54 protein-coding genes and 1 pseudogene (1 of these 55 only partly in view) are annotated in these 56,213 nt (G+C 70.2%); 33 read left to right on the top strand and 22 right to left on the bottom strand.

Translation table 11 applies throughout. The annotated features are described in order from the left end of the window. Positions 1–128: 128 nt before the first annotated feature. The 3 genes from ACFSKW_RS44520 (at position 129) to ACFSKW_RS44510 (ending at position 2,545) form a co-directional block, all read left to right on the top strand. Complete coding sequence (locus ACFSKW_RS44520; protein ID WP_379580650.1) at positions 129–551, top strand: hypothetical protein; 423 nt, start codon at positions 129–131, stop codon at positions 549–551. Positions 552–734: 183 nt separating this feature from the next. Beyond that, positions 735–1,883 carry a sensor histidine kinase gene (locus ACFSKW_RS44515; RefSeq protein WP_379580649.1) on the top strand — a complete coding sequence of 383 codons (1,149 nt, stop codon included), beginning with the start codon at positions 735–737 and terminating at the stop codon, positions 1,881–1,883. Further along, on the top strand, positions 1,880–2,545 hold the full coding sequence (locus ACFSKW_RS44510; protein ID WP_379580648.1) for a response regulator transcription factor: 666 nt from the start codon (positions 1,880–1,882) through the stop codon (positions 2,543–2,545). The genes ACFSKW_RS44515 and ACFSKW_RS44510 overlap by 4 nt, the downstream gene beginning before the upstream one ends. 288 nt (positions 2,546–2,833) lie before the next feature. Here ACFSKW_RS44510 and ACFSKW_RS44505 read toward each other — a convergent pair whose 3' ends face one another. Then, a complete protein-coding gene (locus ACFSKW_RS44505; protein WP_379580647.1) occupies positions 2,834–3,280 on the bottom strand; it encodes a pyridoxamine 5'-phosphate oxidase family protein in 447 nt (148 codons plus the stop codon). Positions 3,281–3,566: 286 nt separating this feature from the next. On the opposite strand from ACFSKW_RS44505, the gene ACFSKW_RS44500 reads away from it, so the two are divergent. The 10 genes from ACFSKW_RS44500 (at position 3,567) to ACFSKW_RS44455 (ending at position 16,825) form a co-directional block, all read left to right on the top strand. After that, the gene (locus ACFSKW_RS44500; RefSeq protein ID WP_379580646.1) at positions 3,567–4,736 is read left to right on the top strand and encodes a globin domain-containing protein; all 1,170 of its coding nucleotides are present in this window, start codon (positions 3,567–3,569) and stop codon (positions 4,734–4,736) included. Positions 4,737–4,869: 133 nt separating this feature from the next. Beyond that, the gene (locus ACFSKW_RS44495) at positions 4,870–8,484 is read left to right on the top strand and encodes a nitrate reductase subunit alpha (protein ID WP_379580788.1); all 3,615 of its coding nucleotides are present in this window, start codon (positions 4,870–4,872) and stop codon (positions 8,482–8,484) included. Next, entirely contained in the window at positions 8,484–10,034 is a 1,551-nt protein-coding gene (gene narH / locus ACFSKW_RS44490) for a nitrate reductase subunit beta (protein ID WP_379580645.1), read from the top strand. The genes ACFSKW_RS44495 and narH overlap by 1 nt, the downstream gene beginning before the upstream one ends. Further along, on the top strand, positions 10,031–10,744 hold the full coding sequence (gene narJ, locus ACFSKW_RS44485; protein ID WP_379580644.1) for a nitrate reductase molybdenum cofactor assembly chaperone: 714 nt from the start codon (positions 10,031–10,033) through the stop codon (positions 10,742–10,744). Before narH ends, narJ begins: the two co-directional genes overlap by 4 nt. Further along, a complete protein-coding gene (narI, locus tag ACFSKW_RS44480; RefSeq protein ID WP_379580643.1) occupies positions 10,741–11,430 on the top strand; it encodes a respiratory nitrate reductase subunit gamma in 690 nt (229 codons plus the stop codon). Before narJ ends, narI begins: the two co-directional genes overlap by 4 nt. Further along, entirely contained in the window at positions 11,427–11,639 is a 213-nt protein-coding gene (locus ACFSKW_RS44475) for a hypothetical protein (RefSeq protein WP_379580642.1), read from the top strand. Before narI ends, ACFSKW_RS44475 begins: the two co-directional genes overlap by 4 nt. Then, a complete protein-coding gene (locus ACFSKW_RS44470; RefSeq protein ID WP_379580641.1) occupies positions 11,632–13,053 on the top strand; it encodes a nitronate monooxygenase in 1,422 nt (473 codons plus the stop codon). The genes ACFSKW_RS44475 and ACFSKW_RS44470 overlap by 8 nt, the downstream gene beginning before the upstream one ends. Positions 13,054–13,320: 267 nt before the next feature. Further along, positions 13,321–14,550: an MFS transporter gene (locus ACFSKW_RS44465; RefSeq protein WP_379580640.1), complete on the top strand. Its 1,230-nt coding sequence runs from the start codon at positions 13,321–13,323 to the stop codon at positions 14,548–14,550. Positions 14,551–14,595: 45 nt separating this feature from the next. Beyond that, on the top strand, positions 14,596–15,033 hold the full coding sequence (locus ACFSKW_RS44460; protein WP_379580639.1) for a hypothetical protein: 438 nt from the start codon (positions 14,596–14,598) through the stop codon (positions 15,031–15,033). A 115-nt stretch (positions 15,034–15,148) separates the two neighbouring features. Then, complete coding sequence (locus ACFSKW_RS44455; RefSeq protein ID WP_379580638.1) at positions 15,149–16,825, top strand: sensor histidine kinase; 1,677 nt, start codon at positions 15,149–15,151, stop codon at positions 16,823–16,825. Positions 16,826–16,979: 154 nt separating this feature from the next. Here ACFSKW_RS44455 and ACFSKW_RS44450 read toward each other — a convergent pair whose 3' ends face one another. Both ACFSKW_RS44450 and ACFSKW_RS44445 read right to left on the bottom strand, forming a co-directional pair. Then, positions 16,980–17,921, bottom strand: a complete 942-nt coding sequence (locus ACFSKW_RS44450) for an Acg family FMN-binding oxidoreductase (RefSeq protein ID WP_379580637.1) — start codon at positions 17,919–17,921, stop codon at positions 16,980–16,982. Positions 17,922–18,367: 446 nt separating this feature from the next. After that, on the bottom strand, positions 18,368–19,000 hold the full coding sequence (locus tag ACFSKW_RS44445; protein WP_379580636.1) for a hypothetical protein: 633 nt from the start codon (positions 18,998–19,000) through the stop codon (positions 18,368–18,370). A gap of 131 nt (positions 19,001–19,131) precedes the next feature. Between ACFSKW_RS44445 and ACFSKW_RS44440 the strand changes: the two genes are divergently transcribed. Beyond that, positions 19,132–19,533 (top strand): transposase, encoded by a 402-nt coding sequence (locus tag ACFSKW_RS44440; protein ID WP_379580635.1) that lies wholly within the window; start codon positions 19,132–19,134, stop codon positions 19,531–19,533. Here the strand turns inward: ACFSKW_RS44440 and ACFSKW_RS44435 are convergent. After that, complete coding sequence (locus ACFSKW_RS44435) at positions 19,492–20,040, bottom strand: GNAT family N-acetyltransferase (protein WP_379580634.1); 549 nt, start codon at positions 20,038–20,040, stop codon at positions 19,492–19,494. The two genes, ACFSKW_RS44440 and ACFSKW_RS44435, sit on opposite strands and share 42 nt — an antisense overlap. A 197-nt stretch (positions 20,041–20,237) precedes the next feature. After that, positions 20,238–21,455 carry a barstar family protein gene (locus tag ACFSKW_RS44430; RefSeq protein WP_379580633.1) on the bottom strand — a complete coding sequence of 406 codons (1,218 nt, stop codon included), beginning with the start codon at positions 21,453–21,455 and terminating at the stop codon, positions 20,238–20,240. 293 nt (positions 21,456–21,748) lie between these two features. Here ACFSKW_RS44430 and ACFSKW_RS44425 point away from each other — a divergent pair, with 293 nt between their 5' ends. Both ACFSKW_RS44425 and ACFSKW_RS44420 read left to right on the top strand, forming a co-directional pair. Then, positions 21,749–22,081: a transposase gene (locus ACFSKW_RS44425; RefSeq protein ID WP_379580632.1), complete on the top strand. Its 333-nt coding sequence runs from the start codon at positions 21,749–21,751 to the stop codon at positions 22,079–22,081. A 318-nt stretch (positions 22,082–22,399) separates the two neighbouring features. Next, positions 22,400–23,566 carry an erythromycin esterase family protein gene (locus ACFSKW_RS44420; protein ID WP_379580631.1) on the top strand — a complete coding sequence of 389 codons (1,167 nt, stop codon included), beginning with the start codon at positions 22,400–22,402 and terminating at the stop codon, positions 23,564–23,566. 393 nt (positions 23,567–23,959) lie between these two features. On the opposite strand, the gene ACFSKW_RS44415 is transcribed toward ACFSKW_RS44420, so the two are convergent. Then, positions 23,960–24,292 (bottom strand): cupin domain-containing protein, encoded by a 333-nt coding sequence (locus ACFSKW_RS44415; protein WP_379580630.1) that lies wholly within the window; start codon positions 24,290–24,292, stop codon positions 23,960–23,962. A gap of 11 nt (positions 24,293–24,303) precedes the next feature. Between ACFSKW_RS44415 and ACFSKW_RS44410 the strand changes: the two are divergent. Next, positions 24,304–24,576, top strand: a pseudogene (locus tag ACFSKW_RS44410) (DJ-1/PfpI family protein); the annotation flags it as partial. Between the two features lie 151 nt (positions 24,577–24,727). Here the strand turns inward: ACFSKW_RS44410 and ACFSKW_RS44405 are convergent. Further along, positions 24,728–25,327, bottom strand: a complete 600-nt coding sequence (locus ACFSKW_RS44405) for a TetR/AcrR family transcriptional regulator (protein ID WP_379580629.1) — start codon at positions 25,325–25,327, stop codon at positions 24,728–24,730. Positions 25,328–25,513: 186 nt separating this feature from the next. Here ACFSKW_RS44405 and ACFSKW_RS44400 point away from each other — a divergent pair, with 186 nt between their 5' ends. Continuing rightward, on the top strand, positions 25,514–26,236 hold the full coding sequence (locus ACFSKW_RS44400; RefSeq protein WP_379580628.1) for an SRPBCC family protein: 723 nt from the start codon (positions 25,514–25,516) through the stop codon (positions 26,234–26,236). 163 nt (positions 26,237–26,399) lie between these two features. Next, the gene (locus ACFSKW_RS44395; RefSeq protein WP_379580627.1) at positions 26,400–26,786 is read left to right on the top strand and encodes a hypothetical protein; all 387 of its coding nucleotides are present in this window, start codon (positions 26,400–26,402) and stop codon (positions 26,784–26,786) included. A 65-nt stretch (positions 26,787–26,851) separates the two neighbouring features. On the opposite strand, the gene ACFSKW_RS44390 is transcribed toward ACFSKW_RS44395, so the two are convergent. Continuing rightward, positions 26,852–27,370 (bottom strand): TetR/AcrR family transcriptional regulator, encoded by a 519-nt coding sequence (locus ACFSKW_RS44390; RefSeq protein ID WP_379580626.1) that lies wholly within the window; start codon positions 27,368–27,370, stop codon positions 26,852–26,854. 136 nt (positions 27,371–27,506) lie between these two features. Here ACFSKW_RS44390 and ACFSKW_RS44385 point away from each other — a divergent pair, with 136 nt between their 5' ends. The 3 genes from ACFSKW_RS44385 to ACFSKW_RS55035 all read left to right on the top strand — a co-directional run bounded on the left by ACFSKW_RS44385 (position 27,507) and on the right by ACFSKW_RS55035 (position 29,054). After that, positions 27,507–28,493, top strand: a complete 987-nt coding sequence (locus ACFSKW_RS44385) for an alpha/beta hydrolase (protein WP_379580625.1) — start codon at positions 27,507–27,509, stop codon at positions 28,491–28,493. A gap of 140 nt (positions 28,494–28,633) precedes the next feature. Continuing rightward, on the top strand, positions 28,634–28,942 hold the full coding sequence (locus ACFSKW_RS44380) for a response regulator (RefSeq protein WP_465264727.1): 309 nt from the start codon (positions 28,634–28,636) through the stop codon (positions 28,940–28,942). Then, positions 28,902–29,054 carry a hypothetical protein gene (locus tag ACFSKW_RS55035; protein WP_431898558.1) on the top strand — a complete coding sequence of 51 codons (153 nt, stop codon included), beginning with the start codon at positions 28,902–28,904 and terminating at the stop codon, positions 29,052–29,054. Before ACFSKW_RS44380 ends, ACFSKW_RS55035 begins: the two co-directional genes overlap by 41 nt. A gap of 34 nt (positions 29,055–29,088) precedes the next feature. Here the strand turns inward: ACFSKW_RS55035 and ACFSKW_RS44375 are convergent, their stop codons facing one another. Then, positions 29,089–31,671 (bottom strand): ATP-dependent Clp protease ATP-binding subunit, encoded by a 2,583-nt coding sequence (locus ACFSKW_RS44375; RefSeq protein ID WP_379580624.1) that lies wholly within the window; start codon positions 31,669–31,671, stop codon positions 29,089–29,091. 275 nt (positions 31,672–31,946) lie between these two features. Between ACFSKW_RS44375 and ACFSKW_RS44370 the strand changes: the two genes are divergently transcribed. Beyond that, on the top strand, positions 31,947–33,101 hold the full coding sequence (locus tag ACFSKW_RS44370) for a VLRF1 family aeRF1-type release factor (protein WP_379580623.1): 1,155 nt from the start codon (positions 31,947–31,949) through the stop codon (positions 33,099–33,101). Positions 33,102–33,174: 73 nt separating this feature from the next. On the opposite strand, the gene ACFSKW_RS44365 is transcribed toward ACFSKW_RS44370, so the two are convergent. Further along, on the bottom strand, positions 33,175–33,789 hold the full coding sequence (locus ACFSKW_RS44365; protein WP_379580622.1) for a TetR/AcrR family transcriptional regulator: 615 nt from the start codon (positions 33,787–33,789) through the stop codon (positions 33,175–33,177). A gap of 218 nt (positions 33,790–34,007) precedes the next feature. On the opposite strand from ACFSKW_RS44365, the gene ACFSKW_RS44360 reads away from it, so the two are divergent. Further along, positions 34,008–34,358, top strand: a complete 351-nt coding sequence (locus ACFSKW_RS44360; RefSeq protein WP_379580620.1) for a nitroreductase family deazaflavin-dependent oxidoreductase — start codon at positions 34,008–34,010, stop codon at positions 34,356–34,358. Between the two features lie 346 nt (positions 34,359–34,704). On the opposite strand, the gene ACFSKW_RS44355 is transcribed toward ACFSKW_RS44360, so the two are convergent. After that, positions 34,705–35,544: an NAD(P)H-binding protein gene (locus ACFSKW_RS44355; RefSeq protein ID WP_379580619.1), complete on the bottom strand. Its 840-nt coding sequence runs from the start codon at positions 35,542–35,544 to the stop codon at positions 34,705–34,707. A 42-nt stretch (positions 35,545–35,586) separates the two neighbouring features. Further along, the gene (locus ACFSKW_RS44350) at positions 35,587–35,751 is read right to left on the bottom strand and encodes a hypothetical protein (RefSeq protein ID WP_379580618.1); all 165 of its coding nucleotides are present in this window, start codon (positions 35,749–35,751) and stop codon (positions 35,587–35,589) included. 295 nt (positions 35,752–36,046) lie between these two features. Here ACFSKW_RS44350 and ACFSKW_RS44345 point away from each other — a divergent pair, with 295 nt between their 5' ends. From ACFSKW_RS44345 to ACFSKW_RS44330, 4 genes are all read left to right on the top strand, one after another. Beyond that, on the top strand, positions 36,047–36,955 hold the full coding sequence (locus ACFSKW_RS44345; RefSeq protein ID WP_379580617.1) for an RNA polymerase sigma-70 factor: 909 nt from the start codon (positions 36,047–36,049) through the stop codon (positions 36,953–36,955). A gap of 234 nt (positions 36,956–37,189) precedes the next feature. Further along, positions 37,190–38,164: a hypothetical protein gene (locus tag ACFSKW_RS44340; RefSeq protein ID WP_379580616.1), complete on the top strand. Its 975-nt coding sequence runs from the start codon at positions 37,190–37,192 to the stop codon at positions 38,162–38,164. Positions 38,165–38,292: 128 nt separating this feature from the next. Next, positions 38,293–39,516: a cytochrome P450 gene (locus ACFSKW_RS44335; RefSeq protein WP_379580614.1), complete on the top strand. Its 1,224-nt coding sequence runs from the start codon at positions 38,293–38,295 to the stop codon at positions 39,514–39,516. A gap of 8 nt (positions 39,517–39,524) precedes the next feature. Continuing rightward, a complete protein-coding gene (locus ACFSKW_RS44330; RefSeq protein ID WP_379580612.1) occupies positions 39,525–39,722 on the top strand; it encodes a ferredoxin in 198 nt (65 codons plus the stop codon). 495 nt (positions 39,723–40,217) lie between these two features. On the opposite strand, the gene ACFSKW_RS44325 is transcribed toward ACFSKW_RS44330, so the two are convergent. Both ACFSKW_RS44325 and ACFSKW_RS44320 read right to left on the bottom strand, forming a co-directional pair. Then, positions 40,218–40,775 carry an NADPH-dependent FMN reductase gene (locus ACFSKW_RS44325; protein WP_379580610.1) on the bottom strand — a complete coding sequence of 186 codons (558 nt, stop codon included), beginning with the start codon at positions 40,773–40,775 and terminating at the stop codon, positions 40,218–40,220. A 30-nt stretch (positions 40,776–40,805) separates the two neighbouring features. Next, entirely contained in the window at positions 40,806–42,254 is a 1,449-nt protein-coding gene (locus tag ACFSKW_RS44320) for an MFS transporter (RefSeq protein ID WP_379580608.1), read from the bottom strand. A gap of 134 nt (positions 42,255–42,388) precedes the next feature. Here ACFSKW_RS44320 and ACFSKW_RS44315 point away from each other — a divergent pair, with 134 nt between their 5' ends. Continuing rightward, entirely contained in the window at positions 42,389–43,360 is a 972-nt protein-coding gene (locus ACFSKW_RS44315; RefSeq protein WP_379580607.1) for an AraC family transcriptional regulator, read from the top strand. Positions 43,361–43,465: 105 nt separating this feature from the next. Here ACFSKW_RS44315 and ACFSKW_RS44310 read toward each other — a convergent pair whose 3' ends face one another. The 5 genes from ACFSKW_RS44310 to ACFSKW_RS44290 form a co-directional block, all read right to left on the bottom strand. Next, positions 43,466–43,825 (bottom strand): TSUP family transporter, encoded by a 360-nt coding sequence (locus ACFSKW_RS44310; protein ID WP_379580605.1) that lies wholly within the window; start codon positions 43,823–43,825, stop codon positions 43,466–43,468. Then, entirely contained in the window at positions 43,822–44,382 is a 561-nt protein-coding gene (locus ACFSKW_RS44305) for a rhodanese-like domain-containing protein (RefSeq protein WP_379580603.1), read from the bottom strand. The genes ACFSKW_RS44310 and ACFSKW_RS44305 overlap by 4 nt, the downstream gene beginning before the upstream one ends. A 31-nt stretch (positions 44,383–44,413) precedes the next feature. Beyond that, positions 44,414–45,736, bottom strand: coding sequence for an MBL fold metallo-hydrolase (locus ACFSKW_RS44300; protein WP_379580601.1), 1,323 nt, complete (start codon positions 45,734–45,736; stop codon positions 44,414–44,416). 175 nt (positions 45,737–45,911) lie between these two features. Beyond that, a complete protein-coding gene (locus tag ACFSKW_RS44295) occupies positions 45,912–46,181 on the bottom strand; it encodes a metal-sensitive transcriptional regulator (protein WP_379580599.1) in 270 nt (89 codons plus the stop codon). Between the two features lie 272 nt (positions 46,182–46,453). Beyond that, positions 46,454–47,773, bottom strand: a complete 1,320-nt coding sequence (locus ACFSKW_RS44290) for an MFS transporter (RefSeq protein ID WP_379580597.1) — start codon at positions 47,771–47,773, stop codon at positions 46,454–46,456. Between the two features lie 415 nt (positions 47,774–48,188). On the opposite strand from ACFSKW_RS44290, the gene ACFSKW_RS44285 reads away from it, so the two are divergent. Beyond that, positions 48,189–49,418, top strand: coding sequence for a serine hydrolase domain-containing protein (locus tag ACFSKW_RS44285; protein WP_379580595.1), 1,230 nt, complete (start codon positions 48,189–48,191; stop codon positions 49,416–49,418). On the opposite strand, the gene ACFSKW_RS44280 is transcribed toward ACFSKW_RS44285, so the two are convergent. The 3 genes from ACFSKW_RS44280 to ACFSKW_RS44270 all read right to left on the bottom strand — a co-directional run bounded on the left by ACFSKW_RS44280 (position 49,406) and on the right by ACFSKW_RS44270 (position 54,595). After that, the gene (locus ACFSKW_RS44280) at positions 49,406–52,609 is read right to left on the bottom strand and encodes an AfsR/SARP family transcriptional regulator (protein WP_379580593.1); all 3,204 of its coding nucleotides are present in this window, start codon (positions 52,607–52,609) and stop codon (positions 49,406–49,408) included. The genes ACFSKW_RS44285 and ACFSKW_RS44280 overlap by 13 nt on opposite strands. A 125-nt stretch (positions 52,610–52,734) precedes the next feature. After that, positions 52,735–53,466, bottom strand: a complete 732-nt coding sequence (locus ACFSKW_RS44275; protein ID WP_379580591.1) for a hypothetical protein — start codon at positions 53,464–53,466, stop codon at positions 52,735–52,737. 88 nt (positions 53,467–53,554) lie between these two features. Further along, complete coding sequence (locus ACFSKW_RS44270) at positions 53,555–54,595, bottom strand: helix-turn-helix transcriptional regulator (RefSeq protein ID WP_379580589.1); 1,041 nt, start codon at positions 54,593–54,595, stop codon at positions 53,555–53,557. 139 nt (positions 54,596–54,734) lie between these two features. Between ACFSKW_RS44270 and ACFSKW_RS44265 the strand changes: the two genes are divergently transcribed. The 3 genes from ACFSKW_RS44265 to ACFSKW_RS44255 form a co-directional block, all read left to right on the top strand. Then, positions 54,735–55,187 (top strand): helix-turn-helix transcriptional regulator, encoded by a 453-nt coding sequence (locus ACFSKW_RS44265; protein WP_379580787.1) that lies wholly within the window; start codon positions 54,735–54,737, stop codon positions 55,185–55,187. A gap of 10 nt (positions 55,188–55,197) precedes the next feature. Next, positions 55,198–55,608, top strand: a complete 411-nt coding sequence (locus ACFSKW_RS44260; RefSeq protein ID WP_379580587.1) for a VOC family protein — start codon at positions 55,198–55,200, stop codon at positions 55,606–55,608. A gap of 339 nt (positions 55,609–55,947) precedes the next feature. Continuing rightward, a protein-coding gene (locus tag ACFSKW_RS44255; RefSeq protein ID WP_379580585.1) for an ATP-binding cassette domain-containing protein crosses the window boundary here: on the top strand, positions 55,948–56,213 show its 5' end (the start). The gene runs 2,128 nt beyond the window's last position; the window shows 266 of its 2,394 coding nt (coding positions 1–266); it begins with the start codon at positions 55,948–55,950; the stop codon falls past the right edge of the window.

The raw sequence follows: 56,213 nt of genomic DNA, 5'->3' as shown, positions 1-56,213 counted from the left end.
TCCCTACGGTGTAGTGCGTACGGCGAACGGTGCAAGGTCACGTGACGATCAACGGACGACGCGCTCCCGCTGCGGCCCGGCCTAGCGTTTCTCGACGAGATGGCTGGATGAGAACTGGAGGAATCGCCATGAGCAAGAGAGCGATGACTGCGATCGCCGGGCTGAGCTTGACGGCCGGTTTGCTGGGATCGACCGGCGCGCCGGCTGGTGCCCAGGCCGGCACGGCCGGCGAGGCCACCGCCGCGATGGCCGCGCCGAAGCCGCCGAAGGGCGCCAGGGCGGTGGTTCAGGTCAGCCCCAATCCCACCACCAAGCGCCGTCAGGAGGTGACGATCACCGGCCACTGCGGCGGCGGCAAAGGGCTCAAGGCCGTGCTCGCCGGGCTCGACAGAGAGCACCCGGTGCTAGAGAACATCCGCATCATTGAGGACAACCCGCAGGGATTCGTGGCGAAGGCGACCCTCGCCCCCACGATCGGTAACGGCGTCGGTCCTGTTTTCGTCGACTGTGGCGGCGAGGCAGGCGTGACCCTCCTGGTCACCCACGTCTGATCCGAACCTTCCCACCCGGGCTGGTAAACAGATCCCGAGCTTCCGCGGTCCTCGAGCCCGCCGGTCCACGCGGCCACGGAAGCCGAACACGCCGGCGGCGTCGCCCATGTGACCACCTGGGCGACGCGGTCCGGTACGCCCCGGCCCGGCGTCACCCGTCACCCCTCGAGAAAGGGGCTCCGCATGGCCGAACCGCCCCCACGACGCGAACCCGCTCCTGTCCGGCATTTTGCCCGGATCGCCGACATCACGCTCGCCGCCCTCACTCTGGTCTTCTTCGTCGCCGTAGCCCTCGCCACCGGGGTGCACAGCCCCTGGCGGGGCACGATCCCCCTCGCCCTGCTTCTCGGGGTGCTCCTGCTGGTCAGACGCCGCTGGCCGATGACCGTGCTGCTGCTGTCGATCGGCGGGATCTTCGTCTATCACCTCACCGGACATTGGTCTCCCGCCGGCTGGATCTGGCCGGCCGCGGTCGCCTACTTCACCGCCGCCACCACGCCACGCGTGCGCTGGGTGGCCGCCATCGGCCTGGCCCAACTGGTCTACTCCGCGGTCGACTTCCGCGTGGTCCTGGACAGTAACCCGACCCGCTACCTGTTCCACGTCGCGGGGGAAGGACTGCTCCTGGCGATCCTCATCGCCGCGGGCCTCACCTACGCCGCCGCGATCCGCTGGCGCGAACAGCTGCGCGGAACCGACAGCCGTGCCCGCGCCGCCGAGGAACGGCTGCGCGTCTCGCACGAAGTACACGACATCATCGCGCACACCCTTGCCGTCGTCGGCGTGCAGCTCAATGTCGCCGCCGACACCCTCCAGGAGGACCCGGCCGCGGCCGCCGCCGCGCTACGCCTGGCAAAGGACGTCAGGAACCGGGCGATGACCGACCTCCGCTCCCTCATCACGATCCTGCGCGACGACCCAGCTGACACCGCACCCCAGGCGGATCTGGCCTCCTTGGACACGCTCATCGCCGATGCCCACGCCGCCGGGCTTGAGGTGACCCTCGACGAACACGGCGACCCCTCGGCCGTCCCCGCCATTCCCGCCATCGCCACCTACCGCGTCGTACAGGAGTCCCTCGCCAACACGCTCAAGCACGCGGGAGCGAGCAAAGCCAAGGTGACGATCGGCTACCAGCCGCGCTCGATCACCGTCGAGATCACCGACAACGGCCGCAGCGTGCCAGGCGGCGCCGAGGTCACCGAAGGCCATGGCCTGGCCGGCATGCGCGAGCGAGTGAGCGCGCTCGGGGGCGCGCTCACCGCAGGACCCGTCCCCGGCGGCGGCTTCGCCGTGCGGGCCGACATCCCTGTGGCAGGCTCGACGGCATGACGATCAAGGTGCTCCTCGCCGACGACCAGGCACTCGTACGGGCCGGCTTCCGCAGCCTGCTGGCCCGTTCCCGGGACATCACGGTCGTCGGCGAAGCACAGGACGGCGACGAAGCCGTACGGCTGGCCGCGAGCGCAAGCCCCGACGTGATCCTCATGGACATCCGCATGCCGGGCACCGATGGGATCACCGCCACGCGCCGCATCGTCACCAACCCGACCACTCTGGGCTGTCGCGTCATCATCCTCACCACGTTCGATACCGACGAACACGTCTTCGCCGCCCTGCGCGCCGGAGCCAGCGGCTTCCTCACCAAAGAGGTCGAACCCGCCGACCTTCGCCGGGCGGTTGCCGCCGTCGCCGGCGGAGATGCGCTCCTGTCGCCGGGCGTGACCCGCCGCGTCATCGAGCAGTTCGCCCACCGGCAGGACCTCGCGCCCAGTGCGGGGCAGCGGCTGGCCGCCCTTACCTCCCGGGAACGGGAGACGGTCAAGCTCGTGGCGCTCGGACTCTCCAATAACGAGATCGCCGAGCGCCTCGTCATCAGTCCGCTCACTGCCAAGACCCACATCACCAGGGCCATCGCCAAGCTGAACGTGCGCGACAGGGTCCAGTTGGTCATCCTGGCCTACGAGAGCGGCCTGATACGGCCCGGCGCGTGACATCGGAATCAAAGCTCAGCCACCGACCGGGCCCGGCGGCTGGAGCGCCGCAAGAGCGCCCGCTCCAGCCCGCGCGCCCGGCTGGAGACGCTGTTCACCGACAATCGGCACGCCCTGCGAGAACGCGCGCTCTGGAGGCTGCTGTATGAGAAGGCCGCCCGCGCCGAGGAGATCCCCACCCTGAACGTCGAAGACCTCGACCCCGAGTTCCGCCGTGCCCGCGTCACCTCCAAGGGCGTTGCGATCGAGTACGTGCACCGGGCCACAGGCCGGGCGGCTCCTTCGACCTCAACCCTGCGCGCGTTGCGGGGTCGTTGCCCCGGTGGAGTGTGTCGTGATGCGGCGGCCGGAGATGTGCTCGGCCTCGATCACGATGTAATGGTCCCTGCTGCCCGGTGCCCAGGTTGTCAGCGGCAGCGCCGCCAACCAGGCGATCTCGTCGGGATCGGTCACCTCCCGCGCCTGTCCCACCGCGGTGACCGACCAGCCGGTGCGAAGCTCGGGATCGAACTCGTCGGCTTCGAAGGCCACCACGGCACGTCGGGTGGCGGCTGCCAGCTTCGACCCGATCGAGGTACGGATCACGATGGACTGACCGTCGAGATAGAAGTTCACCGGCTGGACGGCAGGCAGGGCGCGATCGGTGAACACGATCCGCCCGATCGGGGTTGAGGACAGCAGGTCGAGGCACTCCTCGCGAGTGAGCACCTGAAGTCCGGACGCATCGAGCTGCATACTCTTCAGAATCCTTCGTCGAATCCCCTCCGCGGCAGGGGCGAAGGTCCCGACTTCCTTGCCGATCGGCTTGCGATCGCGAGCGCGCCTTGGAGAACACTCCACTATCCGGCCCGTCGCCTGGCCCGGTAGGACCAAAGTCCCGACCGGAGAAGATCTTGTGTCCTGTTAGGGACTTTCGACCCTGCAAGTGCGGACGTTCGCCCGGTGAACGGCCTGCTTCGGACTCTTAGCCTGGTTCGGGCCCGCAGTCGCGGGCTCCCCTCCCCTGCTCTCTGGAGACTTCATGCTGTCCGCTGAATCAGCCGCGATCGTCCGTGCCACGCTGCCGATTGTCGGAGCCTCCCTTGAGGCCATCACGACGCGGTTCTACGACACGATGTTCAGCGAGCGACCGGAGCTGCTGGACGGCCTGTTCAATCGCGGTAACCAGGCCAACGGCGAGCAGCGCAGGGCGCTGGCCGGCTCCATCGCCTCGTTCGCCACCATGCTCCTGGACCACCCTGACGAGCGGCCCGACGCCCTGCTCGCCCGCATCGCGCACAAGCACACCGCGGTCGGCGTCACCGACGACCAGTACGTGATCGTCCACAAGTACCTGTTCGGCGCCATCGCCGAGGTGCTGGGCGATGCCGTCACCGCGGAGGTCGCCGCGGCCTGGGACGAGGTGTATTGGCTGATGGCAGGCGCACTGATCGCGCTGGAGGCTCGCATCTACGCCGAGGCCGGCGCCCGCAACGGCGACACATGGCGGCAGTGGCGGGTCATGGCCCGCCAGGACGAGACCTCGAACGCGGTCTCGTTCCTGCTGCGCCCCGCCGACGACGCCCCGGTGCCGCCCGCGCGCCCCGGTCAGTACGTCAGCGTCCGCGTCCGCATGCCCGACGGCGTGCACCAGCTGCGCCAGTACACGCTGTCGAACGGGGGCGAAGACCGGTTCCGCAGGATCACGGTCAAGCGCGTGGACGGCGACCCCGCCGGCGAGGTGTCCACGCTGCTGCACACCACCGTGCGGCCGGGCGACGAGCTGACCCTGTCGGCTCCCTTCGGCGACGTGACGCTGCAGGACGGGGACGCGCCTTTGGTGCTCGTGTCCGCGGGCATCGGCTGCACGCCCATCACGGCGATGCTCGACCACCTGGCCGCCACCGGCTCGCGCCGACGCGTTCTCGTCCTGCACGCCGACCGCTCTCCGGCCGAGCACGCGCTACGCGAGGACATGCTGCGGCTGGCCACCGAGCGGGTCTTCTGGTACGAGAGCGGCGCGGCCGCCCCCGACCGCGACGGCCTGATGGACCTGGACGGCATCAAGATCCCGGCCGGCGCGGTCGCCTATCTGTGCGGTCCTGTGCCGTTCATGCGTGACATGCGCGCCCGGCTCCTGACGGCGGGGGTGGCGGCCTCCGACATCCACTACGAGGTGTTCGGCCCCGACCTGTGGCTGGGGACCAACTGAGGGTCCATCGGACCGGCGACGAGGGACTTTGGTCCCTGCCGTGCCAGGGCGGCGAGCCCGAATCTTGATCTGTGTCCGCTGTTCCCCCTGTAGCGAGGAAGATCCTGTGACTGATGTCGACTCCACCCCTGGCATGGGGCCGTTGCTCGCTGCCCGTGCGTTCTTCACCAGGTCCGAGGTGTCGGCGGACGGCCGCACCCTGCACCAGATAGACCCGAGCAGTTGGGACCGCTTCTACCGGGACCGGTGGGCGCACGACAAGGTGGTGCGCTCCACCCATGGCGTGAACTGCACGGGCTCGTGCTCATGGCAGGTGTTCGTCAAGGACGGGCTGATCACGTGGGAGCACCAGGCGACCGACTACCCGTCGGTCGGGCCGGAGTCGCCGGAGTACGAGCCGCGCGGCTGCCCCCGCGGCGCGTCCTTCTCCTGGTACACCTACTCGCCGTCACGAGTGCGGTACCCGTACGTGCGGGGCGTGCTTCTGGAGATGTGGCGCGAGGCCAAGGCCAGGCTGGGCGATCCGGTGCTGGCGTGGGAGGAACTGACCGGCGACCCCGAGCGGGCGCGAGCCTACAAGCGGGCGCGCGGCAAAGGTGGATTCGTCCGCTCCAGTTGGGAAGAGGTCCTGGAGCTGATGGCCGCGGCGCATGTGCACACGGTCAAGGAGTACGGCCCCGACCGAGTCGTGGGGTTCTCGCCGATTCCGGCCATGTCGATGGCGTCGTTCGCGGCCGGGACGCGGTTCCTGTCGATGATCGGCGGCACGCTGCTGTCCTTCTACGACTGGTACGCCGACCTGCCGATCGCCTCCCCGCAGGTGTGGGGCGACCAGACGGACGTCCCCGAGGCTGCCGACTGGTGGAACTCCCGCTACCTCATCATGTGGGGCTCCAACATCCCGGTCACCCGCACACCGGACGCCCACTTCATGACCGAGGCCCGCTACCAGGGCACCAAAGTCGTCGCGATCAGCCCCGACTACGCCGACAACGTCAAGTTCGCCGACGACTGGCTGGCGCCGCACCCGGGGACGGACGGCGCGCTGGCGATGGCGATGGGCCACGTGACGCTGACGGAGTTCTTCCGCGACCGGCAGGTCCCCTACTTCACCGACTACATCCGCAAATACACTGACCTGCCGTTCCTGGTGACGCTGGAGCGGCGCGGCGACGCTTACGTGCCGCGCCGCTTCCTGACCGCCGCGGATCTCGGCGCGGAGAGCGAGCACGCCGCGTTCAAGACCGTCTTCCTGGACGAGGAGACCGGTGAAGCGGTCGTGCCGAACGGCTCGCTGGGCTTTCGCTGGGGCCAGGAGGGCGAAGGCCGCTGGAACCTCGACCTGGACGGCGCCAACCCGGCGCTGACGCTTCTCGGGCGCCGCGCGGTCGAAGTCGATCTGCCGCGCTTCGACGAAGGCGCCACCGAGGGCGGCTCGGTCATGCGCCGCGGCGTGCCGGTGGCCGAGGTGGCGGGACAGCTCGTCACGACGGTGTTCGACCTGCTCATGGCTCAGTACGGGGTGGCCCGCGACCTGCCAGGAGACTGGCCGGCGAGCTACGAGGACGCCTCGCAGCCGTACACCCCGGCCTGGGCGGAAGAGATCACCTCGGTCCCGGCCGCCACGATCGCCAGGATCGCCCGCGAATTCGCCCGCAACGCCGAGCGCACCGAGGGCCGGTCGATGATCGCGATGGGCGCGGGCACCAACCACTGGTTCCACTCCGACCAGATCTACCGCGCCTTCCTCACGCTGGTGCTGCTGACCGGCTGCCAGGGCGTCAACGGCGGCGGCTGGGGCCACTACGTCGGCCAGGAGAAGGTCCGCCCGATCACCGGCTTCCAGCACCTGGCCTTCGCCTTCGACTGGCAGCGGCCGACCCGGCACATGGCCGGCACCGCGTTCTGGTACCTGGCCACCGACCAGTGGCGTTACGAGCAGATCCAGGCCGACGAGCTGGCCAGCCCGCTGGGCGAGGGCATGTTCGCGGGCCGGTCGTTCGCCGACTGCAACGCGCAGGCCGCGCGGCTGGGCTGGCTTCCCTCGCATCCGACGTTCAACCGCAACCCGCTCGCGCTCGCCGACGAGGCCGCCGCGAAGGGCATCCCGGTCGCCGAGCACGTGGTGAACGAGCTGACCTCCGGCCGGCTGCGCTTCGCCGCCGAGGACCCAGGCGACCCCGCCAACTTCCCCCGTGTGCTGACCGTGTGGCGGGCCAACCTGCTCGGCTCCTCCGGCAAGGGCAACGAGTACTTCCTGCGCCACCTGCTCGGCACCGACGCCGAGACCCGCAACGAGGAAGGCGTCCACCCCGTCGAGGTGACCTGGCGCGAGGGGGCCGCCGAGGGCAAGCTCGACCTGCTGACCACGATCGACTTCCGGATGACATCCACGGCGCTGTTCTCCGACGTCGTGCTGCCGGCCGCCACCTGGTACGAGAAGCATGACCTGTCCAGCACCGACATGCACCCGTTCGTGCACGCCTTCAACCCGGCCATCGCCCCGCCCTGGCAGACCCGCGCCGACTACGACGTCTTCCTCGGCCTCGCCGACACGTTCTCCGAGCTGGCCGCGGAGCACCTCGGCAGGCGCACCGACGTGCTGGCCGTCCCTCTCACCCACGACACCCCCGACGAGCTGGCCCAGCCCGGCGGCCGGGTGCGCGACTGGAAGCACGGCGAGTGCGAGCCGATCCCTGGCAGGACCATGCCGAAGATCATCACCATCGAGCGCGACTACGCGGCCGTCGGCAAGCGCGTACGCGGCATCGGGCCGCTCTTCGCCGACCTCGGGCTGACCACCAAGGGCATCACCTACCGGGTCGAACCCGAGCTGGAGTATCTGGGCGGCAAGAACGGCGTCACCCCCGAGGGCCGCATCTCGCTGGACACCGCCGACCGGATGTGCGAGGCCATCCTCGCGTTGTCCGGCACCACCAACGGCCGGCTGTCCACGCAGGGCTTCGAGACACTGGAGAAGCGCACCGGCACCAAGCTCGCCGACCTGGCAGCCGAGCACGAGGGCAAGCGCATCACGTTCGCCGACACGCAGTCCAGGCCGCAACCGGTGATCACCTCACCGGAGTGGTCCGGATCGGAGACCGGCGGGCGCCGCTACTCCGCCTTCGTGATCAACGTCGAGCGGGACAAACCGTGGCACACGCTGACCGGCCGCCAGCAGTTCTTCCTCGACCACGACTGGATCATCGAGCTGGGCGAGCAGCTGCCGGCGTACCGGCCGCCGCTCAACATGCACCGCCACTACGGCGAGCAGGCCGACGGTGGGGCGGCCGAGGTCACCGTGCGCTACCTGACCCCGCACTCCAAGTGGTCCATCCACTCCGAATACCAGGACAACGCCTACATGCTCGCCCTCTCGCGCGGCGGGCCCACGATCTGGATGAGCGTCGAAGACGCCGCCACGATCGGAGTCGCCGACAACGACTGGATCGAGGCGTACAACCGTAACGGCGTGGTCGTGGCCAGGGCGGTCGTCTCGCACCGCATGCCGGCCGGGACCGTGTACATGTACCACGCGAAGGACCGCAACGTGAACGTGCCGCTCACCGAGAGGTCAGGCCGGCGCGGCGGCGTGCACAACTCCCTCACCCGGCTGCTGCTCAAGCCGAGCCACCTCATCGGCGGGTACGCGCAGTTCACCTATGCCTTCAACTACTACGGGCCGACCGGCAACCAGCGTGACGAGGTCACGGTGATCCGCCGCCGCGACCAGGAGGTGACCTACTGATGCGGGTGCTCGCTCAGGTAGCCATGGTGATGAACCTGGACAAGTGCATCGGTTGCCACACGTGCTCCGTCACGTGCAAGCAGACCTGGACCAACAGGGACGGCGTCGAGTACGTCTGGTTCAACAACGTCGAGACCAAGCCCGGCGTCGGCTACCCCAAACGCTACGAGGACCAAGAGCGCTGGCACGGCGGCTGGACGCTGGATGGGCGCGGCCGGCTCAAGCTCCGCGCCGGCGGCCGCATCAAGCGCCTGCTCAGCCTGTTCGCCAATCCGGATCTGCCGGACCTGGACGACTACTACGAGCCGGCCACCTACGACTACGACACCCTCATCAACGCTCCCGCGGGGCCGCACGTCCCGGTCATTCGCCCCAAGTCCGCCATCACCGGCAAGGACATGGCGATCACCTGGGGCGCGAACTGGGAGGACGACCTGGGCGGCGCCCCCGAGTACGCCGGCGCCGACCCCAACCTCGCGGCCATGGTGGAGAAGGTGAAGATGGAGTTCGACAAGACCTTCATGTTCCACCTGCCGCGCATCTGCGAGCACTGCCTCAACCCGGCCTGCGTCGCCGCCTGCCCGTCCGGCGCGATGTACAAGCGCGAGGAGGACGGCATCGTCCTGGTGGACCAGGACCGCTGCCGCGGCTGGCGCATGTGCGTGTCGTCCTGCCCGTACAAGAAGGTGTACGTCAACCACAAGACCGGCAAGGCCGAGAAGTGCACGTTCTGCTTCCCCCGCATCGAGGCGGGACAGCCGACCGTGTGCGCCGAGACCTGCGTCGGGCGGCTGCGCTACATCGGCCTCGTCCTGTACGACGCCGACGCCGTCCTGAACGCCGCCCGCGTCGCCGACCCGAGCGACCTGCTGGAGGCGCAGCGCCAGGTGTTCCTCGACCCGGAGGATCCCGAGGTGGCCGCGGCCGCCCGGGCGAGCGGGATCAGCGAGGACTGGATCCAGGCGGCGCGCCGCTCGCCGATCTACCGGCTGGCCATGCGGTACCGGGTGGCGCTGCCGCTGCACCCCGAATACCGCACGCTGCCCATGGTCTGGTACATCCCGCCGCTGTCACCCGTGCTCGACGCCGTCACCAGCGTGGGCGCCGACGCCGACGACCCCGACAACGTCTTTCACGCCATCACCGACCTGCGCATCCCGCTGGAGTACCTGGCGAGCCTGTTCTCGGCCGGGGATATCGAGGTCGTGGCCGGGGTGCTGATGAGACTGTCGGCCATGCGCGCCTACATGCGGGCCCGCACCGTTGACGGCAGTGTGGCCACGCACCTGCTGGAGGCGGCCGGGATGACGGCGGCCGACATGGAGGAGATGTACCGGCTGCTGGCCGTCGCCAAGTACGACGAGCGCTATGTCGTGCCCGCCGCACACCGCGAGGACGCCGCCGCGCTGTCCGCCCAAGCGGACGGGTGCAGCCTGGACGGCGACGGCGGGCCCGGAATGAGCGAGTTCCACCCGGCCGGCGTGACCGGGCGCCGCGGCGACGGGCGCGTGGGGCTCAAGCTCTTCGTCGGCAAGGGAGACGCGGCATGAAGCTCCGCACCTGGCCCCGCCGCCTCGCGCCCGCAGGGCCGCGCTGGCACAGCGAGCCCGGCCGGCGCGCACTGCCCGAGCTCGCCCCGCCGGACCGGGCGATGCTGTTTCGACTGGTGTCGCTGCTGCTTCAGTATCCCGACCCCGAGCTGATCGCCGCCCGGGAGGAGCTGGGCGAGGCGGTGCGCCGGCTGCCGGAGTCGGCGGCGCGCGAGTCGCTGACGCGGTTCGTCGGGTGGTTTCGCACCACCGAGCCGATGGCGCTGGCGCGCGCCTACGTCGAGACGTTCGACCTGCGCCGCAAGTCCAGCCTCTACCTCACCTACTACCTGCACGGCGACACCCGCCGCCGCGGCATGGCCCTGCTGACGCTCAAGCAACGCTACCGGGTGGCCGGGCTCACCCCGCCGGACGGCGAGCTGCCGGACTTTCTCCCCGTGGTCTGCGAATTCGCCGCCCTGTCAGGTCCTGCCACCGGCGAGGCGCCGCTGCGCCAGCACCGCAAGGGTCTGGAGCTGATCCGCACCGCGCTGCACGACGGCGGCTCGCCGTACGCGTGGGTCCTCGACGCGCTCTGCGCCGAGCTGCCCGGCCTGTCGGAGGCCGAGCGGGCCGCGGTGGCCGATCTCGCGCTGGCGGGCCCGCCCGCCGAGGAGGTTGGTCAGGCCCCCTTCGGTCCGCCCCTGAACGCATTGGAGGTGCGGCCGTGAGCGTCGCGCTCTGGGTGGTCGTACCCTACGTCGCCCTGACGATCTTCGTCGTCGGTCATGTCTGGCGCTGGCGCGTCGACCAGTTCGGCTGGACCACCCGCACCACGCAGGTGCTGGAGAGCCGGCTGCTGCGGCTCGGCTCCCCGCTGTTCCACCTCGGCGCGTTCGCCGCCATCGGCGGTCACGTGCTCGGCCTGCTCGTCCCGAAGAGCCTGACCGAGGCGGTCGGCGTCGACGAGCACCTCTACCACCTGGTGTCGGTGAGCGCCGGCACCGTAGCGGGGCTCATGGTGGTCGCGGGGCTGGGACTGCTGCTGGCCCGCCGCTTCACCAGCGCGCGGGTGCGCCGCACCACCACCCGCGCCGACAAGGTCCTGTTCGCCGTGCTGGCGGCGGTGATCGTGCTCGGCATGACCGCGACCGTGGGCAAGAACCTGGTCGGCGGCGGCTACGACTACCGCGCCACCATCGCCGTCTGGTTCCGCGGCGTCCTGACCTTCCGCCCCGACCCCGCCCTGATGGCGGACGTGCCGCTGGTCTTCCAGCTGCACGTGCTGTCGGCCTGGCTGCTGGCCGCGATCTGGCCGTTCACCAGGCTCGTCCACGTGTGGTCGGCGCCGATCGCGTACCTGTGGCGGCCATACGTCGTCTACCGGCGGCGCACCCCGCTCGACGTGCGCCGATGACCGGCATCCAGCGTGACACGGGCGCTTTCGTCACTACACGGGTGCCCACCCCGAAGTTGGAGGACTGTGTGCTGTCCATCGCCGATCACTTCGCCGAGGCGTTCCACGCCGAGCATCGCGAGCACATGCTGGCGATCCGCGACCTGGCCAGAGAGACGAACGCCGACGTGCTGACGTGGGCGCGGACGATGCGGGCGTGTCGTGTCTGAGGCCGCGCTCCCCGTCCTGATCCAGGGTGGCATGGGCGTCGCGGTGTCCGGGTGGCGGCTGGCGCGCGCCGTCGCCCGGACCGGGCAGCTCGGCGTGGTGTCGGGCACCGCGCTGGACGTCACTCTGGCCCGCCGGCTGCAGCGCGGCGACCCTGGAGGGCACCTGCGGCGGGCGCTGGCCTGCTTCCCGGTGCCGGCGATCGCCGAGCGGGTGCTGGGCCGCTACTTCGTGCCCGGCGGGACGGCGCCAGGGCAGCCGTACCGGCCGGTGCCCCGGCTCGGGCTGCGGCCCAATCCCGCCCGCGACGAGTTGATCGTGGTCGCGAACTTCGCCGAGGTCTTCCTCGCCCGGCAGGGGCACGACGGCCCGATCGGCGTCAACTACCTGGAGAAGATCCAGCTGGCCACGCCGGCCGCCGTCTACGGGGCAATGCTGGCCGGCGCCGACTATGTGCTGATGGGCGCCGGCATTCCGGCGGAGATACCGCACGTGCTCGACGAGTTCGCCGCGCACCGCCCGGCTGAGATCACGGTCGCCGTGGCCGGCACCGACGGCACGCGGCACGCGATCGGCCTCGACCCGGCCGCGCTGCTGCCTCGCCCCGCCGAGCCGCTGCGGCGGCCGAAGTTGCTGGCGATCGTCTCCTCCCACGTGTTGGCCGCCTACCTGGCCCGGTCCCCGCAGGCTCGGCCCGACGGGTTCGTCCTGGAGACGCCGGTGGCCGGTGGGCACAGCGCGCCGCCGCGCGGCCGCCTGTCACTGGACGCGGCCGGCGAACCTGTGTACGGCCCGCGCGACGAGGTCGACGTCGGCAAGGTCGCGGCGCTCGGATTGCCGTTCTGGCTGGCCGGAGGCTACGGCACGCCCGAAGGGCTGGCCCGGGCGCTGGCCGCTGGGGCCACCGGCGTCCAGGTCGGCTCGGCGTTCGCGCTGTGCCGTGAGTCCGGGTTCGACGACGAGCTCAGGCGCCGCCTGCTGCGCGAGGCCACCGCCGGCGCTCTGGAGGTCCGCAACGACCCGCGCGCGTCGCCTACCGGCTTCCCGTTCAAGGTCGCGCGGGTGCCCGGGACCCTGTCCGACCCCAGCGTCTACGAGGAGCGGCCCCGGCTGTGCGACCTGGGATACCTGCGCACCCCGTACGTCAAACCCGACGGCGCGATCGGCTACCGCTGCTCCGCCGAACCCGTCGATACCTACGTACGTAAGGGCGGACCTGCCGAGGAGGCCACAGCTCGCCAATGCCTGTGTAACGGGCTGACCGCCGCCATCGGGCTCGGCCAGACCCGCGGCGACGGCTACCGTGAGCCCGCCCTGCTCACGCTGGGCCAGAACGCCGCCTTTCTCGACGGGCTGCCCGAGAACCACTCGGCCGCTGACGTCGTGCACCGCATTCTGCTGGGAGCACCCGCATGACCGGCGCGCCACCCCACGCCCGGCCGCTGGGCAGGGTCCGGCGCGACGTAGCCGTCAGCCCGTTCATCGTGATCTGGGAGGCCGGACGGGCCTCCCCGCCGGATCGCCTGTATCGCCGCGCCGAAGCCGTGCCGGCGCCGCTCTCGGGACGGACCGGAGGTCCTCCACAGTGAGGACCTTGGTCAGTACCCCGGGCCGGGCCCCTGAGCTGGGATGTAAAAGACAGCACGCGTTGGTGCGTGATGACAGCGATGAGGAAGGATGGCGATGACCGACAAGAAGGACCCGTCCGCTTTCGGGGGCAGACCCGCGCTGATGCTCGGCTTGGCGACCCTCGGTTTCGCACTGAACTTCTGGGCCTGGGCGCTACTCAGCCCGCTGGGACCGCGATTCAAGGATCTGCTCGGCCTGTCGTCGGCCCAGCAAGCGCTGCTGGTCGCCGTCCCGGTGATCGTCGGCTCGCTGGGCCGCATCCCGGTAGGCGCGCTCACCGACCGCTTCGGCGGCCGGTCGATGTTCCCGCTGATCTCGGCTGCCACCATCGTGCCCGTCGTGTTCATCGGTGTAGCCGGACAGAGCTCGCTGCCGATGCTGCTGGTCGGCGGCTTCTTCCTGGGCATCGCAGGAACGGTGTTCGCCGTCGGCGTGCCGTTCGTCAGCGCCTGGTTCCCGCCGCACCGTCGTGGCCTGGCCATCGGCATCTTCGGCGCCGGCATGGGCGGCACCGCGATCAGCGCCCTGACCACGGTCAAGCTCGTCAAGGGCGGCGGCTCGGCCACCCCGTTCCTCATCACCGCGATCGCGCTGGCGCTGTACGCCGCAGTCGCCTGGCTGGTCATGCGCGACGCGCCAGGCCGCACCGTCGCGGCGCAACCGCTGCCAGGACGGCTCGCGGCCACCGCCAAACTGGCGATCACATGGCAGGCCTGCATCCTGTACGCGGTGGCCTTCGGCGGCTATGTCGCCTTCTCCGTCTACCTGCCGGCCTATCTGCAGACCGGGTACGGGCTCGAGCAGGCCGACGCCGCCAACCGGATGGCCGGGTTCGTCATCCTCGCGGTCATCATGCGGCCGATCGGGGGCTGGCTCTCCGACCGCATCGGGCCGATTCCCGTGCTGACCGGCGTGTTCGCCGTCGTCGCCGTCATGGCCGCGATCCAGGCCATCACACCCGGCCTGATGCCGATGGGCACGGTCGCCTTCCTGACCATGGCCGCCGCCCTCGGCGCAGGCAGTGGCGCCACCTTCGCCCTGGTCGCCCAGGTCGCCCCCGCCGACAAAGTCGGCGCGGTCACCGGGCTGGTCGGCGCGGCCGGCGGGCTGGGCGGGTTCGTACCACCGCTGCTGATGGGCTTCCTCTACGGCGAACTCGGCTCCTACGGCCTGGGCCTCGGCCTGCTGGCCGCCACCTCGGCGCTGACCGTGGTGCTGACGACGACGGTGGTCCGGCTGACAGCCTCGCGGCGCCTCGCCGTGGTGGCCAGCCCGGGCACGTGATGGGCTGTGTGCTGTGAACATGGTGCTCTCTCCAGGGAGTGAGCGATGACCTGGTGGTCGGTCGTCCGCTTCCTCCACGTGCTGTCCGCCGCGCTGTGGGTCGGCGGGCAGCTCACGGTTTCGCTGGTCGTGCTGCCTCTGGCCCGCCGCCTCCTGGATGAGCGGCAGCGGGCGGCCGTGCTGAGCGCGGTCGGCCGCCGTTTCGGACTCATCACCGCGGCGGTGTTCCTGCCCGTCCAGCTCGGCACCGGGGTGGCCCTCGCCTGGCGTAAGGGCGTCACCTGGGCCTCGCTCGCAGATCCCGGCTACGGCCGGATCCTGGCCGCCAAACTGCTGCTGTTCTGCGCCGTCATGGCCGCCGCCGGCCTGCACGGCTGGGCCAGCGGCGCGGCCCGACCCAGGCTCGCTCGCGCAATGGCGGTGACCGCACTCATGGGATCGCTCGGCGTCGTCCTGCTCGCCGCTGCTCTGCCCGCGACGTGAACCGCGGCTCAAGTCGCCGGCGTTCGCATCACGACGGCCTTGTGACGGACGCATGACGCCCTGCGGCAGCCCTGCGGGTGAGGTACCGAACTGCTCCAATGGGACACTGTGCGGCATGGGGAGCGAGCATCGTCCGTTGCTGCCGCAGATGCGGCTCGATGAGCTGCTGGCCGAGCTACAGGTGCGGCTGGACGCCGTGCTGGCCACCCGGGACCGGGTGCACGCACTGCTCGAGGCGGTCGTGTCGGTGGGCAGCGATCTGGACTTGGAGACGGTGCTGCGTCGCATCGTGGAGACCGCGACCACGCTGGTGGACGCCAGTTACGGAGCGTTGGGTGTGGTCGGGCAGGACAACACGCTGATTCAGTTCATCCCTGTGGGGTTGAGCGATGAGGAGATCGCCAAGGTCGAGCACTGGCCGCACGGGCTTGGTCTGCTCGGCTTGCTGATCAAAGACGCGCGGCCGCTCAGATTGGGCCGCATCTCCGATCACCCGGAGTCCTACGGCTTCCCACCTGGTCACCCGCCGATGGGCACCTTCCTGGGCGTGCCCATCCGGGTGCGCGAAGAGGTGTTCGGCAACCTCTATCTCACCGAGAAGCGCGGCGGCGGCGAGTTCGACGAAGAGGACGAGGCCGTGGTGATCGCGCTGGCCACCGCAGCCGGCGTCGCGGTGGAGAACGCGCGCCTGTACGAGGAGTCGCGGCGGCGCGAGACATGGCTACAGGCGTCCTCAGAGGTGACCACCACGTTGCTGTCCGGCGCGGACCCGCGCCAGGTGCTGACCGTGGTGGCCGAGCGTGCCCGGCAGATGAGCGATGCGGACCTGGCCCAGGTACTGCTGCCGGACCCGCGCGAGCAGTCGCTCACCGTGGCGGCCGTAGAGGGCGAAGGCGCCGAGGAACTGGCGGAGGCCCTCTTCGAGGTGTCGGCCACGCTCGCGGGCGAGGTGTTCGCCCAAGGCGAGCCGATGATCGTCCCGGATGCGGACGTGCCGTTGCGGCGGCTGGGTTACGGGCCTGAACTGATGGTGCCCCTGGGCGCCATGCCGAACGTGCGCGGGGTGCTGGCGCTGGCCAGATACAGCGGGCGGTTGCCGTTCAGCGACGCGGACCAGCAGATGCTGCATGCGTTCGCCGACCAGGCGGCGATCGCGTTGGAGTTGGCCGAGGCACGGCGGGACGCCGAGCGGCTCGGCCTGCTGGAAGATCGGGATCGGATCGCCAAGGACCTGCACGACGTCGTCATCCAGCGGCTGTTCGCCACCGCGATGACGTTGATGAGCACCGTCCGGCTGGTGGAGCAGCCGGAGGCGGCCAAGCGGGTGCATCACGCGATCGACGAACTCGACGAGACGATCCGGCAGATCCGCTCGACCATCTTCGCGCTGCAAGGGCCGCCTGAGGAAGCAGCGCCCAGCCTGCGAAGCAGGATCGTGGAGTTGGTGGAGGGCGCTGGGGCGCATCTGGGGTTCATGCCCGGCCTTCGCATGGAGGGACAGATCGACACGCTGGTGCCCGAGCCCGCCGCTGAGCACCTGCTGGCGGTGCTGCGCGAGGCGCTCTCGAACGTGGTGCGCCACTCGCATGCGAGCCAGGCCGACGTCGCCGTCGAGGTCGCCGGCGGCGAGCTGACCCTGACGGTCGCCGACAGGGGCGTCGGCGTGGGCGAGGTGAAACGCCGCAGCGGCCTGCGCAACATCGAAGACCGCGCCGCCCGGTTGGGCGGCACCGCAGAGCTGGAGACACCCCACGGCGGAGGGACGCGGCTGCGCTGGCACGTCCCCTTGTGAGCTCGGGATGATGAGCCGCGCGTCGTATCGTCTGACCCGATGATGACCGCCACTCTGAGGTCATGGTCGACCTCGGGACTTGGCCAGAGCCGACAGGTGGGTCAGACGATGAACGACGCGCGGCCGGAGTCGATCATGTGACGCGATCAGGGGCTCAGTCGAGGACTTCGGACAGCGGCCGGCGGACGCCGTGCGTCGAGTCGAACGTGAATCCGAGGCGCATGATCATCTGGGGGTACTCCCCCGAGCACACCTCCTCGCGCGCGAACTCGCGCAGGTGCGGCAGTTCCAGCGCCTGGGTGTGGAAGGCCGCGCTCAGGCCGAAGGCGCAGGCGTACAGCAGGACCCGCTGCAGCGCCTGGCCGGTCGCGATCCACTCCTCCTTCGAGTCCCGGCGCGTCGTCATGACCGCCACCACGCCGGTCGCCGTGGCCGTACTCTGATCGGCCTCGATCCCCCACGCGTAGTCGCGCTGGGGAAACCCGGTGTCAGCGGGCTCGCTCGGGTAGGCGTCGGCCGGCACCCCGTCCTTACGCGAACTGCCCGGAGCCCTCCCCCACCGGCGCACCTCGGCGTCCTCCGGCCGCGCCGCCTGAGCCGCCTGGGTGAGGGCGGCGAGCACCCGTACCGCCGCCTCGTCGCCGACGGGCATCAGTCTGCCGTTCTCGGCGGCCGCCTGCCGTACCAGGGCCTCGATCAGCTTGTCGGGAACGGGCAGGTTGGTGAATCCGGCGCGGTGCGTGCGCCTGCGCTCGATCTCACCGCCGAACAGGCGGGTGGTCTCGTCGGGTGTCACGACCTCGCCGAGGCGTACGGTCGCCAGCAGGTTCGGCCTGTCGGGGTCGGGCAGGATCCGGGTCACGGGCGCCCAGCCCTTACCGCGGAGCACGGTACGCACGTTGAACAGCGCGGCGCCGCAGCCGATCAGCATCTCCCTGCCCTCGGGGTCGCCCACTCGCAACTTGCGGTCGGCGTCGGCACGAACAGAGATCTCCTCGCCCGACACGGCGAACGTCCACGGCTGGCTGTTGTGCACGGACGGAGCCCAGGTCGCGGCCTCCAGCGCCGCGCGGATCGCCTCGGCCTGCATGGCCATCACCCCCATGGTGTCCACTCCAGCCCATCAGCCGGCGCGCTCCTCGGTCAGGGCCGAAAGTCCCAGGCCGTCAGGTCCTTAGCCTTCGACTGCTGTCGCCCATGGCCGGGAAGACTGCGCGCGAGAGCACCCGCTCAGCGGGTACATGTGCGCAGCGTGACGCCGGTCCGGGGCGATGGTGAGGGAAATCCGGGAACGTGCTTCCCGAAGATCGGGGAGATGCTCACGAACCCGCCATGCCAGAGCGGGCACCATGCCCATCACAGCAAGGCGCGGCCGGGCCGCTGCCGTGTCGCTTCTCACCGTAGTGTCCGCCCTCATCCTGGCGCTGCCGGCCAGCGCCTCCTCGGCGGACATTTCCACCTACACGCACGCCGACGACACCGGTGACTGGAACTCCAACGACAAGGGCGCCGCGGCCACCTGCCCCACCGGGACGCGCGTACTCAGCGGGGAGGTGGGCCGTAAGCGTTCGAGGCGAACGAGTCCAGTTCGTCTGCTCGCCGGAGGTCCTTGGGGCGGCCTATGGCGCGGCGCATCCCGATCAGGTCTTCTCGAGAGACATAGCGAACCTCCAGGCCGCCAGGGCCGACCGCGGTGATCGCGCGGTCGAGGAGCTCTCGGACGTGAAGGTCACCCCAGGGGAGCGCCGGGGTGCAGCAGTCGCCGCCGGCTCCGGGCGAGGTGAACTGCACTTTGGGGCGGAGGAAGGAAGCCGCGTGAGTCGCCAAGGGTTCACCCTGTTCGTCGGCGAGCTGGGCGTTGACGGAGGTGAACGCGTCCGCCAGGGCCGGGGCGTGAGCCGGGACGCCATCCCAGAGCAGGTCCAGATCGCCGGTCAACTCGGTGGATCCATGCATGATGCCGGCGACCTGCCCGATCACTACGACTCGGACGCCGTTGCGGTGGAGGGCTTCGAGCAGGGGGAACGGGTCGAACCCGAGGGCATCGTCCGTGCCGATCGTGCCGACGTCGTCGTCGGCGTCCTGATGGCCCAGACCGGTGATCGCCCGGTTTCGGGCCAGCTCACGAGCGCGTCGGGCGGCAGAGCGGAGTCGCTCCAGCGGTTCGTCGATCATCTGATCAATGCAACACCTGCCCGCACTCTTGCCGCACTCGAATTTCTTACGATCATCGAAGGGTATGAAGACAGCTCCTCCGCCGATCACTGGCCGCGCTCCCGTCACCACGCGTTGCCGACGGGCGGATCGTGCTGGCCGCCGACGTCAGTCCATGGCTGCGGCCGGACGCCGCGACCAGCCCGGACCGGTCGTTCTGTCACGCCTACGGTCGCAGTGAGAAGACCAAGCATCAGATGATCCCCGGCTGGCCGTACTCCATCGTCGCCGCCCTGGAGACCGGCCGCACCCCCTGGACCACTCTGCTGGACGCCGTCCGGCTGGAGCCAGGCGCCGACCTCGCGCAGGTCAGCGCCGCCCGGCTCCTTCCGCGAGGAGTTCGACTACAAACGCCCGGCTCATCACCGCAAAGGCGCCGAACCCCGCCACGCCACCCGGCCAGCTACACCTGCCCACAGCCCGGCATGTTCACGAAGTCCCGAACGCGAAGATCAGAGGTAGGCCTTCGAGGCCGGCTTCCAGTCCTGGGCTAGGAGCCCGAGCAGCACCTGGTCCAGGAACTCGCCCATCACCCAGGCCGAGGAGCGCAGCACGCCCTCGCGGACGAAACCGTTGCGCTCGGCGGAGCGCAGCATCGCGGCGTTGTCCGACAGCGTCTCGATCTGCAGCCGCTGCAGGCCGCGCACGACGAAACCGTAGTTGCACAGCACCGCGACCACATCGGTGCCGTAGCCCTTGCCGCGGGCCGACGGCAGCAGCCCCAGCCCGATGTGCGCGGACCGGTTGTGGTTGTCGATGCCCCACAGCGTCGCGGTGCCGACCAGCGTGCCACCGTCCAGCTCCACGACCGAGAACGGGACGTGCCCTTGCTCCTTGTCGTCCACCACGAGCCGCGGATCCTTCGAGCCGGGTGTGATCGGCCGCCACGGCCGGCCTTCGGCCCGCGAGGCGTTGACCACGTCGTCGTAGAGCTCGGCCAGCAAGATCGGGATGTCGTCCTCGTGCCGGGCCCTGAGCCCGACCTTGTTACCTCTTAGCACGCAAGGTTCCTATCCGACCGGGCTGTCCAGTGGCAACTCAAGCCCATCCCGACTGGTGCTCTCTACCGAGCTCGCAGACAGACACGCCATGCCCCATTCGCCGCAATCCGCTATGCGGTGATACATCATCCGAGCCGTCGGATGCGGTAGTGGTGGCGCCATGCCGGTCCGCCAGACGAGAGGCGAGCGGTGATGGGTCAGCGGAACTCGACCTCGACCTTGCGCTCGGAGAAGATCTTCAGGAGGTCGTCCAGTGCGATGCTCGGCCCCCAGTCGCGCAGGCGGTGCGCTGGCCGGTCATACCCTGCGACGAGGTGGCGGCGGGCCACGTCGGAGTGGTGCCAGATCAGCTGGAATGGACGGGCGGCACCCCATCCGCCGCCGAGGCAGTCGTGCAGAGCGTCGAGGTTCCAGCCGAAGTAGCCGCCTGGACCGTTGACCGCCTCTCCGATGGCGCAGTAGAAGGCGTCGATGTCGGTGACGAAACGGCCGTCGAGGTGGTATGTGGTTCCAGCTGATTTGTCCGGCAGTCCGCCCTGAAGACAGTGACGACTGACCGCCAATCCGAGCCATTCGCGCTGTAGCAGCCGGTCGTAGTGTGCCCACAGGCCGGGTTCGGCCGGGCCGCCGTCGTACCACATCTGGAAGATCTCGCGGGCGGCGCTCGGCGTCGGCTCCTCGATCCCGCCGTCGAGGGTGATGTCCAGCAGGCCGTCGCCCAATCTCGACGGTCGGGCGGAGACAACGGTGGCCGACAGCAGCGCGACCTGTCCGGCGATCCGGCCGTCGTGTTGAAGGGTCATGATGGACGCCGTGATCTTGCGTCCCTCGATGCTTTTCAGCAGCGGCGGCGCTTCGGGGCGAAAGCCGATCAGGGTCACCGGCCGGATGGACGGGGAGGGCCGCTCGCGGAAGACTCCGGCCACGTCCAGGCACTCGCCGAGAGTCGCGTCATCGAGCGCGGCCAGGCGGAACCCTGTCACGTCCGGTTTCTCTTCCGGGAGCCCGTATTCCGGAAGCAGCCGGACATATCCTCTCAGGTCGAGGTCCACCATGCCTTCTCGTGCTGCCGACGGGCGCCGGCCGACCACGGTGACATCGATGAGCTCCTCCACGCAGGTGCACCCGCGCTCGTCCCACAGGCACCCGGCAGGCCGCTTCCGGTGGACGGGAAACAGGGCGACGCTGGGCAACCACGCCCGGCGGGTACCCAGATGCCCCAGCGCGTCCCGCAACGGCCCCGCCGGGTCGCAGCCGAGCAGGGTGAACGTCTCGGGCGGAGGGATGGGCTCGGGGTCGACGAAGAGCCCGTCGATGTCGTGACACACGCCCACGGTGACGTCGGGCTCACCGACCTCACCGGTGTACTCGTCCAGCAGCAGCCACCGCGCGCCCGGCACAGCACGAGTTTTCATCGCGACTGACTCTAACCGCTGATCTTCTCCTTCGCCCCGGCCGGCATGGTGATCTTTCACGCATAGCGGGCTGTGACGGTGGGGCCACGTCTATTCGCCAGACGGCGGCGGCCACCGGCTCATCGTCGAGGTGTGAAAGCTCGAGGAGAGGCGGTGGCCGTGACCTTCATGCCGGCACATGCTCTGCCCGATGAGGGCAGGCCATCCGGCGATAGCGGCGGCAGCGCTGTGCGGGCTACGCTCGTCAGCTTCCGAACCGAGTGGTTCGCCTGCCTGACCCGTCGCCGCAGGAGTTGTTCGAGCTGACCGACGCGGTGCTGAGCGCGGATGGACCGGTCAAGACCCTGGTCGGGCCGGCGCTGGCCCCGGAGGCATCGGCGCGGCACGGCGCGTTGTACGACGGGTTGGATCACGGTCGCATCGACATGGCGCGGCTGCGGATGCCCCTGGCCACGTCGCCACTGCCGCGGGCCGCTGACGGGCGGCCGGCGCTGGCGGTCAGCGGCTGCATGACGGGGATCTGCCGATTCATCGTCGCCGACGCCGGTTACGACCTGCGCTGGTTGCCTTCCTGCTGGCTGAGCTGCCCGTCGGGGTGCTGGGCAGGGTGCGCTCCGATCGGGTGATGTGCCGTTCGGCGCCCTCGCGCGAGGAGTTCTTCCTAGCCAACTCCGAGGGAGGCCGGCCGCCCAAACGCGGCGGCGAGTTCGTCCCCGCACTCGCCGCAGTCCACACGACCGCGGAGCCACAGTGGCACGAGCTCCTGGCCCGTGCCCACCATGCCGGATGGGATGCCTTCACCAGCCTGCCTCTGCGGCTTCGCCTACACGCGGATCCGGATCCGCCGACCTCATGGATGCATCGTCGATTGAAGGTTCATCACGGTGGCGGCGGGGCGTTTCGCGAAAAGTTTCTACCGAAAGTTCAACGATACCGTTGAAGTCATGGATATCAAGGACACAGCCCGTGCGCTCGACGGCGCGGGCGTCTCGGCGTTCCTGCGGTCGCTGCCCGCCAAGCCCCTGCTGCTCGGCCTGGGCGAGGCCAGGCACTTCGTCGGGGAGCTGGGCGAGTTGCGCAACGAGATCTTCCGGCATCTGGTCGAGCACGAGGGCTACCGGTCGTTCGCCATCGAGAGCGACTGTCTCATGGGCCTCGTGGTGGACGACTACATCACGACGGGCACGGGCACGCTCGATGACGTCATGGAACGCGGCTTCAGCCACAACTTCGGCGCCTCACCGGCCAACCGCGACCTCGTACGCTGGATGCGGGCGTACAACGAGGAGCATGACGAAAAGCTCCGGTTCTTCGGGTTCGACGGCCCTCTGGAGTATTGGGCGGCGAGCCCGCGCCAGGCGCTCACCGCCCTCTACGACCTCCTCGACGGCCCGCTCCCCCGCACCGTGGTAACCAGGGAAACCCTCGACACGCTGCTGGGTCCGGACGATCGGTGGGCGAACGAGGCCTCGGCCATGGATCCGTCCCAGTCGATCGGCCAGTCCGCCGACGCCCAGCGGCTGCGGCTGATCGCCGACGACCTGGTGGCGCTGCTCGACACGCAGGCGCCGCAGCTGAGCGCGGAGGACAGGGAGCGGGCGGCACTGTACGGGCGCACCGCCACCGGCCTGCTCCGCTACCACTACTGGATGGCCGACGCGTCCCCGGCACGGTGGGCCCGGCTGTCGAGCCTGCGGGACGCGATGATGGCCGCCAATCTGCTTGCCGTCGCCGAGCACGGCCCGACCCTGGTCTTCGCGCACAACCTCCACCTGCAGCGGAACAAGAGCTTCATGCGGCTCGGCGACCAGCTGCTGGAGTGGTGGGGCGCGGGAGCGATCATCGGTACGCACCTGGGCGACCGATACGCCTTCCTGGCCTCGGCCCTCGGCACGGTCGGCACCGACGTCCCGGGCCCGGACACCGTGGAGGGCACCCTGTCCGCACTTCCCTGGGACCACTCACTCGTCGACGCCCGCCACCTGGCCGAAACCGTCACTCAGCCGAGCTCGCGCGTCCCGCAGGACCACGCCTACATCCCGCTGGACCCGGCCCACCTCGACGTGATCGACGGCATCGTCTTCCTCAAGGAGGCTGTCAACCGGGATTGACAGCGCATGGCTGTCGGCCTGGCCTGACAGCCATGCGCGCCTGGCTGGTCACCGGCCTGCTGCCGGTGGCCTTCGCCGGGTGCTCAAGGCGCTCTGGGGGCCGATCCCGGTGGGGTCTGGGCATCACCCGCCTCGAACGGCGCGGCCAGGGAATCTGGTCACCGGCGTGCACCTGGGAGCCGCCGCCACCGGCATGATGGCCCGCTACGAAGGTGACGTGAACGATCCCGCGACGTGGCCCGCGCCACGCTCGACGGCGCGGAAGCGGGCGCGATCAAGGTTGTCCAGATGACTGGAGCGGCTATGTCAAGGCGTCCCTGACCGGCGACTCGAGCCTGTTGTGGCAGGCCCCCTGAGCCTCCAGCAGGGAGGCGCCACACAACCGTGGGTGATCTAGCCTTCCGGGTAGAACAGGAACAGCGTGCAGCCCGTCGTGGTCTGCGGGACGTGCGAGGAACCTGCGGGGGCGTGGATGAAGGAGCCGGCCGGGTAGTCCCGGTCGCCGTCGTTGAAGACGCCAGAGATCACGAAGACCTCCTCGGGACCCGGCTCGTGGACGTCGACCCCCTGCCAACAGGTGTTCGCGTCCATCTCCAGCACATAGGCCTTCGCCCCATTGCCCCCGGTCCACAGCGGGCGCGCACGGATGCCGGGGAACAGTTCGCGGACCGGGGCATCCTGGACAGCGGACCACACATAGTCAGGCGTGTTCTGTTCTGTCGTCATGGGGCCAGCGGGACGCGCTCGACCGGGCGGACACCGTGGTCATCCCGGGCTGGCTGCCCGCCAAGCAACCACCCTCACCTGCGGTCGTACGGGCACTGCGCCGCGCGCACTCCCAAGGAGCGCGGGTGGTCAGCATCTGCTCCGGCGCCTTCGCGCTGGCGCACGCCGGTCTGCTGGACGGACGACGGGCGACCACCCACTGGGCGCTGGCGGACGGGCTCGCCGCGCGCTTCCCGCACGTCCGGGTCGACCCGGACGTGCTGTACGTGGACCACGGTGACGTAGCACGGGCAGATGCAGTTAGCGGATCGCCACAGCCCGGGAGGGGTACGGGCTGTGGGCGGCTGTCGTGGGATGGGAACGTCAACACGCTCCCATCCCGGTCTCGAATGAGAAGAAGCGGGCCCGGCATCCCGGCTGTGACCGACGACGTGGTCACTGTGCCAGTAGGTCGTTCAGCTCGTCGGCGATCAACAGGTTGGGGTCGAACTTCATTCCGGTGAAGTGGCCGGCGAGTTCGAGTGAGAGTACGCCATGCAGGCGGGTCCAGAAGGACAGGGCGCGATGCAGGGTCGCGGCTTCCGCCGGGTGGTCGTTCGCCCATTCGCGGTGGTTTTCCAGGTGGGCGTCGAACGGCGTCGCCGGCCTGTCTACCGCCTGCGCGCGACAGGCTTCGAGCAGCACCGTCATGACCTCGAACGAGATCGCGGTGATGTCGTCGGGTGCGTGGTAGCCAGGCACGGGCGTGCCGTAGATGAGGAAGTACCGCTGCGGGTCGCTCCGGGCCCATTCCCGGATGACGTGGGCCAGTCCGGCCAGGTCGGCACCGGAGTCGAACGCCGCCCGGACGGTATCGGCGAGGCTTCGGTAGGCGTCGCGGATGAGCGCGGTGATCAACTCGTCGCGACTGGCGAAGTACCGGTAGAGGGCAGGGCCGCTCATGCCCATCTGTTTGGCGATCGCGTTGAGAGACAGCGCGGGCACTCCCGCCGCGGCGATTTGCTCCCACGCGTGCCGCTTGATCTCCGCGTGCACCTGAGCCCGGTAGCGCTCCCGTGGGCTCTGCCCTCCTGGGTCCGTCATCAGCCGCTCCTTCCTGGTCCGCGCGACAACGTCGAAGTCTAGTTAGAGCTTCTCACTTTTGCTATTGACGCTGAAGCCCACGGCGTTATAGCTTCTAACTATAGCGAGAGATACTAACAAGCAAAGAGGAGAACAGCCATGATCGACACCAACGCGTCCGCATCGCCCACCCCGCGGACCCCCACCAGCACCCCACGATCCCCCCGCCGGCGAGCTCGGCTGCGCTCCGCTCTGCTCGCGATCCCGCTGGTCGCCCCCGGGCTCCTCGGCGGCATCGCCGCCGCACCGGCCCATGCCGCAAGCCCCAGCCCGAGCGCCACGTCCGGCCACGCCACTCCTCCGAATTCGCTGACCTGCCGGGGCAAGGGCATCGATCCCACTGCCAAGCTCCACCACCGGGCCGAGACCTTCGTCAAGGCGCCACTGAGCACCATCTGGAATCTGCACACCGACGTGGAAGGCTGGCCGTCCTGGCAGGCACCCGTCACCAGCATGAAGCGACTGGACCCGGGACCGTTGCGGAAGGGTTCGCGGTTCCGGTGGACCACACCGGCGCCCGCCACACCCATGACCCCCGCCACCACCCTCGTCATCACCTCCTCCGTCCAGCAGGTCAAGCACAACCAGTGCATCCGTTGGACCGGGCCCGCGATCGGCAAGGGACTGCGCATCGACCAGGGCATCCACGTCTGGAACTTCATCAAGGTCAAGGGCGGCGTCCTCGTCCGCACAGAGGAGAGCTGGACCGGCGACCAGATCGAGGCCGACCCGGCCACCTCCATCACCTACCTCGCACCAGGTCTCGACGCCTGGCTGGCCGACCTCAAAGCCGCCGCCGAAACCCGCTCCCGCCACCACTGAGCCAACCGTCGTCGCCCCGGCCCTTGCCGCCGACGTCCACCGCGGGTACATCCGCCCCGCCGAACAGCGAGGCGGCGGCCGCGGCCGCCGCCTTTCCCCATACCCGGCAGCTGATTCGCACGGCGAGCAGCTCCTCCCCCACCGAGAGACCTGGGAGAAGACGATGACCATCACCATCCCGCAACGCGACCGCACGAACCGCACCGCCAACCGCACCTCGCTGCCTGTCCTCATCGCGGCCTGGGCCGTCCCGGTCCTCGTCCTTGGCCAGTTCGCGCTGATCGCCGGCATTCCCGTCGCCGTCGTGGTGATCGGCACTCTGCGCGACCCCCGCTTGCGCGCACTCCGCTGGTGGGCCGGCGCCCTCACCGCGGTCTACGCCGTCCCGCTGGCGCTCTGGGTATTCGGGCCGACCAGCGCGCCGAGCCTGTCGAAGTTCATGAGCCCCGCCGCTACCGCGCTCTTCGTGGCGACCGGCGTCGCTGTCGCCATCGCGCACCACGTCCTGCGCAGGCGCTCCGGAGCACCGGCGCACGAACAGGCCGTCTGAACCCGCCCGGGAAGGGGCCGGCCGCCTCGTCTCCGCCGGAGCCGATCGCCGGTTCGACAGCAGGTCTAGGCCGGCCCTGCACTGTCGGCGAAGTACAGCAGAACCATCTCGATCAGCGCGGCGACGTCGCCGTCGACCATCGGTTCGCCGGTCATGCCCATGCGGTGGAGCAGGGTTGCGACGACGACGTCGATGAAGAACAGGACCCGGTTCTCCGGCTCGTCGAGCGCGTCCTGGAGTGCGAGCCGGTACGGGTCCTGCAAGCGCGTGGACAGGACTTCGCGCAGGGCCGGATCGCTGACGGCGTCGCTGAACACGCCTGCGAACGCGTCGCCTACCCCGGGCTCGCTGATCTTCGCCGCGATCCAGCGGATGGCCGAGGACATGAGCTCGGCTCGACTGGCGCCCTCCAGCGGCACCGGGCCGAACGCGTCAAGGAGGCAGTCCACGATCAGCGCGCCCTTCGACGGCCAGCGACGGTAGATCGTCGTCTTCGCGACCCCGGCCGCGGCGGCGATGCGGTCGACGGTGGCACGCGCGTAGCCGAGTTCGTGGACCGTGCTCAGTGTCGCGGCGAAGACCACGGCGTTGACGCCGGAGCGCGGGCGACCGGGCGGTCTGGCGGATGTGGTCGCTCGGGTCATGCCCACACGATAACGGATTGCGCTACTGTTGGTATCGATGCTTTCGGTAGCGAAACTCGTGGGCTGAGGAGGACATATGAGCGAGGTCACCGGTACGGAGCGGCCGCCGCTGGGCATCCGGTTGCTGCACGCCCTGGGAAAGCAGCCGGACTGGTCGGCGATGACGGCCGAGGAACTGGTCGCCTACCGCGACGCGGAGAACCGCAAGCGAGCGTCCCGCGCGGCGAGGGTGATCACCGGAATTCCGGATCGTGGCGCCGCGATCCAGTGGCAGGAGGTGGCGCTGCCCGGCCGCAGGCTCCCGGTCCGGGTGTACCGGCCCTCATCCGGACCCGGCGGCGGGCAAGGCGACCTGCCGCTCGTGCTCCACGTGCACGGAGGCGGGTTCGTGGGCACGGCGGTGCAGAGCGACTGGGTGAACAGCCATCTCGCCGTGCGACTGCCCGCGATCGTCGTCTCGGTCGAGCACCGCCTCCTCGCCCCGGGGACTCCGCTGTCGGCGGCCGTCGACGACGGCTGGGACGTACTCGGGCAGGTGGTGCGGCACGCCGCGCAGTGGGGAATCGACCCGACACGGACCGCCGTCTTCGGTGAGAGCACCGGCGCGATGATCACCGCCATGGCCGCTATCCGGGCCAAGGAGTCCGGCCTGCTCCTGCGGGCGCAGGTGCTGGTCAACCCCGCTGTCGACCTGACCTCGACAGCGTTCGACCACGCCTCGATCACCCAGTACGCCGACAGCCCGACTCTCACCCTGACGCAGATGCGGCTGCTCCAGCGGCTCGCCGTTCCGCCGGGAACGGATCCCCGTGCGGTGTCGCCGCTGTATGCCGACGATCTGAGCGGGCTGGCTCCAGCGCTCGTGGTGGTGCCCACCCTCGACCCGCTGGCGGATCACGGCCGCGGCTACGCCGAACGGCTGCGGGCGGCAGGGACGCCCGCGCGGCTCACCGAACATCCCGGAGCGACGCACGCGTTCCTCAGCATGCCGGGCGTGGTGCCGCAGGCGAAGGCCGCGCGGGCGGAGATCGTCGAGTTCCTCCGAGAATCCTTCGCCGGGTGACGGGTTCCGGCCCGCCGGTTCCTGTTCCACATCGTCGCCCCCATGCCCGGCGAGCGCACCGCAGCCCGAACCTGGGCTGCGGTCGCCAGGCCGGCCGCGCATCACGCGGTGCTCGAGGTCGCCGCGCTGCTCGACCTGCCATGCGCATCGTTGTAGCCGAAGACCTCTACCTGCTGCGTGATGGGATGGTCCGCCTCCTCCAGGCGTACGGACACGAGGTGGTGGCGACGGCGACCACCGGACCGGAGACGCTGGACGCGCTGCTGAGGTGGCGGCCGGATGTGTCCGTCGTCGACGTCCGCATGCCGCCGACCCAGTCGGATGAGGGCCTGCGGGCGGCTCTCGCCGCCCGCAGCGAGGTTCCCGGACTGCCGATCTTGGTCCTTTCTCAGCACGTCGAACAGCTGTATGCCCGCGAGCTCCTGGCCGACGGCTCCGGTCCTCAGTGAGAGCGCCATCAGCAAGTACACCACCTCCTTGTTCGGCAAACTCGGCATCACCGATGACGACAACAACAACCGCCGCGTCCTCGCCGTCCTCACCTACCTGAACAAGTCCTGATGCGCGTCTCGGCCCCAGAGACGGAACAGATCGCTCAATCGGTGCTCTCGAACTTCTCCGCCGGCACGTCCTGAACCCGGGCCTCTGCTTCCGGCGTGGTGGCCCTCAGGGTGAGCCGCTCCCCCGCGGCCGCCGTACGAGAAGCATCAGAGGGACGTGACGTGTCGACGGTGACGGTTCCGCCCTCGCCGACCTCGCCGGTCAGCACCATGGTCGAGAGCCGGTTGTCGAGCTCTCTTTGCACGGTACGGCGTAGCGGCCGGGCCCCGAACTCCGGCTGGTAGCCCTTCTCGGCCAGCCAGTCCTTGGCCGCGTCGGTGACCTTCAGCGCGATGTCCTGGCTGCGCAGCCGCTGGCGGGTCTTCTCCAGCAGCAGGTCGACGATCTGGCGCAGCTGTCCCTTCTCCAGCCGCTTGAAGACGATGGTCTCGTCGATGCGATTGAGCAGTTCGGGCCGCAGCGAGTGGCGCAGCAGGTCCATGAGCTGGTCCTGCAGCTCGGTGGAGTCGGGGTCGGCGTTCAGGATGAGCTGGGCGCCGATGTTGCTGGTCATGATGACGATCGTGTTGGTGAAGTCGACGGTGCGGCCCTGCCCGTCGGTCAGGCGGCCGTCGTCGAGCATCTGGAGCAGGATGTTCATCACGTCGGGGTGGGCCTTCTCGATCTCGTCGAGCAGCACGACCCCGTGCGGGCGGCGGCGCACCGCCTCCGTCAGCTGACCCGCCTCCTCGTAGCCGACGTATCCGGGCGGAGCGCCGATCAGCCGCGCGACTGTGTGGCGCTCCTGGAACTCGCTCATGTCGATGCGGACCATGTGGTCCTCACCGCCGAACAGCGCCCCGGCCAGGGCCCGGGCCAGCTCGGTCTTGCCCACGCCGGTGGGCCCGAGGAACAGGAAGCTGCCGATGGGCCGGTTCGGGTCGGACAGCCCGGCCCTGGCCCTGCGCACCGCCTCGGCGATGGCCACCACGGCCTCGTCTTGGCCGATGACCCGCCGGTGCAGGTGCTCCTCCAGTCGCATGAGGCGGTCGCGCTCCTGCTCGGTGAGCTGGGTGACCGGGATCCCGGTGCGGCGCGAGACCACCTCGGCGATGTCGGCCACCGCCACCTTGGGCGCGTCCGCGTCGTGGCCACGGCGGGCGCTCTCCAGCTCGGGGCGGAGCTTGTCGATCTCCTTGGTCAGCTGCTTGGCCCGGTCGAAGTCGTCGGAGGAGACGGCCTGGTCCTTCTCGCGGTGCAGGCTGTCGAGACGGTCCTCGAGCTCGCGCACGTCGGCGGCGGGCGTCCGGGCGCGCAGCCGTACTCTGGCGGCGGCCTGGTCCATCAGGTCGATGGCCTTGTCCGGCAGGAACCGGTCGGCGATGTACCTGGCCGACAGGGTCGCGGCGGCGTCGAGTGCCTCGTCGGTGATGCGCACCTGGTGGTGGGCCTCGTAGGCGTCGCGGAGTCCTGCGAGGATCTCGACGGTCTGAGCGACAGTGGGCTCGGGCACCAGGATCGGCTGGAAGCGGCGTTCGAGCGCGGCGTCCTTCTCGATGTTCTTGCGGTACTCGTCGATGGTGGTGGCCGCGATGACATGCAGCTCGCCGCGGGCGAGGGCGGGTTTGAGGATGTTGGCGGCGTCCATGCCGCCCTCTGCCGAGCCCGCGCCGACCAGGGTGTGCACCTCGTCGATGAAGACGATGGTCTCGTCGGCGTGCGCGCGGACCTCGTCGATGACCTTCTTGATCCGCTCCTCGAACTCGCCGCGGTATTTCGAGCCCGCGACCATGCCGGTCAGGTCGAGCGCGATGACGCGGCGGTCCTTGAGCGTGTCGGGCACGCTGCCGTTGACGATGCGCTGGGCGATGCCCTCGACGATGGCGGTCTTGCCGACGCCGGGTTCGCCGATGAGCACCGGGTTGTTCTTGGTGCGGCGTGAGAGCACCTCGATGGCCTGCTCGATCTCGTCCTCGCGGCCGACGACCGGGTCGATGTCGCCCTGCCTGGCCTCCTCGGTCAGGTCACGGCCGTACTCGTCGAGTGCGGGAGTCTCTGCCCTGCCCCTGGTGACTCCGTCGGCGCGGCGGCCGCGCTGGGCGGCTCCGGCGGCGATCGCCTGTTGCAGCTCATTGGCCGAGATCCCCTGTTCGGCGAGCAGCCTGGCGGCGCTGGAGTCGGGGTTGGCGGCCAGCGCGAGCAGCAGGTGCTCGGGGCCGATATAGCTGGACTCGAGGGCGCGCGACAGCCGCTGGGCGTCCAGTATCGCCCGCTTGGCTGCCGGCGACAGCGTGGTCGGCGGTTCGCCAGGCCGGCTCTTGGGGAAGAGGGCGTCGATCCGGTCATGCAGGCGGGAGACGTCCACGCCCACCGTCTGCAGGAGCCCGCGGGTGGGCTCGTTCCGGGTGGCGGCATCGAGGAGGTCGAGCACGTCGAGGTCGGCCGCGCCTCGGCCGGCGGCGATCTCCAGGCCGTCGGTGAGGAGTTCGCGACCGGACTCGCTCAGCAGCTTGCCCACGTCGACCCGATGGACGCTCGGGCGCGACGGCGGCCAGGGGTCCATGCCGCCGAACACTCGGCCGGTGAGCTCTTCGAAGCCTCGGAACGGATCACTGCCGAAGAACGACATGTTCGACATCGCCTTAGTCCCCTTTCTGGCGCTATAGGGCCTTTGTCCCCAGGGACTCAAAGGGAAAGTCGGGTGATGGTAAAACCCGATAAAGGAGGGCGCCCTTGCGCTGCGGAACGCTGACCCGACAGGAAGGAGCCGACTCGGAGCTTCTCTTCTGAGGGCCGGGAGCGAGAGGGATGTGGGGTTGGTCAAGGAGGGGAAAACATCCGTTGATGGTGTGATTTGCGGCATTCGAGGGTCCCTAGAGTCGGAATGGATCCCGACGCAAGGAGAGGACCGCCGTGGTATTCGACCAGACCTTCCTCCGCGAGCTCGTGTCCATGAAGGACGAGGTGGGCGTCGTGTCGTTGTACACGACCGCCGACCCGAGGGAAGAGCCGTCGACCAGGCCCGCCTGGGGCATTCGTCTGCGCAACGAGCTCAGCGCCATGCGCGATCGAGTCGCCTCCTGGCCGGACAGGGATCGGCGCGCCGCCGTACTCTCCCGGCTGGAGGAGTTGGAGCCGGACATCCGCGAGCTGGTCGACGCCGCGGCGACGGGGATCGGGCGGGCGCTGTTCGCCGCCGTGACCGGCGGGGAGGTACGCAAGATCTCGCTCCAGGTGCCCATCCAGGACAGCGCGGTGCTGGAGTCGACGGCATACGTGCGACCGCTCGTCACCGCGATGGCCACCAGCGCGCCCGCCGGGCTCGTGCTGGTCTCGCGTGACGGGGTGCGCCTCATCGACTACAGGTTCGGCGTGGCAGAGGACGTCGCCCGGACCGCCTTCGACCTGGACACCGAGAACTGGCGTCAGATGCGCGGCCCCGGTCCAGGCGGAACGACGCAGACGGACTCCACGCAAGTCGACAGGTACCAGCGGCGGATCGACGATCATCTCAGGCGGTTCCTGCAAGGGGTCGCGCCCGAGGTGAGCCATCGAGCCACGGCGCTGTCGTGGACGGACGTGCTGCTGATCGGCGACGCGGCCCTTACCGAGATCCTCGCCTCAGCGCTTCATCCGATGAAGGTCGTGCAGGTGGACACAATTGTGGACGCGCTGCCGGCGCCGGAGGTGGCCGAGCACGTGGCCGCGGAGCTGGTCGCGACCCGCGAACGACGGGACGCGGCACTGGTCGCTCGAGTGCAGGATGAGGCGCTGTCCGGCGGGAAGGGCGTGCTCGGGCTCAACCAGACGCTCTCCCTGCTGAACGATGGCCGGGTGGACCATCTCCTCCTCGACGAGAACGGCCGCTGGAGCGGCACACGCGGGGCCGACGGCTACCTCTACTTCGACCAGACCCCGCAGTCCATGGCCGTGGAACACGAGCCCGATCTCGGCGAACGCATGATCGAGGCCGCCCTGGACAGCAGCGCCCTCGTCACCGTCCTGGGCGCGGAAGCCGCCCAGCCGCTGGCTCCACACAACGGTGTCGCCGCCCTGCTCCGCTGGTAACGCCGCGACGTCCCGCGAGGCTCACGCGCTGCGGGCCCGGCTATGGCCCTCAAGCGTGACGGTGTCGGGCGCTCTACCTCCGGCGAGCTTCGAGGGCATCCAGGATCAGGTCCAGACCGTAGCCGAACTCGCTCGTGTGGTCGTAGCCCGGCCGCAGGGCGTGGTCGACGATCATCTCTGTGAGGTACGGCAACTCCTCCGCCGGCAGGCGCTCGAGGATGCTGCCTGCCACGTCCTCGACGTCGTCCGGTGTCGTCATCGGCAGGTTCGCCTCCTGGAGGACGAACCCGGCGATGTAGCTGTCGATGAGCGAGACGGCGTGCGCGGCCATCGGCAGTGTGAACCCCGCCTTCCGGAGGACGCCGAGGACGGCGTCGTGGTGGCGTAGCGTCGCCGGTCCCGGGTCGCGACGGGAGTCCATGAGGCTGAGAGCCCAGCTGTGCTGCGACAGGACCGCACGCGCGGAGAAAGCGCGCGCACGGATCGCGTCGCGCCAATCGTCACACTCGGCACTGGGCAGTTTGATCGCCGCGAACACCATGTCGACCACGCCGTCGAGGATGGCGTCCTTGTTCGGTAGGTGGTGGTAGAGCGACATCGCCTCGACGCCCAGTTCCTGCGCCACGCGTCGCATCGTGATCGCCTCCACGCCGCCGCGATCCGCGACCCGGATCGCGGCTTCCAGCACGCGACCTCTGCTGAGCGGTTGTGGTGGTGACACGACGGCTCCCGGAGGTATGGACGAGTTGACAACCTTACAAGCGTAAGCCAGCCTTACATGCGTAAGCCGCCTTACTAGTGTAAGTCCCCCCGGGGCTCGCATCAGCTGGGGGCTCGGTGAAACGACGCGCCCCACCGGGGCGGGAGAAGGGGATCCCGATGCCGATGCCGAGGTGGTGGGGACACGTGAACAAGAGGGTGTTCAACCCCCGCGCGATCGCGGGCGGGGCATGGCCGGTGCTGATTCACGTCGGTCGCATGTCTGGCGCGACGTACCGCACGCCGCTCGACGCGCATCCTGTCGACGGCGGCTACCTGTTCGTTCTGGTGTACGGATCACGCTCGGACTGGGTGCAGAACGTCCTGGCAGCCGACGGTGCGCGGCTCCGGGTCGGCGGGAAGGAGATGGAACTCGCCGCACCACGCCTCGTCGGAGAGGACGAGGCGTTCCGGATCCTCCCCGATGAGGTGGCACGCCCACCGAGGCTGCTGCGCATCACCGAGTTCCTGCGTATGGACCTGGTACGGATGCCGTGACAAACATGTCATGAGTCGGCGGCCGCGGGACGGCGGGCCGGGACGGGGCGCCGTTCGGACAGGATAAGCGCGGTGGGTGCCGGGGTTGGCCGTGCGCGGGGTGGCCAGGAAGGCGTCGGCGGCTGCGGCGAGCGTGACATGCCCACCGCGCGCAGAGCGGCGGCGGCAGGCAGTTGGCGTCAGCACCGGCCCCGCCGCCCCAACGTGGCGCGCCCGGTCGGCCGCCTCAGCGTCATCCGGAGATGGCCTGTGGCACAGGGCCGGCCCGGCCTCGCGCTCGCCCACCTGGCGGCGAAGCCTGCGGCGGCCCTCGCGTCCCCGGCCGCCGGCAGGTGCCGCCTATCCGTCAGGCCGACGCCGCGCCGAAGGCGTCGGCGTGGTCGGCGACCCACTGCGCGTAGGTGAGGGGCGGTCGGCCGGTGACCTGTTCGACCGTCGGCAGGACCTCCGCGGTCTTGCCGACTCTTGCGGTGAGCGCGTCGACGTAATCGTCGATCCCCGGGGCGGGCATGCCGAGGCGGGCCATCTCGTCCCGGAACCAGTCCTCGGACTGCTCCTCCCACCGCAACGGCCGCCCGATGGTCTCCGCGATGACGCGCAGGCGGTCGATCTGGGTCAGCGACTGCGGTCCTGTCACCGAGTACCCCTCGCCGGCACGCCCATCGAGGAGGCTGCGGACGGCGACCGCGGCGATGTCGCGCGGGTCGACCGGAGCCGTCGCGGCGTTGCCGTACCGCCCGCGTACGACACCGCCGTCGATGATCTGGGGCGCCCAGGTCAGGTCGTTGGTCGTGAGCGCGTCGGGCCGCACGAAGGTCCACGGCAACCCGGACGCTTCGACGGATCGTTCGAGCCGCAGGTGCACGTCGCCGACCCAGCTGGGCGTGGACCACGTGACGGACACCGAGGACAGCATCACGACATGCCGCAGGCCGGCTCGCTTGGCCGCGTCGAGGAATCCGTCGACCCCCTGGAGAACGGGGAACAGGAAGGCCCGCTCGACGCCGGACAGTGCCCCCGGCAGTGCTTCCGACTGTGTCAGGTCGCCGGTCACGACTTCGACCTGGTCGGGGAACGCATGGCCGCTGGGGTTGCGGGTCATGACGCGGACCTTCTCACCCTCCTCCAGGAGTTGGCGGACGACGTGGGAACCGACGTTTCCGGTGGCACCGGTTACCAGGATCATGATTGAGATCTCCTTGGTTTCTTTCATTCATGTGAGCCGAGGTCAGTCGGTGACGATCTCGTCACTCGACCGGTCGCCCGGTGAATTCGAGGTCGGCCGTGAGTTCCACGAGGCGTGCCGGCTCCGGGTCGGGCGCGACAGGGCGGCCTCGACGAAGTCGCGGCCCAGGCCGCGGGTCGAACCGGTGACGAACCAGACCTTGCCCATGATGTCTTCCGTTCTTTGTGCGGCGGGGCGGGTGCTCGGCGGTCACCACGCAACGGGCCAAGGCGATCACTCGCGGAGTCGTGTGCCGCGCGGATCGTTCGCGCGGCGTCCTGACGGCAATGAGGCGCCGGCGCCCCGAACTTTGTGACAGCGCCGTCATGTGACGTACGCCACCGATCATGAGGTGTCACACAGCGGTGCGGGCCGGCGTCTTGTGCGTTGAGCAGGAGTTGAAGGTGAACAGGAGCCAGGTATGAACGAGCTCAGGAATGCAACGACGGGCACAACTGAGCCGATGGCTGGTGACGGCCGGATGGACTGCGCCACCGAGGCGACCGAGACATTCCTCGCCCACCGGAACCTGCTGTTCACCGTCGCCTACGAGATGCTCGGCTCGGCGGCCGACGCCGAGGACGTCCTGCAGGAAACCTGGCTGCGCTGGGTCAAGGTCGACGTGGAGCAGGTGCGCGACCAGCGCGCCTACCTGGTCCGGATCACCACCCGGCGCTCGCTCGACCGGCTGCGCACCATGAAACGCCGCAAGGAGGCCTACGTCGGCCCCTGGCTGCCCGAGCCGCTGCTCACCACGCCGGACGTGGCCGAGGACGTCGAACTCGCCGAGAGCGTGTCGATGGCGCTGATGCTCGTGCTGGAGACGTTGTCGCCGACCGAGCGCGCCGTCTTCGTGCTGCGCGAGGTCTTCGACGTCGGCTACGACGAGATCGCGGCCGCCGTCGGCAAGACCCCGGCGACCGTGCGCCAGATCGCCCACCGCGCCCGCCGGCACGTCGATGCCCGCCGCCCTCGCGAGACGGTCTCCCCAGGTCAGGCCCGGGCGGCTGTTGAGTCCTTCCAGCGCGCGCTCGAAACCAGGGACCTGCAGGGTCTCCTTGATGTGCTCGCCCCTGAGGTCGTGCTGGTGAGCGACGGCGGCGGCGTCAAGCAGGCCGCGCCGCGGCCGATCATCGGCGCCGACAGGGTGGCCCGCATGATCGTCAGCGGGCTCGGCAAGGCACAAGTCGCGCTCACCGGCGAGCCCACTGTGGTCAACGGCAACCCCGCGCTCGTTCTCCGCGTGGACGGCGAGATCGACGGCGTCATAGCAGCCCGTGTCGAGGACGCCCGCATCACCGGCCTCTACTACGTCCGCAACCCGCAGAAGCTGACCCGCATCGCATCCGAGACCCCCCTCACGCTGAAGTGATCCTTCGGCCGCCGCGCCGTGATCACGACATCGCCCGAGCGCGGAGCGTACCGAGCGAAGGCATCCGCTCATCGGCACAAGAGCGTGCCGGCCCGCTCCGTCACCACGTAAGCACGCAAACGTTCCCTTCGAGGAGTAGACATGGCCGTTCAGGCCTCAATGGCAGCCGACACACCACCGTCACCCTGGTCGACGGTGGCGAGGGCAGTCATCCTGCTCACGGCGATCACCGGTGTGCTGCTCACCGCCTTCGCCTGGCCGTCGGTGCGCTCATCGGTACACGATGTGCCGATCGCCGTCGCCGGGCCGGCCGCCGCAGTCAAGGAGGTCAGCGCCGCCCTCGGCAAACGTCTGCCGGGCGGCTTCGAGACCACCGAGGTAGCCGACACCGCGGCCGCCGAACGGTTGATCCGCGACCGGGAGGTGTACGGGGCGATCGACGTCAGCTCCGGCGCCCCGCAGGTCATCATCGCCTCCGCCGCCAGCGGAGCGATCGCCCAGACCCTGCACGGCGTCGCGACCGCGCTCAGTCAGGCGCAGGCACAGACCGCCGGCGCCGCAGTCGCGATCCGCGACCTCGCCGCCCTACCAGCCGACGACACGCGCGGCGCCGGCCTGGCCGCCGGAGCCCTTCCCCTGGTCATGGCCGGCCTGCTCGCTGCGCTACTGCTGACCAGACTCGTCCGCGGCACCGCCCGCCGAGTCACAGGAGCACTCGCCTTCGCCATCACCGGCGGCCTGGCCGCGGCAGCGATCCTGCAGTTCTGGCTCGGCTCGCTCAACGGCACTTACTGGGCCAACAGCAGCGCCATCGCCCTGACCATCGCAGCCACCTCCCTGAGCATCCTCGGGCTGGAGGCACTGCTCGGGTCCGTCGGCTTAGGTCTCGGCGCCGTCGCCATGATGCTCATCGGCAACCCCCTGTCAGGCATTTCGACCGCACCCGAGATGCTGCCCGGCTGGTCCGGCACACTCGGCCAGCTGCTGCCACCGGGAGCGGGTGGCCAGTTGTTGCGCTCCACCGCCTTCTTCGAAGGTCACGGCGGCACCCGCCCCACTGTCGTCCTGGTGATCTGGCTCGCGCTCGGTCTCCTGCTGTGCCTGGCCAGCACCCTGCGCGCACGCCGTGCCGCCACTGTCACGGCAGGACTTTCTGAAGACGGCCGCATCACCGGGCTCGCCTACGCATCCGCAACCCGGAAAAGCTGACGGCCGACCCCAGCCTGCGCAGGACGGTCCGTCAGGTCGTGAAGCCAGTGCCAACAGTGTCGATCACGCCACCGAAGGCCGCCACAAGCACAACAAACTCCGCCAGATCTATTACTGGGAGGTCATCCATGACGAAGAACGTCGCCGGCGAACTCGCCGGCCTGGAACTACCGGTCGAGCGTGGCTGCCCGTTCGCCCCGCCCGCCGCCTACGAACGGCTGCGCGAGCAGGCACCGATCAACAAGGTCAACCTGACCAGCGGCGGCGAAGCGTGGTGGGTGTCCGGGCACGAGGAGGCCCGTGCCATCCTCGCCGACGGCCGCTTCTCCTCCGACAAGCGCAAGGACGGCTTCCCGCTCTTCACCCTCGATGCGGTGACCCTGCAGCAGCTCCGCAGCCAGCCGCCGTTGATGCTCGGCATGGACGGCGCGGAACACTCCGCGGCCCGCCGTCCGGTGATCGGCGAGTTCACCGTCAAGCGGCTGGCCGCGCTGCGCCCGCGGATCCAGGACATCGTCGACCACTTCATCGACGACATGCTCGCCACCGACCAGCAGCCAGTCGACCTGGTGCAGGCGCTGTCCCTGCCGGTGCCCTCACTGGTGATCTGCGAACTGCTCGGCGTCCCCTACACCGACCACGACTTCTTCCAAAGCCGCACCACCATGATGGTGCGCCGGACCTCGCTGGAAGACCGCCAGCGAGCCTTCGCCGAACTGCGCGCCTACATCGACGACCTGGTCACCCGCAAGGAGTCCGACCCCGGCGACGACCTGTTCGGCCGGCAGATCGCCCGGCAACGCCAGGAGGGCGCCGTCGACCACGCGGGCCTGGTGAGCCTGGCCTTCCTGCTGCTGACCGCCGGACACGAGACCACGGCGAACATGATCTCGCTCGGGGTGGTCGGGCTGCTCACCCACCCGGAGCAACTGGCCCTGATCAAGGCCGACCCGGGCAGGACGCCCATGGCCGTGGAGGAGCTGCTGCGCTACTTCACCATCGCCGACGGGGTCACCTCCCGGCTGGCCACCGAAGACGTGCAGATCGGCGGGGCGAGCATCAAGGCCGGCGACGGCGTCATCGTCTCCGGCCTGTCGGCCAACTGGGACCCGGCGGCGTTCAAGGACCCGGCCGAACTGGATGTCGAGCGCGGGGCCCGCCACCACCTCGCCTTCGGCTTCGGCCCGCACCAGTGCCTCGGCCAGAACCTGGCCCGGATGGAACTGCAGATCGTCTTCGACACGCTCTTCCGCCGCATCCCCACCCTGCGGCTCGCCGCACCGGCCGAGGACCTGCCGTTCAAGAACGACGCCGTCATCTACGGCGTTCACGAGCTCCCGGTCACCTGGTGAGCAGGACCATGATGCGGATCAAAGCCGACACCGACCTCTGCGTCGGCTCCGGCCAATGCGTCCTGACCGAGCCGGCCGTCTTCGACCAAGACGACGACGGCATTGTGGTCCTGCTGACCGATCACCCCGAAGACCGGAGCGCCGCACAGGCACGCCACGCCGTCACCCTGTGCCCATCCCGAGCCCTGTCCGTCCTGCAGGAGTAAGCACATCCCCGGCGACGACGCGTCCGCGTCTGTGGAGGGCGACTAGTCCTGTGGGTTAGCTCAGACCTTGCCTCCAGCGCATCCGCGCTGGTGGCAAGGCGAGCGAGTCGGGATCTGGGGGCACAGCAACCCCCCTGTCGCCCTTCCGCTTCGACGGAGGCGACGGAGTAGACCCGGTCCTCATCTGACAGCGCGGCCGCGACCACTCGCCACAATCATCCCACACCCCTGTTGATCTGCTGGAATGTCGCAGATGGCGGCTGGTGGGGCCGGCCTTACCGACAGGCCTGTATCCGCGGGCGGATCTGCATGGACATCTCGGTGACAGCCAGCAGAACTCCGGCGAATGCGGGCAGGAGCGCGCTCATCGGGGGTTCGACCGACGTCATCGCACGCGCCTCCAGGCTCACCCCGCCAGAATGTGGATTCTGGGCTGATGTGGGCTGACCACCGGTACGGGCGGATCTCGCGCAGATGCTTGAGCCGACAACACGCTTACTTGCGCAGTGGGCACAGCGCCTGGCCCCAGGCGACGACCTGGTCCAGCATGGCGGTGGCCGCGTCCTCCTGCTGGGCCGACGGATTGAGGACGCTGAAGTTCTCGAAGTCGGTGAACAGCGACAGCGCGACTTGGGCGCGCACGTCCGCGACCTGGAGTTCGCCCATCACCAGCCGCAGGTGCTCCACCGCGCGGGTCCCGCCGTTGCTGCCGTAGCTGACGAACCCGGCCGCCTTGTTGTTCCACTCGGCGTACAGGAAGTCGATGGCGTTCTTCAACGCCCCGGAGGTCGAGTGGTTGTACTCGGGCGTCACGAACACGTAGGCGTCAAAGGAAGCGATCTTCGCGGCCCATGCGCGGGTATGTGGATGGCTGTACCGACCCATCGCCGCCGGCATCACCTCATCCAGATGCGGCAGGTCGAAGTCCTTGAGGTCTACCAGTTCGAACTCGGCGTCGTCGCGCTTGACCGCGAGGTCGTAAACCCACCGAGCGACGGCCTCCCCGTTGCGTCCCGGGCGCGTGCTGCCGATGATGATCGCTACCTTGATCACGGGTTCCTTCTCTTTCGATGCTCGGTCGGGTCAGGACTGGATGGCGTTCGCGGCCTCGTCGGCCGGGGCGGCCTGCGGCGGCCGTGCGGGTTCGGAGCGCAGCATGATGAGACCGACGATGACGGCGGTGACGAGGAGGCCCGCACCGACGCCGAACGCCAGGTGATAGCCGGCGTTCAGCCCGGAGACGGCGCTGTGTCCGCCGGCGGTCAGCCCGGCGGTGCGTCCGGACGCCAGCGCGGCCAGGGCCGCCAGGCCGATCGCGCCGCCCACCTGCGCTCCCGTCCCGGCCAGCCCGGAGGCGAGCCCGGCGTCGCTGGGCCGTACACCTGTCATGGCCAGCGTCATCACCGCGGGCATCGCCAGGCCCGCGCCCACGCCGAGCAGCACCATGGACGGCAGGACGTCCACCACGTATCCGCCGTCCACCGGGGCACGGATGAACAGCGCCAGCGCGGCCGTGAGGAGCGTGAGACCCGCCGACAGTACGGCACGCGGGCCGAACCGCGTGTTCAACCGTGCGGACAGGCCGAGCGAGACGACCGCAAGCGCCAGCGCGACGGGCAGTCCCGCCAGGCTCGTCTCGGCCGCGCCGTACCCCAGGACCCGCTGCATGTACAAGACGGACAGGAACTGAAATCCGGACATGGCGCCCACCATCAGCACTTGGACGAGGTTGGCGCCCGTGAGGTCGCGTGAGCGGAAGACCCGCAGCGGCATCAGCGGGCTCCTGGCACTGGCCTGGCGCGCGGCGAACGCCGCGAGCAGGACGATGGACAGTGCGCCGAGGCCGAGCGTGTGCGCCGATCCCCAGCCATGCTCCTCGACCTTGACGATGGTGTAGACGCCGACCATCAGGCCCGCGGTGACCAGGAAGGCGCCCGCGACGTCGGCTCCCGCGGCGAGGCCGAGCCCGCGGTCAGCGGTCAGCAGGCGAACGGCCAGCACCGCGGCCACGACCCCGATGGGAACGTTGACGAAGAAGATCCAGGACCAGCCGGCGGCCTGGGTGAGGAGCCCCCCGGCGGTGCCGCCGACCGCCCCGCCGGCGGCCGCGACGAACCCGATCGCGCCGATCGCCTTGGCCAGTTCCCGCGGTTCCTGGAAGATCGTCACGATGATGCCCATGACCACTGCGGAGGCCATCGCCCCGCCGGCCCCTTGGACGAACCGGGCGGCGACGAGCATCTCCTGGCTCACTGCCAGGCCGCACAGCAGCGAGGCGGCGGTGAAGGTACTCAGGCCGATGACGAACATGCGCTTGCGGCCGATCAGGTCGCCCAGCCGCCCGGACAGCAGCAGCAGGCCACCGAAGGCGATCATGTAGGCGTTCACGACCCAAGCCAAACCCGCGGGAGAGAAGCCGAGGTGGGTCTGGATGGCGGGCAGCGCCACATACACGATGCTGGAATCAATGATGATCATCAGTTGCACGGCGCTGAGCACGGCGAACGCGCGCCAGCGCGAGCTCTGGGGCATATGTGTTGTCTCCTGGTGCGGCAGAGGGAACGCATACGACCCTAGGGAGGCTGCTGAGGTACGCTCAATGCTTGAGCATCCTCTATTCATGCGCCATCGTCCCGATAGCTGCACGATGGCGATAGGTTGTCGTCATGGATGTGCTCAGTGACGTGATCGCGGTCATGCGCGTCGGTCGCCCCGTTTCCGCGCGCGTGCGACGACACGCCCCGTGGGGGCGGCGCTATCCGCCCTCCCCGGGGGCCGCCTTCCACGTGGTCCTCCAGGGAACGTGCTGGCTGCTCCCCTCCGACGGCGCACCGATCGCGCTCAGCCCAGGGGACGTGGTGTTCCTTCCCCGGGCGATCGATCATGCGCTGGCCGACAGTCCTTCCAGCCCTCTGACCGAACCCTTCTGCATCCCCAGCGAGGACGGCCTCTACTTCGGGCAACGCGAGGAGTTCCCGCCAGACGCGGCAGGGCAGGACTCAGGCACGCCCAGCGTGACCCTGTGCGGCGCGTACCAGTTCGACGCCGCGCTCGCGCATCCGCTTCTGAACGACCTTCCCGAGATCGTTCACCTGCCGGCCCGGGTTGGTCACCGTCCCGAGCTCCGCGCCGCCGTCGACCTCCTCGGCGCCGAGCTGGAGGACGCCCGCATCGGCGCGGACGCCGCCGTGCCGGCTCTTCTCGACGTACTCTTGCTGTACATTCTGCGGGCCTGGTTCTCCGACCAGCCCGAGCAGGGCACGAGCACCGGCTGGGCCGCGGCGCTGGGCGACCCGGCGATCATCGCGGCGCTGAGCGGCATCCACCGCCACCCAGCCCGGCACTGGACGGTCGAGGAGTTGGGAACGCGAGGTGGGTTGTCCCGGACGGCGTTCGCCCGCCGGTTCACCGCCCTGGTCGGCCGGCCACCGCTCACCTACCTGACCTGGTGGCGGATGATCATCGCGCAACGACTGCTGCGCGACTCCGACGCGCCCCTGAGCACGGTGGCCCGGCAGGTCGGCTACGCCTCGGAGTTCGCCTTCGCCAACGCCTTCAAGCGTGAGTACGGCATCGCACCCGGCAAGTACCGACGACAAGGGGGTCCTCTCCCGAACGCGTCCCCAGCAGCCAGATAGCTCCGCGTAGTTCGACTGAACCCTTCGCCTGCCGGGTCGTAGCGCTTGGCGGCCTGTTTGAAGAGGTACTCGGCCCGCCCGTACGACAGCAGGGCACGCCCGGCGTCAGGACAGGTCCGCCGCGGCGGGTGCGGCCTCGGTGGCGGTCAGGCCGAGCAGCAGGCCGAGTGCGGGCACGACGGCGAACCCGCCGCCGACGCCGAGCACTCCGGTCATGAGTCCTACTCCGGCGCCCGCTGCGAGCGTGCGCGGCAGGCAGTGGCGGCGGTTGATCCGGCCCGTTTCGGTACGGCAGGCGCCGCCGCCGGACTCCGGACCGCGCAGCATGCGTACGGCCACCACGACCATGATGACGGCGAAGGCGGGCAGCAGCAGCGCGTCTGACAGGCCGCGGTCGAGCAAGCCGAGGCTGACGCCCACGACCAGTGCGCCGATCAGCACCAGGGCGAGCGTCCCCGTCGTCATCGGCGACAGGCCTGCGCGAGCGCGGCGGCAGGGTCGCTCGCGGCGGCCCGGTTGTACGGCAGCCGGGCCAGCAGCAGCCCCATCATGCAGGTGTCGCTCGCCCCGGCGTAGGCCAGTCCGGCCCCGACGAACGCGGTGACGAGCAAGCTCCACGGCGTCAGGACGCTCAGCAGGACCGAGACGAGGACCAGCAGACCGGCCACGAGACGAACCTGTCGTTCCAGACCCCAACGCTGCCGGCCGCGGACGACGGGCGCGCCGGCCGCGATCCAGGCGTTCATGCCGCCGGTCATGACCACTGACGTGGACAACTCTGCTCTGGACAGAGCGGCGTGCGCGGTGCTCGCCCGGGCTCCGGACTGGCAGATGAGCACGACCTGGCCGGGCGCGGCCTCAGTGAGCTGGGGCAGGTGGCTCTGCAGCCGGTCCAGGGGCACGTTGACGGCGCCGTCGATGTGCGCGGTCTCGAACTCGGCAGGGGTACGCACGTCCAGAAGCAGGACGCCGGTCGCGGTGGCGGTCATGGCACGGGTGGTGGCCACGTCGATGGTGGTCAAGAAGGTTCTCCGTTCGGACGATCAGGACAGTTCAGGCGGCCACCGCGGCGGCAACGTGAGGGGCTCCGGCTCCGGTGAGCACGACGGGCTCGTAGCCGTGGCGGGTCAGGATGGTGGCGGCGATGGCGGCGCGGCGGCCGGAGCCGCAGGTCACCAGGACCGGCCGGTCCGGATCCAGTTCGGCGGGGATGCCGTCGGTGAGCAGGTCGGGCAGGAAGCGCTCGATCGCGCCGGGCAGTGAGGCGGTGCGGCGTTCGCTGGGCATGCGCACGTCCAGGACCTGGGCGCCGGGCATCCGGCTCAGGAACGCCGGCAGTTCGGCCAGCTCGAAGCGGGCGGTGGCGGCCGTGCCGAGGTCGCCGATGACGCCGCGCACGTCGTCGAGGCCGATCCTGGTGAGCTGGGTGCGGGCGTCGGCGACGTCCTGGCCGGGCTCGGCCACCAGGACGATCGGCTCGCCGTACGGCAGTAGCCAGCCTGCCCAGCTGCCGAAGTCCTCAGCGAGCTCGATGCCGATGGAGCCAGGCAGGAACCCGGCGGCCTGCGCGGTCCGCGGCCGGATGTCGAGTACGTGCACCTCGTCGGTCAGGTCGGCCACCGTGATCTCGGGCAGGTCCAGGCCGGGCGCGGGCGGGACGCCGAGAGTGTTGGCGGGGCCCATGTACGCGTAGAAGGCGGGGATGGGCATGGGCTCGGCCAGTAGTTCGTCAGCGAGCGCGGCGGCGGTGGGCAGGGCGAGCAGCGGGTTGCCGTCCTGTTCGGCGCCGATGGTGGAGGTGTAGCGGCCGGCGCCGGTCGTGGTGCAGAACGATCCCTCGCCGTGGGTCGGGTACAGGCCGACGTCGCGCGGCAGCGCGGCCAGCCGGTGCAGCGAGCCGTACTGGAGCCGGGCCAAGGTGGGGGCTCGCTCGGGCCCAAGCAGGTCGGGACGGCCCGCGGAGGCCACCAGGAGGCTACCGCCGGAGAAGACCGCCACCGGCTCTTGGTCGATCAGCACCAGGTAGCTGGTGTGCTCGGGGGTGTGGCCGGGCGTGTGCACCGGCCGGATGCTCAGGCCGCCGCCGGCGGCCAGGTCCTCCAGATGGAAGGCGGGCGTGTACGGATAGGCAGCCGCTGCGGCGGCGGGCAGCACCAGCTCGGCGCCGGTACGCGATGCGGCCTGCTCGGCGCCGGAGACGTAGTCGTTGTGCAGGTGGGTCTCCAGCACGAACCGCAGCTCGAGATCCCGCTCGGTAGCGGCGGCCAGGAATCGGCCGATGTCGCGCTGCGGGTCCACGAGCACGCCCTTGCCTTCGTGGGCGAGCAGGTAACTCTGGTCGCCCAGCCCGGGCGTACGGAACGTGATGATCTCCATGTCAATCCTCTCACAGGTCAACTACCCCCGGGGGTATGCATCAGAGACAAGTACCCCTGGGGGTATAGCGGGGTCATGAGTATGTGCCTTGGGGCGCGCCAACGATCGGCGCGCCATGTCGAAGGAGCGGCCCTGGGGGCAGGCCGGAGTGCGAGCAGGGGTTCGGGAGAGGGGGTCAGGCCAGGGCGAGGAAGAGCTTTTCCAGCTCCTCCATCGCCATGGGCGGCTGCTCGCCCCGGTTCTGGGCGTCCTGGCAGTGCCGCAGTCCGCTGGCGACGATCTTGAATCCGGCCCGGTCCAGCGCCTTGGAAACGGCCGCCAGCTGCGTGAGCACCTTGACGCAGTCCTCGCCCGCCTCGATCATCGCAATCACTCCGGCGAGTTGCCCGTGAGCACGACGCAGCCGCACCGCGGCATCGCCAACCATTGATTCCGTCAGCTCCATACCCCCCAGGGTACCCATGCCCGGCTGTGGCTCCAAATCAGGGGAAGACATCGCACCAGGTCAAACAGGCACACTGGAGGCCCCATCGCCGGCCGCAGCCTCGGTCAGGATCCGGTAGACGTCGGCGATCGAGGGGTGGCGGTCCTTGTTCTTGGCCCTCCACTCGGGTCGCCGCGACCGGACGCGATGTAGTGGGCCCCGAATCTGTACCGCCATGCCCTCAGAACTGGTGGAGATGAAACGTCCCTCCGCTGACCGCGTGGGATGGCCGCCTACGCCTCGCGGGACGGGACGGCTCGCTGGACGACGAGAGCGGCGGCAAGGCACACGGCTCCAGCGACTGCCATGCCGGATGAGGGGCCGAGAGCTGCCATCATTCCGGTGGCAGTCGCCAGGATGAGTGTTTCCACACTCATCCGCGTCGTGCTGAACAGTGCGGCGCCCGCCCCTCCGCGCTGGGAGGGGACGTACTTGAGCGCCTGCCCGTCCGGGACGCCTTCGGTCAACCCAAGACACAGCCCGAGGACCCCGGCCGCGACGAGAAGAGCGGCACGATCGTGGGTCGCCTGGAGGACGACGGCGGTGACGGTGCAGGCGAACAGCGCGGTTGTCACCAACTGCCGTGCCAGCCGGCGCGCGAGCCGAGCGGCAAGAAGCGGAAGGAGCGTCGATGGCACGGTCAGCAGGCTGAGCATGACCGCTGCCTCGCCTGGGCCCATGCTCTGGGCGGAGCCGAGTTGCGGGAGCACCGTCAATCCCACCACGAGCATCCCCATGAAGGCGCCCGTCGCCAAGGCGTATGCCCGATAGGCGGGGATCCGCAACAGGTCCACCGGGATCGCGGGATCGGACGCACGCCGTTCCACGCGGACGAGCCAGGCGGCGCTGCCTGCCGCGACGAGGATGAGTGCGCCCGGCACCCACCACGGGACGCCGGTGCCAAGGCCCAGCCCGAAGGCGGTCACCGTGGCGGCGATGGTCACCCCGAAGAGGACAGCACCGGCGAAATCGAAGTTCTCGGGCACCTCGGCGCTGCGAAGGCCCGGAAGCCCGAGCGTGGCCAAGGCCGCGACGGCGGCGACAGCCCCCGGCGCGACGAAGACGAGGGGCCAGCCTCCGACGGCCATGAGGGCCTGGGCGACGACCGGCCCCAACGCCAGACTGCTGCCCAGTACGGCGCCCGCGTAGCCGTACACCCGACGCCGCTCTTCCGGCGGGTACACGGCCAGGACCATCGACGATCCACCGGCCGCGCACATGGCCGCCCCGACGCCGGCGACCACACGAAGGGCCACCAGAGACGACAGGTCCGGAGCGAGGGCGGACAAGAACCCGGTGGCAGCGACGATGATGTTGCCGACGGCGAAGAACCGGGTGCGGGCGGTACGATCCGCTGTCGCCCCGGCCAGCAGGAGGGCCGCGGCGAAGAGCCCGTTGTAGGCGAGGACGATCCACGGACCCAGGGCGTCCGCCCCGGGCAACTGCGCGGTCACATCGGGCACGGCTGCTGTCGCGCCGGTGATGGCGAGCGGGAACACCGCGGTGGAGATGAGGTCGGCGACAAGGACACGCCGACGTTGACGACGAGACAAGGCGAACAAGGCTGCGCTCCGGAACAAGGGGAATCCGAGCGCCACGAAGGCGCTCCTGGCCACGGGTCAGGAGCGACGGCGAGAACTGGGGTTTTGCGCCGCCGCTCTCAGCGACGGCGCACCTTGTCTGTTTTCGGCACGAGCACACGCTAGCAGCCACTTCGGGCGAGGCCTCGACGTGGTCGGATCACTCCTGGACTGATGACCCGGGACTTCGACCATGACGTCCCCGCGGTGGTGGCGATGGCGTGCTGGGTCAGGGCGACACCGGTCAGGTGGCTGACAGCGTGCTGTGTGCGGTTTGTGAGCGGCGGGTTGGAGGGTGAGGTCGTCCGCCTTACCTAGCATCCAGAGGAACGGGTCAATGTCCCAACGTGTTCTTTCGTCGGATCGTGCGGCGCGGCCACGGCTGCGCATGGTCACAGCTTCGGCGCTGGCCGTGAGTCTTGCCGCGGCCGCGGCGTTCCCGGCTGCCGCGGCCGCCACGCCGTACGCCGACAGCGGCGCCACGGCGCAGCGCGCTCAGCTACAGCAGTTGGCGCGGAAGCTGGTGGAGGCCGGGGCGCCCGGCGTGATCGTGCGGGTCGACGACGGCCGCGGCCGGCCGGTCGAGATCGCCGAGCAGGCCGCCTGGACCAGACGGGATCACCTGCTCACGGCAGGGGACGAGTTCCGGATGGGATCCAACACCAAGACCATGACGGCCACGCTCGTGCTGCAACTGGTCGCCGAGGGCAAGCTCGCCCTGACCGACCCGGTGGACAAGTGGCTGCCTGGCAAGGTGCCGGGCGGCAAGGCGATCACGTTGCGCATGCTGCTGAACCACACCAGCGGCCTGTTCGACTACACCGACGACGCCGCGCTCCGGCCGTCGATGCTCGGAAGGGATCGGCGGCGGTGGACCTCGGCGAAGCTGCTCGCCGTAGGGGTGAAGCACGATCCGCTGTTCGCGCCGGGCACGAAATGGTCGTACAGCAACACCAACTACGCCGCGCTCGGCGCCGTCCTGGAGCGGGTCACCGGGGCGAGCCTGGCCGATCTGGTCCGGGAGCGGATCGCCCGGCCGCTCAATCTCAAGCACACCTACTACGCCACGGACGCCGCCTGGCGTGGCCCCCACGCCCACGGCTACGAACCGGATGCCGCCCACATGCCGCCGGGTGTGCCGGCCGAGTTCGGGCGCCTCGCCGGGGCGCGCCACCACGGTCACGTGGACGTCTCCGACAACAGCCCGGGGTGGGGCGGGGCGGCCGGGGCGGTGGTGTCCACCACGCAGGACTGGTCCCGGTTCTCCACCGCGTTGATGTCCGGCAGGCTGCTGCCCGCAGCCCAGCTGGCACAGATGCGCGCCACCGTGCCGGTGGACTCACAGCACCCGGACGGGCCCGGCTACGGCCTGGGCATCCAGACCGGTACCCACCCGTGCGGCACGTTCTGGGGTCACGACGGCGGCATGCCCGGCTACCTCACCACCACCCTCACCGACCGCACCGGCGGCCGCTCGGCGACCGTCCTCATCTCGACGGAGCTCTGGGCCGAGTTCGAGGCCGACCCGAAGATCGCCAAGGCCGCCCAGGCGCTCCAGATGGCCGTGACCTGCACGATGTTCGGCAAGCCCGTGCCGAACGCGGCTCACGCCGGCTGACCGGCGCGGCCGGCCACGGGCGCGGTGATGATCGCGGACACCAGGTCTTCGGCCTCGGCACGCGACATCGCCGCACCCGTGGCGTGCGCGGTCGCGAACCCGGCGGCGCCCATGGCCGCCGTGGCCCGCTGTGTGATCGTCCGCACGTCGACGTCGCCGCGGTCGTCCCAGCCCCGCAGTACGGTGGCGACCCCGAGCAGCCGCCCCGCCCGCTCCGGCCGATCGCGGCACAGCTCGATCGCGGCGACCACGACCGCGATCGAGGCCGCGACCGGCGTATGCCAGGTCAGCGTCAGGTGCACCGCCGGGTGGTCGAGCCGGCGTACCGCCTTGTCCGGGCAACCCTCCGCGACGTCCACCTGGGCGAGCACGCCCAGCAGCAACGCGGCCAGGTGCGGGGTCGACCGGCCGGGCGGTGCCTCGGCCAGGCCGAGCCGGGCGTGTTCGCGGGCCGGCCCAAGCCGCCCGGCCCACCATTCCAGTCGCGCCAAGCCCAGGCACACCTGAGCCTGCGACTCCGCCGACCCGGTCCGCTCTACCTGGCCGAGCAACTCCGTCAGCTGCCGCCGCCCGCCATCCACGTCGCCGGCCTGGGCCAGGTGCAGTGCGGCCGCCACCTCGCTCTCCATCGTGTGCTCGGGCATGCCGAGCTCCTGGAAGTAGCGGCCGGCCCGCTCGGCCAGCGCAGGCGTGGCGGCCGGGTCGCCGGCCCGCTGCAACGCCGCACTCAGGGTGCTCAGCGTGGTCGCCAGGCCCCACCGCTCGCCGAGTCCCTCGAAGCCGGTCAGCGCGCGCGACAGCGAGCGCGTCGCCTCGGCGGCCTGCCCGCTGTTCATGGTCAGCACGCCTTGCGCCAGCAGAGCCAACGACCGGCTCCAGGGATCCGTCGGCTCGTCCGGGGACCTGAGCATCTCCGGTGCGACCCGATCGGGTCCTGAGCCCACGGCCAGCGCCAGCCGGGCCATCTGCAGGATGGGGTGGGTTCCGGGGTCGACGCACTCCAGCGCCTTCCTGATCCGGTCGAAGGCCGCTTCCGCCTCCTCCGGCCGGCTGATGGCCTCAGTGGCGGCGAGCGCGTGCGCGGCGACCACCAGCGCGCGTGCCTGCGGCTCGGTCGAGCCGCGAGCCTGGAGCACCCGGCCCAGCAGGTTCAGCGACTCCGGCGGGTAATCCCGCAGGAACCAGAACCAGCACAGCGCGACGCCGAGCCGTACCGCCAGGTCGGCGTCGCCGGACTCGACCGCCCAGCGGATCGCGGCCGACAGGTTGTCCCGTTCCGCGGACAGGCGGACCAGCCAGCGCAGTTGGTCGGACGTGCGCAGGTACGGGTCCGCGGTCTCGGCCAGCTGAAGGAAGAACCCGGCGTGCCGCCCTCGTACGACGTCGACCTCGTCACGCAGAGCCAGTCGCTCGAGGCCGTACTCCCGGATGGTCTCCAGCACGCGGTAGCGCGGCTCGAGCGGGTCGGCAGACTCCGCCAGGTGCAGCAGGGACTTGTCGACCAGCGCCGTCAGCAACTCCCGAATGTCGCCCGACCGGCCGATCGCCTCCGCCGCGTCCTCGGTGAAGGTGCCGGGCACGACCGACAGGCTCTCCAGCAGCGCTCGCTCGTCGGCGTCGAGCAGGTCCCAGCTCCAGGCCACCGCCGCGCGCAAGGTCCGGTGCCGCGGCAACGCGGTGCGGCTGCCCCCTGTGAGCAGCCGGAAGCGGTCGTCCAGCCGTGCCGCGACCGCCTCGACCGGCAGGGCGCGCAACCGTGCCGCGGCCAGCTCGATCGCCAGCGGCAGGCCGTCCAGGCGACGGCAGATCTCCACCGCCGCCGTCAGCGCGCTGCCATCCAGAGTGAAACCCGGCCGCACCGCGGCGGCCCGGTCATGGAACAGCCGGACCGCCGCGCAGGCGCGGGCCCGCTCGGCCGTCGACCCCGGTTCGGGCAGCTCCAGCGGGAGCACCGGGTGCGAGGTCTCGCCGTCGATCCGCAAGGGTTCCCTGCTGGTGGTCAGCACCCGCAGCCTCGGGCACCGGCCGAGCAGGGCCCCGGCGAGCGTCGCGGCGGCCTCGATCACGTGCTCGCAGTTGTCCAGCACCAGCACCAGCTCGTCGTCCGCGAGAGTTTCGACCAGGTGGTCCAGGACCTCGTCCGGGGTGACATGCCGCGGCGGCACGCCCTCCTCACGCCCCCGCAACAGGTCGAGCACCGCGCGGGGCACGTCGTCCGCGCCGACCGGGGCCAGCGGGACGAACCACACCCCGCCGGAGGGCGAAAGCCGGCGGCCGATGGTGTTGGCCAGCCGGGTCTTGCCCGCCCCTCCGGGACCGACCAGGGTGACCAGCCGAACTCGACCGAGCAGGTCGACCACGCGACGGACGTCGTCGTCGCGGCCCACGAAGCTGGTGAGCGGGACGTCCAGGCCGCCGTGCGATCGGCGGGACCGGGGCAGCTCACCGCGCAACACCGCCAGGTGGGCCTCCTGGAGCTGCGGGCCGGGGTCGCTGCCGAAACTGTCCGCCAGCAGGCCGCGGATGCGCTGGTAGGCGGCCAGCGCCTCGGTGCCGCGGCCGTTCAGCGCCAGAGCTCTGATCAGCTGGGCGTGCAGCCGCTCGCGCAACGGGTGCGCGAGCGTCAGCGACTCGAGCTCGGCGACCAGGTCACGGTCGGCGCCCAGCGCGAGCTCGGCTTCGACCCGGTCCTCCAGGGTGGCCAGCCGGGCCCGCTCGAGCCGTTCGGCCTCGGCGGCGGCGAACGGTGCCTCGCGCACGTCCGCCAAGGCGGGGCCGCGCCACAGGCTCAGGGCCTCGCGCAAGGTGGCGGCGGCCTCGGCGGGCCGGGACTGCGCGTGCGAGCGCCGACCCGCGCGGGCCAGCTGCTCGAACCGGACGGCGTCGACCGCGTCCGGCTCGACGGCCAGCCGATACCCGGCCGGGCCCGAGGTGATCAGCTCGGGGTCGCCCAGGACGCGGCGCAGCTGGGACACCAGCGATTGCAGCGCGTGCAGGTGGTCGGCCGGCGCCGCCTCGCCCCACAGCGCCTCGACCAAGGTCGCCGGCCGGACGGCACGCCCGGCGTCCAGCACCAGCCGGGCCAACAACGCCCGCAGCCGCGCGCCCCCGACCGGCGTCGGGCCGGTAGCGGTGTCCAGCGCCAGAGAACCGAGGATGCCGACGCGCACTCGTCCACTCGCGTTAGCCACGGCCAGAAGTCTGTCAGACAGCGACGGGTTGTCTGACGACGGAGTGGCGGTGATGCCGTCCTGCCCCTGCGGCGCGGCCAGGCCCGCTACCGGCCCAGTCTTCCCCTAGGCCCGTGGTGCGGGGGTCAGCCGAGGTTCCAGACGGAGGAGATGCGGTCGTTCCAGCCGCTGGGGACGAGGGTGGGAATGTCGGAGAAAGGCGTGACGAACAGGGAGCTGCCGCCGAAGTTGATGTGCTCGTAGTAGCGGACGGCGCAGTTCGTGCCGCCGATGGAGCTGATGACGTCGTTCCAGTCGTGCAGGTGGAGCGGGCCATGGTAGACGCTGGTCAGGTCGTTGTGCCCCTGCCGAGCCGCACACCAGAACCAGTCTCCGGCGTACTCCACGTGCTCGAACATCTGGACCTGGCCCTGCGTAGCGGGGCGCGGGTCGCGCTCGGCCGCGGCCGCGCGCAGTTGCGAGGCAGCCCACAGCGCGCCGTTGAGCGCGCTGTCGTCAGTGAGCGCGGTCAGTCGCTCTGGGCCGTAGATGTAGGTCAGCGGACGGCCGTCGAACCGCGACAGGTCATGGGGATCGTGCTCGACGCCGTCCACGACCACCGCCATGGCAGGAGCCGGGTGGGTGAGGGGCTGCGTGGTGGCAGCCCTGGGCCGGCTCAGCGCCTGGGCGGCGTCCATCTTGACGGACGGGGAGGAGCGGGGCGCGCCGACCGCCTTGCTGACCAGTGCCTCCAGCGTGGTGATGCCCTGCTCGCGGAGCAGAGCCAGTATGTCTGCCTCGGACAGACCTCCCACATGGTCGGAGAACTCCAGGAAGCTCTCGACTTGGCGGCGGGCGGGGGTTGAGATGCTTGTCACGGGTGTGCCTCTCCTGTGAGCGGTGCGAACTCCTTCATGGTCGAGTGAGGCCGGGGCCTGGACAGCCCCCCAGTGTTGGGGATGGCGTTCAGGTGGTGAACGCGGCCATGAGCTCGTCCCTGCCGGCCGCGCCGGTCTTGCGGAACACCGCCTTCAGGTGGTCGTTCACCGTGTGCGCGGACAGGCCGAGCAGCCGCGCGATCTGCTTCGGCGCGGCTCCCCTGCACAGCAGATCCAGTACGCGGCGCTCGCGCGGCGTGATCGCGTACCAGTCGCAGAACGAGGGCAGCATCAGCCCGCCCGCGGCCGACTGGATGACCACGGCCACGTCGCCCGTGCCTTCCTCGTCCAGGGCTTGGCCCTCGACGGCGAGCCAGCGGCCATAGCGGGCCGCGGGGGCGCAGATGAGCGGCCGGGCGCCGTCCGCGCTGCGGACGTGCTCGCCGGCGTCCATCGCCAGGGCCGTCACGAACGTGTCCGCCAGCCATGCATGCTTGCCGTGCCTGTCAGGGCAGCGCAGCCGGTCGAGCCACGCCTGTGCCTGCGGCGTCACGGTACGGATCGTGTGGTCGGGGCCGACGACGATCACCCCGGCGGGCAGCGCGTCCATGGTGGGCGCCAGCGGGCCCGCGGTGACGTACCGGCGCAACACGGTCACCAGAGCAGGGCCGAGCAGCGTCGCCCTGTGCAGGTCGTCGCCGGTGAAGGGGCGGGCGTCGTGGGCCCGTACCAGCCCGAGCAGACCCCACACGCCGCGGCTGTCGCGCAGGAGCAGCCGCAACTCGCAGGAAGCGCCGCAGGCCGCGAAGGCCCGCCGCGCCCCCTCGTCGGCGCCGGCGACCGCGACCGGCACCTGCCGCCGCGCCAGCGACGAAGGCCGGCAGGGGTCGCCGTGGGTACGGCGGTGCACGAGCAGGGTCGCGGCGAGTTCGCGTTCGTACTGGTGCCAGAAGCTGAACGAGCCCTGCCCGAGCCCCGTCGCCGGGCTGGTGCCCACCAGGCGCAGCGCGTCGTGACTCACCCAGGGCGCGATGGCCGCGGAAATCGCGGCGCCGAGGTGCTCGGCGGCGATGCCGCGATCCATCAGCGTGCGCAGCTCGTGGACCACCCGGTCCTGACATGAGGTCACGCCCCCACGTCAGCACAGCACGGAGGACACGTGCAAGCGGAAGGTAATGTTTGTACTACGCTAAGTGAATGTGACCTTGGAGCAGGTCACCGCTGCGGGACGCCGGCGGCGCTGGGCAACTCCGGCGCGACGTGGCACGATTTCGCAGGTGAGCAGTAAACCCGCCACGGCACAGCACCTGCGCGATCTCGCGCGGCTGCGCCGCGTCCGCGACCGGATCGACCGGGAGTACGCGCAGCCGCTGGACGTCGAGGCGCTCGCCCGCGGCGCGCACATGTCGGCCGGGCACCTCAGCCGCGAGTTCCGGCGCGCCTACGGCGAATCGCCCTACGGCTATCTGATGACGCGCCGCATCGAGCGCGCGATGGCGCTGCTGCGACGCGGCGACCTCAGCGTCACCGAGGTCTGTTTCGCGGTCGGCTGCTCGTCGCTGGGCACCTTCAGCACCCGCTTCACCGAGTTGGTCGGCGTGCCGCCCAGCGTCTACCGCCGTCAGGCGGCACGCACGACGGCGGGGATGCCGTCCTGCGTGGCGAAACAGGTGACCAGACCGGTCAGGAATCGAGAAGCGCCGGCCCCGAGCCGCGCCTAGCGTGATCGGCATGGACATCACCATTCACGCGAGCTTCCTGCCGCACGACGACCCGGACGCCTGCCTGGCCTTCTACCGCGACGCCCTCGGCTTCGAGGTCCGCAACGACGTCGGATACGACGGGATGCGCTGGATCACCGTCGGCCCCGCCGACCAGCCCGGCACCTCCATCGTCCTGGAGCCGCCGGCGGCCGATCCCGGCGTCACCGACGACGAGCGCCGCACCATCGTCGAGATGATGGCCAAGGGCACCTACGCCGGCATCGTCCTGGCCACACCCGACCTCGACGACACCTTCGCGCGGCTGCAGGCCGGCGGCGCCGAGATCGTCCAGGAACCGACCGACCAGCCGTACGGCGTTCGCGACTGCGCCGTCCGCGATCCCGCAGGCAACCTGATCCGCATCAACCAGGTGCGCTGACCTGCGCAGACGGCACCGTGCAGCACGATCGACGGCGACGTCCCCGCGTCACTTGACGAGCAGTGCGTGCCCCTCCTCGTCGCGATACCGGGCATCGGCTCAACCACGACCAAGGGGTCTGGACGGCCGATGCCTCGGCGCACGGTGGGCCGTACCGCCGGTTGCGCCGGAAGGGGCGCCGCGGCATCCCGGCCGGTGCCGCCGATCAGGTAGACAGGGGACCGTTGCCGTGACCGCGCCGATACCGGAAACCCAGACATGCTGCTGGAGCTGGTTAGATCGAGCGAGGCGACGCCGACAGAGACCGCGAAGGCGGCCCGCGTAACAGATGGAGACACGATGAGCATGGCCACGAGGACGGACACGCAGTCGCCTGCGCAGCACGTAGCCGACAGCCACGATCTGATCCGCGTGCACGGCGCGCGCGTGAACAACCTCAAGGACGTCAGCATCGAGCTCCCGAAGCGCCGGCTGACGGTGTTCACCGGCGTCTCCGGCTCGGGCAAGAGCTCTCTGGTGTTCAGCACGATCGCCGCGGAGTCGCAGCGGCTGATCAACGAGACCTACAGCGCCTTCGTGCAGGGCTTCATGCCGACGCTGGCGCG

The organism is Nonomuraea mangrovi (genome assembly GCF_042681425.1).
Taxonomy (GTDB): domain Bacteria; phylum Actinomycetota; class Actinomycetes; order Streptosporangiales; family Streptosporangiaceae; genus Nonomuraea; species Nonomuraea mangrovi.
Note: the sequence above shows the minus strand (reverse complement) of the source record. Positions and strands in the feature narration are given on the sequence as shown.

Coding starts and splice junctions, on each gene's coding strand:
- ACFSKW_RS44465 (WP_379580640.1), top strand. CDS start 13,321: ATGACCGACAAGAAGGACCCGTCCGCTTTCGGGGGCAGACCCGCGCTG.
- narH (WP_379580645.1), top strand. CDS start 8,484: ATGCGGGTGCTCGCTCAGGTAGCCATGGTGATGAACCTGGACAAGTGC.
- ACFSKW_RS44420 (WP_379580631.1), top strand. CDS start 22,400: ATGGATATCAAGGACACAGCCCGTGCGCTCGACGGCGCGGGCGTCTCG.
- ACFSKW_RS44375 (WP_379580624.1), bottom strand. CDS start 31,671: ATGTCGAACATGTCGTTCTTCGGCAGTGATCCGTTCCGAGGCTTCGAA.
- ACFSKW_RS44335 (WP_379580614.1), top strand. CDS start 38,293: ATGACGAAGAACGTCGCCGGCGAACTCGCCGGCCTGGAACTACCGGTC.
- ACFSKW_RS44510 (WP_379580648.1), top strand. CDS start 1,880: ATGACGATCAAGGTGCTCCTCGCCGACGACCAGGCACTCGTACGGGCC.
- narJ (WP_379580644.1), top strand. CDS start 10,031: ATGAAGCTCCGCACCTGGCCCCGCCGCCTCGCGCCCGCAGGGCCGCGC.
- ACFSKW_RS44300 (WP_379580601.1), bottom strand. CDS start 45,736: ATGGAGATCATCACGTTCCGTACGCCCGGGCTGGGCGACCAGAGTTAC.
- ACFSKW_RS44295 (WP_379580599.1), bottom strand. CDS start 46,181: ATGGAGCTGACGGAATCAATGGTTGGCGATGCCGCGGTGCGGCTGCGT.
- ACFSKW_RS44500 (WP_379580646.1), top strand. CDS start 3,567: ATGCTGTCCGCTGAATCAGCCGCGATCGTCCGTGCCACGCTGCCGATT.
- ACFSKW_RS44385 (WP_379580625.1), top strand. CDS start 27,507: ATGAGCGAGGTCACCGGTACGGAGCGGCCGCCGCTGGGCATCCGGTTG.
- ACFSKW_RS44495 (WP_379580788.1), top strand. CDS start 4,870: ATGGGGCCGTTGCTCGCTGCCCGTGCGTTCTTCACCAGGTCCGAGGTG.
- ACFSKW_RS44520 (WP_379580650.1), top strand. CDS start 129: ATGAGCAAGAGAGCGATGACTGCGATCGCCGGGCTGAGCTTGACGGCC.
- ACFSKW_RS44400 (WP_379580628.1), top strand. CDS start 25,514: ATGATCGACACCAACGCGTCCGCATCGCCCACCCCGCGGACCCCCACC.
- ACFSKW_RS44285 (WP_379580595.1), top strand. CDS start 48,189: ATGGTCACAGCTTCGGCGCTGGCCGTGAGTCTTGCCGCGGCCGCGGCG.
- ACFSKW_RS44355 (WP_379580619.1), bottom strand. CDS start 35,544: ATGATCCTGGTAACCGGTGCCACCGGAAACGTCGGTTCCCACGTCGTC.
- ACFSKW_RS44450 (WP_379580637.1), bottom strand. CDS start 17,921: ATGGCCATGCAGGCCGAGGCGATCCGCGCGGCGCTGGAGGCCGCGACC.
- ACFSKW_RS44315 (WP_379580607.1), top strand. CDS start 42,389: ATGGATGTGCTCAGTGACGTGATCGCGGTCATGCGCGTCGGTCGCCCC.
- ACFSKW_RS44505 (WP_379580647.1), bottom strand. CDS start 3,280: ATGCAGCTCGATGCGTCCGGACTTCAGGTGCTCACTCGCGAGGAGTGC.
- ACFSKW_RS55035 (WP_431898558.1), top strand. CDS start 28,902: ATGCCCGCGAGCTCCTGGCCGACGGCTCCGGTCCTCAGTGAGAGCGCC.
- ACFSKW_RS44350 (WP_379580618.1), bottom strand. CDS start 35,751: ATGGGCAAGGTCTGGTTCGTCACCGGTTCGACCCGCGGCCTGGGCCGC.
- ACFSKW_RS44345 (WP_379580617.1), top strand. CDS start 36,047: ATGGCTGGTGACGGCCGGATGGACTGCGCCACCGAGGCGACCGAGACA.
- ACFSKW_RS44320 (WP_379580608.1), bottom strand. CDS start 42,254: ATGCCCCAGAGCTCGCGCTGGCGCGCGTTCGCCGTGCTCAGCGCCGTG.
- ACFSKW_RS44330 (WP_379580612.1), top strand. CDS start 39,525: ATGATGCGGATCAAAGCCGACACCGACCTCTGCGTCGGCTCCGGCCAA.
- ACFSKW_RS44515 (WP_379580649.1), top strand. CDS start 735: ATGGCCGAACCGCCCCCACGACGCGAACCCGCTCCTGTCCGGCATTTT.
- ACFSKW_RS44395 (WP_379580627.1), top strand. CDS start 26,400: ATGACCATCACCATCCCGCAACGCGACCGCACGAACCGCACCGCCAAC.
- ACFSKW_RS44475 (WP_379580642.1), top strand. CDS start 11,427: ATGACCGGCATCCAGCGTGACACGGGCGCTTTCGTCACTACACGGGTG.
- ACFSKW_RS44430 (WP_379580633.1), bottom strand. CDS start 21,455: ATGAAAACTCGTGCTGTGCCGGGCGCGCGGTGGCTGCTGCTGGACGAG.
- ACFSKW_RS44415 (WP_379580630.1), bottom strand. CDS start 24,292: ATGACGACAGAACAGAACACGCCTGACTATGTGTGGTCCGCTGTCCAG.
- ACFSKW_RS44460 (WP_379580639.1), top strand. CDS start 14,596: ATGACCTGGTGGTCGGTCGTCCGCTTCCTCCACGTGCTGTCCGCCGCG.
- ACFSKW_RS44445 (WP_379580636.1), bottom strand. CDS start 19,000: ATGATCGACGAACCGCTGGAGCGACTCCGCTCTGCCGCCCGACGCGCT.
- ACFSKW_RS44260 (WP_379580587.1), top strand. CDS start 55,198: ATGGACATCACCATTCACGCGAGCTTCCTGCCGCACGACGACCCGGAC.
- ACFSKW_RS44455 (WP_379580638.1), top strand. CDS start 15,149: ATGGGGAGCGAGCATCGTCCGTTGCTGCCGCAGATGCGGCTCGATGAG.
- ACFSKW_RS44380 (WP_465264727.1), top strand. CDS start 28,634: ATGCGCATCGTTGTAGCCGAAGACCTCTACCTGCTGCGTGATGGGATG.
- ACFSKW_RS44310 (WP_379580605.1), bottom strand. CDS start 43,825: ATGACGACGGGGACGCTCGCCCTGGTGCTGATCGGCGCACTGGTCGTG.